The 57,671-nt window shown below is 46.2% G+C and carries 46 protein-coding genes and 1 pseudogene (1 of these 47 running past the window's edge); 15 read left to right on the forward strand and 32 right to left on the reverse strand.

Annotated features, from left to right (window positions below; genetic code table 11):
* The 4 genes from QU605_RS13875 to QU605_RS13890 form a co-directional block, all read left to right on the forward strand.
* Positions 1–705: T9SS type A sorting domain-containing protein (locus QU605_RS13875; RefSeq protein WP_289725924.1), on the forward strand; the 705-nt coding region annotated here is incomplete at its 5' end.
* Between the two features lie 297 nt (positions 706–1,002).
* Entirely contained in the window at positions 1,003–2,091 is a 1,089-nt protein-coding gene (locus QU605_RS13880; protein WP_289725925.1) for a GNAT family N-acetyltransferase, read from the forward strand.
* Positions 2,092–2,331: 240 nt separating this feature from the next.
* Positions 2,332–3,936 (forward strand): FAD/NAD(P)-binding protein, encoded by a 1,605-nt coding sequence (locus QU605_RS13885; RefSeq protein ID WP_289725926.1) that lies wholly within the window; start codon positions 2,332–2,334, stop codon positions 3,934–3,936.
* A gap of 244 nt (positions 3,937–4,180) precedes the next feature.
* Complete coding sequence (locus tag QU605_RS13890) at positions 4,181–5,173, forward strand: lipid II:glycine glycyltransferase FemX (RefSeq protein ID WP_289725927.1); 993 nt, start codon at positions 4,181–4,183, stop codon at positions 5,171–5,173.
* A 64-nt stretch (positions 5,174–5,237) separates the two neighbouring features.
* Here the strand turns inward: QU605_RS13890 and QU605_RS13895 are convergent, their stop codons facing one another.
* The 15 genes and pseudogenes from QU605_RS13895 to QU605_RS13960 all read right to left on the reverse strand — a co-directional run bounded on the left by QU605_RS13895 (position 5,238) and on the right by QU605_RS13960 (position 21,157).
* Positions 5,238–5,879: a NeuD/PglB/VioB family sugar acetyltransferase gene (locus tag QU605_RS13895; RefSeq protein WP_289725928.1), complete on the reverse strand. Its 642-nt coding sequence runs from the start codon at positions 5,877–5,879 to the stop codon at positions 5,238–5,240.
* Between the two features lie 436 nt (positions 5,880–6,315).
* A complete protein-coding gene (locus QU605_RS13900) occupies positions 6,316–7,503 on the reverse strand; it encodes an OmpA family protein (protein WP_289725929.1) in 1,188 nt (395 codons plus the stop codon).
* A gap of 179 nt (positions 7,504–7,682) precedes the next feature.
* Positions 7,683–8,939, reverse strand: coding sequence for a sulfate adenylyltransferase subunit 1 (locus QU605_RS13905; RefSeq protein WP_289725930.1), 1,257 nt, complete (start codon positions 8,937–8,939; stop codon positions 7,683–7,685).
* Positions 8,940–8,954: 15 nt separating this feature from the next.
* Complete coding sequence (gene cysD, locus QU605_RS13910; protein ID WP_289725931.1) at positions 8,955–9,860, reverse strand: sulfate adenylyltransferase subunit CysD; 906 nt, start codon at positions 9,858–9,860, stop codon at positions 8,955–8,957.
* Entirely contained in the window at positions 9,857–10,453 is a 597-nt protein-coding gene (gene cysC / locus QU605_RS13915) for an adenylyl-sulfate kinase (protein WP_289725932.1), read from the reverse strand. Before cysC ends, cysD begins: the two co-directional genes overlap by 4 nt.
* Positions 10,450–10,653, reverse strand: coding sequence for a DUF2061 domain-containing protein (locus tag QU605_RS15475; RefSeq protein WP_434967936.1), 204 nt, complete (start codon positions 10,651–10,653; stop codon positions 10,450–10,452). The genes cysC and QU605_RS15475 overlap by 4 nt, the downstream gene beginning before the upstream one ends.
* Before the next feature lie 51 nt (positions 10,654–10,704).
* Positions 10,705–10,872, reverse strand: a pseudogene (locus tag QU605_RS15480) (DUF2061 domain-containing protein); the annotation flags it as partial.
* Between the two features lie 2 nt (positions 10,873–10,874).
* Complete coding sequence (gene cysQ / locus QU605_RS13925) at positions 10,875–11,681, reverse strand: 3'(2'),5'-bisphosphate nucleotidase CysQ (RefSeq protein WP_289725934.1); 807 nt, start codon at positions 11,679–11,681, stop codon at positions 10,875–10,877.
* 260 nt (positions 11,682–11,941) lie between these two features.
* The gene (gene bshA / locus QU605_RS13930; RefSeq protein WP_289725935.1) at positions 11,942–13,087 is read right to left on the reverse strand and encodes an N-acetyl-alpha-D-glucosaminyl L-malate synthase BshA; all 1,146 of its coding nucleotides are present in this window, start codon (positions 13,085–13,087) and stop codon (positions 11,942–11,944) included.
* Positions 13,088–13,117: 30 nt separating this feature from the next.
* Entirely contained in the window at positions 13,118–16,045 is a 2,928-nt protein-coding gene (locus QU605_RS13935; RefSeq protein WP_289725936.1) for a serine hydrolase domain-containing protein, read from the reverse strand.
* A 57-nt stretch (positions 16,046–16,102) separates the two neighbouring features.
* Positions 16,103–16,585: an ABC transporter ATPase gene (locus tag QU605_RS13940; RefSeq protein WP_289725937.1), complete on the reverse strand. Its 483-nt coding sequence runs from the start codon at positions 16,583–16,585 to the stop codon at positions 16,103–16,105.
* Between the two features lie 19 nt (positions 16,586–16,604).
* Complete coding sequence (locus QU605_RS13945; protein WP_289725938.1) at positions 16,605–17,414, reverse strand: (Fe-S)-binding protein; 810 nt, start codon at positions 17,412–17,414, stop codon at positions 16,605–16,607.
* Positions 17,414–18,739, reverse strand: a complete 1,326-nt coding sequence (locus QU605_RS13950) for a 4Fe-4S dicluster domain-containing protein (RefSeq protein ID WP_289725939.1) — start codon at positions 18,737–18,739, stop codon at positions 17,414–17,416. Before QU605_RS13950 ends, QU605_RS13945 begins: the two co-directional genes overlap by 1 nt.
* A complete protein-coding gene (locus tag QU605_RS13955) occupies positions 18,739–19,707 on the reverse strand; it encodes an MlaD family protein (protein ID WP_289725940.1) in 969 nt (322 codons plus the stop codon). Before QU605_RS13955 ends, QU605_RS13950 begins: the two co-directional genes overlap by 1 nt.
* A 55-nt stretch (positions 19,708–19,762) precedes the next feature.
* Positions 19,763–21,157: an N-acetylmuramoyl-L-alanine amidase family protein gene (locus tag QU605_RS13960; protein ID WP_289725979.1), complete on the reverse strand. Its 1,395-nt coding sequence runs from the start codon at positions 21,155–21,157 to the stop codon at positions 19,763–19,765.
* Between the two features lie 183 nt (positions 21,158–21,340).
* Between QU605_RS13960 and QU605_RS13965 the strand changes: the two genes are divergently transcribed.
* Entirely contained in the window at positions 21,341–24,046 is a 2,706-nt protein-coding gene (locus QU605_RS13965; RefSeq protein ID WP_289725941.1) for a putative LPS assembly protein LptD, read from the forward strand.
* Positions 24,047–24,061: 15 nt separating this feature from the next.
* Positions 24,062–24,457, forward strand: a complete 396-nt coding sequence (locus QU605_RS13970; RefSeq protein WP_289725942.1) for a RidA family protein — start codon at positions 24,062–24,064, stop codon at positions 24,455–24,457.
* A gap of 73 nt (positions 24,458–24,530) precedes the next feature.
* Here QU605_RS13970 and QU605_RS13975 read toward each other — a convergent pair whose 3' ends face one another.
* The 4 genes from QU605_RS13975 to QU605_RS13990 all read right to left on the reverse strand — a co-directional run bounded on the left by QU605_RS13975 (position 24,531) and on the right by QU605_RS13990 (position 32,021).
* On the reverse strand, positions 24,531–25,382 hold the full coding sequence (locus QU605_RS13975) for an N-acetylglucosamine kinase (protein WP_289725943.1): 852 nt from the start codon (positions 25,380–25,382) through the stop codon (positions 24,531–24,533).
* 79 nt (positions 25,383–25,461) lie between these two features.
* Positions 25,462–26,463 (reverse strand): type I glyceraldehyde-3-phosphate dehydrogenase, encoded by a 1,002-nt coding sequence (gene gap, locus QU605_RS13980; RefSeq protein ID WP_289725944.1) that lies wholly within the window; start codon positions 26,461–26,463, stop codon positions 25,462–25,464.
* A 16-nt stretch (positions 26,464–26,479) separates the two neighbouring features.
* The gene (gene pfkA, locus QU605_RS13985) at positions 26,480–27,466 is read right to left on the reverse strand and encodes a 6-phosphofructokinase (RefSeq protein ID WP_289725945.1); all 987 of its coding nucleotides are present in this window, start codon (positions 27,464–27,466) and stop codon (positions 26,480–26,482) included.
* Positions 27,467–27,605: 139 nt separating this feature from the next.
* Positions 27,606–32,021 carry a translocation/assembly module TamB domain-containing protein gene (locus QU605_RS13990; RefSeq protein ID WP_289725946.1) on the reverse strand — a complete coding sequence of 1,472 codons (4,416 nt, stop codon included), beginning with the start codon at positions 32,019–32,021 and terminating at the stop codon, positions 27,606–27,608.
* Positions 32,022–32,136: 115 nt separating this feature from the next.
* Between QU605_RS13990 and tsaD the strand changes: the two genes are divergently transcribed.
* From tsaD to QU605_RS14015, 5 genes are all read left to right on the forward strand, one after another.
* Complete coding sequence (tsaD, locus tag QU605_RS13995; RefSeq protein WP_289725947.1) at positions 32,137–33,165, forward strand: tRNA (adenosine(37)-N6)-threonylcarbamoyltransferase complex transferase subunit TsaD; 1,029 nt, start codon at positions 32,137–32,139, stop codon at positions 33,163–33,165.
* A gap of 40 nt (positions 33,166–33,205) precedes the next feature.
* Positions 33,206–33,913: a 16S rRNA (uracil(1498)-N(3))-methyltransferase gene (locus QU605_RS14000; RefSeq protein WP_289725948.1), complete on the forward strand. Its 708-nt coding sequence runs from the start codon at positions 33,206–33,208 to the stop codon at positions 33,911–33,913.
* Positions 33,914–34,005: 92 nt separating this feature from the next.
* A complete protein-coding gene (locus QU605_RS14005; RefSeq protein WP_289725980.1) occupies positions 34,006–34,614 on the forward strand; it encodes a DUF4159 domain-containing protein in 609 nt (202 codons plus the stop codon).
* A gap of 6 nt (positions 34,615–34,620) precedes the next feature.
* The gene (locus QU605_RS14010) at positions 34,621–35,721 is read left to right on the forward strand and encodes an AI-2E family transporter (protein WP_289725949.1); all 1,101 of its coding nucleotides are present in this window, start codon (positions 34,621–34,623) and stop codon (positions 35,719–35,721) included.
* 7 nt (positions 35,722–35,728) lie between these two features.
* Entirely contained in the window at positions 35,729–36,901 is a 1,173-nt protein-coding gene (locus tag QU605_RS14015; RefSeq protein ID WP_289725950.1) for a class I SAM-dependent methyltransferase, read from the forward strand.
* Positions 36,902–36,919: 18 nt separating this feature from the next.
* Here the strand turns inward: QU605_RS14015 and QU605_RS14020 are convergent, their stop codons facing one another.
* Complete coding sequence (locus QU605_RS14020; protein ID WP_289725951.1) at positions 36,920–37,648, reverse strand: M15 family metallopeptidase; 729 nt, start codon at positions 37,646–37,648, stop codon at positions 36,920–36,922.
* 77 nt (positions 37,649–37,725) lie between these two features.
* Between QU605_RS14020 and QU605_RS14025 the strand changes: the two genes are divergently transcribed.
* Complete coding sequence (locus tag QU605_RS14025; RefSeq protein ID WP_289725952.1) at positions 37,726–38,838, forward strand: glycoside hydrolase family 130 protein; 1,113 nt, start codon at positions 37,726–37,728, stop codon at positions 38,836–38,838.
* Positions 38,839–38,860: 22 nt separating this feature from the next.
* Here QU605_RS14025 and QU605_RS14030 read toward each other — a convergent pair whose 3' ends face one another.
* The 5 genes from QU605_RS14030 to QU605_RS14050 form a co-directional block, all read right to left on the reverse strand.
* The gene (locus QU605_RS14030) at positions 38,861–39,697 is read right to left on the reverse strand and encodes a sugar phosphate isomerase/epimerase family protein (RefSeq protein ID WP_289725953.1); all 837 of its coding nucleotides are present in this window, start codon (positions 39,695–39,697) and stop codon (positions 38,861–38,863) included.
* A 4-nt stretch (positions 39,698–39,701) separates the two neighbouring features.
* Entirely contained in the window at positions 39,702–40,418 is a 717-nt protein-coding gene (locus QU605_RS14035) for a gluconate 2-dehydrogenase subunit 3 family protein (RefSeq protein ID WP_289725954.1), read from the reverse strand.
* Positions 40,419–40,420: 2 nt separating this feature from the next.
* Complete coding sequence (locus tag QU605_RS14040) at positions 40,421–42,139, reverse strand: GMC family oxidoreductase (protein ID WP_289725955.1); 1,719 nt, start codon at positions 42,137–42,139, stop codon at positions 40,421–40,423.
* Between the two features lie 115 nt (positions 42,140–42,254).
* Positions 42,255–44,369, reverse strand: coding sequence for a thioredoxin domain-containing protein (locus QU605_RS14045; protein ID WP_289725956.1), 2,115 nt, complete (start codon positions 44,367–44,369; stop codon positions 42,255–42,257).
* A 214-nt stretch (positions 44,370–44,583) separates the two neighbouring features.
* A complete protein-coding gene (locus tag QU605_RS14050; RefSeq protein ID WP_289725957.1) occupies positions 44,584–45,303 on the reverse strand; it encodes a carboxylesterase family protein in 720 nt (239 codons plus the stop codon).
* Between the two features lie 185 nt (positions 45,304–45,488).
* Here QU605_RS14050 and QU605_RS14055 point away from each other — a divergent pair, with 185 nt between their 5' ends.
* From QU605_RS14055 to QU605_RS14065, 3 genes are all read left to right on the forward strand, one after another.
* Positions 45,489–45,788: a hypothetical protein gene (locus tag QU605_RS14055; protein ID WP_289725958.1), complete on the forward strand. Its 300-nt coding sequence runs from the start codon at positions 45,489–45,491 to the stop codon at positions 45,786–45,788.
* Positions 45,789–45,854: 66 nt separating this feature from the next.
* Complete coding sequence (locus QU605_RS14060) at positions 45,855–48,254, forward strand: TonB-dependent receptor (RefSeq protein WP_289725959.1); 2,400 nt, start codon at positions 45,855–45,857, stop codon at positions 48,252–48,254.
* 23 nt (positions 48,255–48,277) lie between these two features.
* On the forward strand, positions 48,278–48,832 hold the full coding sequence (locus QU605_RS14065) for a type 1 periplasmic binding fold superfamily protein (protein ID WP_289725960.1): 555 nt from the start codon (positions 48,278–48,280) through the stop codon (positions 48,830–48,832).
* A gap of 201 nt (positions 48,833–49,033) precedes the next feature.
* On the opposite strand, the gene QU605_RS14070 is transcribed toward QU605_RS14065, so the two are convergent.
* The 7 genes from QU605_RS14070 to QU605_RS14100 form a co-directional block, all read right to left on the reverse strand.
* Positions 49,034–49,306, reverse strand: a complete 273-nt coding sequence (locus QU605_RS14070) for a hypothetical protein (protein ID WP_289725961.1) — start codon at positions 49,304–49,306, stop codon at positions 49,034–49,036.
* A 15-nt stretch (positions 49,307–49,321) separates the two neighbouring features.
* Complete coding sequence (locus QU605_RS14075; RefSeq protein WP_289725962.1) at positions 49,322–50,536, reverse strand: porin; 1,215 nt, start codon at positions 50,534–50,536, stop codon at positions 49,322–49,324.
* A gap of 73 nt (positions 50,537–50,609) precedes the next feature.
* Positions 50,610–51,494, reverse strand: a complete 885-nt coding sequence (locus QU605_RS14080; protein WP_289725963.1) for a glycoside hydrolase family 17 protein — start codon at positions 51,492–51,494, stop codon at positions 50,610–50,612.
* A gap of 3 nt (positions 51,495–51,497) precedes the next feature.
* Positions 51,498–53,861: an MFS transporter gene (locus QU605_RS14085; protein ID WP_289725964.1), complete on the reverse strand. Its 2,364-nt coding sequence runs from the start codon at positions 53,859–53,861 to the stop codon at positions 51,498–51,500.
* Entirely contained in the window at positions 53,858–55,366 is a 1,509-nt protein-coding gene (locus tag QU605_RS14090; RefSeq protein ID WP_289725965.1) for a glycoside hydrolase family 30 protein, read from the reverse strand. The genes QU605_RS14085 and QU605_RS14090 overlap by 4 nt, the downstream gene beginning before the upstream one ends.
* Before the next feature lie 34 nt (positions 55,367–55,400).
* Positions 55,401–56,588, reverse strand: coding sequence for a glycosyl hydrolase family 17 protein (locus QU605_RS14095; RefSeq protein ID WP_289725966.1), 1,188 nt, complete (start codon positions 56,586–56,588; stop codon positions 55,401–55,403).
* 163 nt (positions 56,589–56,751) lie between these two features.
* A protein-coding gene (locus QU605_RS14100) for a glycoside hydrolase family 3 protein (protein WP_289725967.1) crosses the window boundary here: on the reverse strand, positions 56,752–57,671 show its 3' portion. It continues 823 nt past the right edge of the window; 920 of the gene's 1,743 nt are visible here — the last part of the coding sequence; its start codon lies beyond the right edge, outside the window — the gene reads right to left on this strand; the stop codon is at positions 56,752–56,754.

The raw sequence follows: 57,671 nt of genomic DNA on the forward strand, positions 1-57,671 counted from the left end.
ACCGATGGTGACGGCGTACCAGATGGATGCGACATATGCACAGGCGGGGATGATTCCATCGACTCTGACGGGGATGGCATCCCGGATTTCTGTGATACGGATACCTGCGATAGCGTGACAGTAACCATTAATTTTGATGATTATGCCAAAGAAACATCCTGGGAACTCCTGGATGAAAATGGTGTCGTTGTTTTAGAAGGTAGTGGATATTCGGATGCAGATGATTTTACAACTATAAATGAAAGCATCTGTCTTGAGGATGGTTGTTATGACTTTATCATATACGATAGCTATGGTGATGGAATATGTTGCGGTCAATACGGTGATGGCAGTTACAGTGTAACCCGGGCCGATGGAACAATAGTGGCTTCAGGAGCATCTTTTGGGGCTTCTGAAACAACAAATTTTTGTATAGGAACCGGAAGTATCGCTTTACAAGCACCATTAGCATCTAACAATAATCTGGTTGTATTTCCTAATCCTGCAAATGAAGAGGCGTATATAGGTTTTGAAGCACCAACTGAGGTATACTTCATACAAATTTTTGACATCACGGGTAGGTTAGTTCAGCAAATCGATGGAGGTCTTATCGACTATAATGGGATTCCATTAAATATTCGCGAATTACCCATCGGCGTTTATTTTGTTCGGACAACTAACAATGTAGGGATGCGCTTCCAGGGTAAATTAATAATTGAAAGATAGTTTGGATTGCATACCTTGGAAAATAAATATACTCGATAGACCTACGGCAAAATAATCACTCCTCCCCTTCCTGCAAAAGGATGATTTTATTTAGTTATCCTTGGGAACGGTCACAGAATTTCATTGCAGACTTATCTGGCGTGTGCCTTTCGGGGAGTTATCTGTGGCCAACTAAAATACTTCAACGATTAATTGTGTATTTTGGTTCACTTTTTTTGATAACCTATCATATCTGGATTTCTTTGTTCAATAAATCGGAACTCGAAAAAGGCTATTAACTAATACTTTATCTAGAGAATGCTTGAATTGAAGTTTTTTCCTATTTCAGTTGAGGAGGATATATGGAGATATAAGTCACTACTTTCTCAGATCGATCCTTACAATCCATATTCCCGTTATGAATTGATCGATTTGGAGTCCAGCAGAGACAATAAAAGTCTGAATTACTTTTTACTTACTTCTAAAGGATTACCAATTGTTTTAATGCCATTTTATCTTGAAAAGATACATATAGAAAATGAACCTACTGCCTATTTTGACGTTACCACCCCTTGGGGATATATGGGGCCTATAGTGAAACCTGAGAACATTTCCATCCTGGAATCATTTTGGAAAAAAGCAGACGAATGGTACCGTTCAAATAATGTGATATCTGAGTTTGTCAGATTCAGTTTCAATGGGAATCAAATGGGCTATTCGGGCACTATAGCACATACCTTATCAAATATTCGGGGAAGGCTTCTGTCAACGGAGGAATTATGGGGCGGATTCAAACGATCCGTAAGAAAAAATTACAATACTGCCATTCGAAATCAATTGGTTTATAGGATTTATCACAAAAACATTCCTGTTGAAAAAATTGAGGATTTCTATTCGATATGGAAAGGAACCATGGATCGATTGGAAGCTGCTCCCTCGTATTACCACTCTTTGGATTACTTCAGTAATTACATTTGTAATAACGAAGACTGCTGTGCATTGGCAATCGTGGAGAATCCGGATGGGGTTGCCATTTCGACAGAATTACTGCTCTTCAATGAGGATACCATGTTTTCTTTTTTGGGAGGGACGGATGCGAAATACTTTGCCTCAAGACCAAATGACCTCTTGAAAATAGAGTCCATGAAATGGGCCAGGGAGCAAGGGCTGAAATATTATATGTTGGGAGGTGGTTTGAGTGATGGGGACACCTTATATCAATATAAGAAGAAGTTTTTTCCTGAGGAACCAGAGGTGATTTTCTACACCGGAAGAAAAATTGTTAACCCGGAAGTCTACGGCGAAATTAGTTTATTATCCGGTTTCGGATATTCAGAACCCTTTATCCAAAACGATTTAAGCAATCGTTTTTTTCCTAAATACAGAAGCCAAAAAGTGAGCCTTTGATTAGATCAGACTCATTTTATAGATTCGGGGTTAACAAAGGATTGAAGGCTTAACCAGAGATGTATTTTGGCGCTTAATCTATAATTAGATTAGTTAGTCTATATAACATAAAGATTTATTAGCGTATATATTATCTTTATCTGACTGATCATGGGCTGCTAGCACCTTAAACTAATAGTTTAAAGCATTTCCGAAATCAAATGATTATCCTTTTTAATATGGCTGAATTAGTTTTTAGCCATGACCATAAAACTTGGGAGTCTTGTGACACAATATAATCAAGAGAGTATTCAGGAGATCACCTTTATCGGGGCTGGTATTGCTACGGCATATTCGCTACTAGGTTTAATAGAAAAACTGAAGCAGAGCAACATCAAAACGCCTTTAAAGGTTACCATTATCGATAAACACCCGGACTTCTTCAAAGGGATTCCATATGGTGACAGATCGGGTAACTCTGTTTTACTGATTAATGCCCTAAACCGATTCATGCCGGAACCACACAGGGGTAAGTTTGTTGCATGGTTAAACCAAAACAGGGATGCTCTTTTGGATGATTTTCGGAAAAATGGAGGGGCAAAAACTGAAAAATGGGTTTCTGATAATCTATCGAGCATTCTCGAAAATCAATGGGATACATTATATATTCCCAGGTATTTCTACGGAAAGTATATCTCCGAATTGTTACATAATGTGATTTCAGAAAATGAACAAAGAGGGGTCATTAAACTCTCTTACGTTCTGGACCAGGCAGATGATATTACTAAAAGTGAATCCATTTTTACAATTATCACACAAGTAGGAATAAATATTCAATCTAAACTTGTTGTGTTATCTGTTGGCTCTCTACCTACCAAAAGAGTCTTTGAACAAACCCCCGTCATTAAGGATCATAATTTTTTATTGATCAATGATCTGTACGAAGATAGCCTGCCATCGAGATTTAAAATGATCAGGGACTTTTTAGCAAAAAGGAAAGGTCAGGATACCAATGTATTGGTCCTAGGGGCAAATGCAAGTTCTCTTGAGACACTTTATAAGTTTTCTGATGAGGAGCAGCTAAATCAGAATGTCACAAATTATACTGTTTTATCTTCTCAGGGCATTATGCCGGATTCAGAGGTAGATACAGAGGGGCAGAAGAGATTCATTCCTGAGCATCTGAAAGCACTTTCAGATGTAAAAGAACTAACAGCCGAAAAAATTGCAAATGCTGCTTACAGTGATCTGTCCGAAGCTCGGGAATTGGGTCTTGGCGCTGCCTCGACGGTTAATGTGATCTCAAAGCATGTCGGGATTTTGCTGCCCAGACTGAGTTTTTCAGAGTCGAAAGTTTTTGCCTGTGAGTACGGCAACAGTATTGGCCGAATGCAGCGCTGTGCGGGGGCCCACTATACAAATACACTAAAAGAATTGAGCAAAACAAAGCGCCTTCGCCATATAGCTGGGCGGTTTTTCGCATTGAAGCCTTCAGAGAAAGGAGAGGCAGGACTACATTTGGAATATATAGCACGCCACTCTGGTAAAAAAAGTCTGGATCCTATGGATTTTAACATTGTGGTGAACTGTATGGGAGCTACTGATCTGAAAAGTAATGATACGCCATTATTATTGAAAAATTTAATTTCCAAAAACTTTATCACACCAAATGCTTCAGGTATAGGCCTGGAGGTAGATTCCGAATTTCAGGGGTCTGAAAACCTATTTATTATTGGGCCTTTGCTAGCTGGTAATGTAATTGATAACAAACCACTTTGGCACCTTGAGCACTGTGGTCGCATTATTTGGAGCAGTAACCTTATGGCTAGCAGTTTAGCCCAAAGAATTTATACTGCAATAGCTTAGCCCATTTTAAAGTAATCTTTTTATTCGTTCTGCGTTTATTATTTACTCACATTTGCAAAGTTTTAGGAATGCGTAATCCTGTTCAAATAGCGCGGTAAGGATAATTCTAATGATTGCAGCCAAGTATTGATTATAATTTATGACAAAAGGGGTTCTGAAAATATTAACTCTGAATATCCAAAGCGACCGAGATAAATTCGTCCAATTATCCAAACAAGTCTATCCGAGTTATCCTTTTGTCAGTTTGAAGTACATCATTGAATCCAAGATGCAACTGGAGACATTGAAGAGTTTTATCTATTACGTGGAGGACACCCCAAAAATACTTATGCTCTTTCATCAAAGACCAATCCTGGTTGGAGAAGAGGAAACGAGTTATTATGACACGATAAGTCCTTACGGTTATAGTGGTCCAATGTTCCGGTTGCCTGCAGATCCTGAAATTATATCTGCCTTTTGGACAGCCGTTGATTCATGGTATCATAGAAACAATATCGTAAGCGAATTTATTCGTTTTAGTCTTAATAACAATCACTTGTGCTACAATGGCTGTATCATGGAGACCCTTGCCACTGTTAGGGGTAAAATAGTTCCCGAAGAGGTTCAGTTTTCGAATTTTAAGAAAAAAGTTCGAAATAACATCAGGCGCGCCATAAAGAGTGAACTCACATCGGAAATTCATTTCAAGGAAATACCGCTTAAGGCTATTCTTGAATTCTATAAAATCTATACGGATACTTTAGAAAGGCATAAAGCGATAAAACGATATTATTTCGGGTTAGACTATTTTAAGAACCTTCTCCGTCAGGATCACGAAGATAACAGCTATGCATTAGCTATTATTCGAAGGGATGGCATTCCAATCTCAGTAGAGTTATTAGTGCTAACCAGGGAAACTGTATATTCCTATCTGGGGGGTACTGACGTGGCTTATTTTGAATATAGGCCTAACGATTATCTTAAATACTGTGTAATAAATTGGGCCAGAGATAAAGGTTATAAATATTATAACCTTGGGGGAGGCCAAAAGGCAAATGACTCATTGTACCGTTACAAGAAATCGTTCTTTCCAAAGGACGAAGATCTGACATTCTATACAGGCCGGAAAATTATCAATAAGGAAGTTTATAATAGCCTTGTTGAGGAGTTTTGTAAATCGAATAAACTACCCATCCCGAAATCCTCTGACCCTTGTAAGGGAGGATTTTTTCCGCAGTACAGGATCGAAAGCATATAGATTCCGCTAAGTTATTCTGAGAAATTAAATAGGCTCACCATATTTTGTGAGACCAGTGTGCAGATCATTCTTTATACCTGATAATCCTTCCCGGATTTCCGACCACTACGGCTTTATCTGGGACGTCTTTAATCAGAACACTACCTGCTCCAATCAAACAACTTTCCCCTATTACACTAATCCCGGTCATCCCGGTTACCCCGATTCCTATAAAAGCACAACGCTTAACCCTTATAAGGGCTCCAATATTCACACCAGAGGAGAGAAATACTCCTTCTTCAATTACTGTATGATGGGCAACCGTGCTGGAGGTATTCATCATGAAATAGTTTCCAATACGGGTATGGGGCATGATAATGTTCCCAGGAAACATGTAAATAGCTTCTCCCAAATGAACATCAGGACCAATAACCACAGATGGATGTATATAACTTGGCGTGTTGTATCCAAGTGCTTTTAAGGAAGATAAGTACTTTACTCTTATGATATTGACCCCGAGAGGGCAATATACATCATCGATCAACTCTTGATACTCAGAGGTGAGAAGATCATTATAGGTACCCATAACAGGCAGTCCAAGAACACTTTTTCCAACGAGATCCGGACTGTCATCAATAAAACCTATGACATTCACGTCTGCCTCCCGAAGGTATGAGCACAAAACCTGTCCGTGCGTTCCAGCGCCAATAATTATAGATTTTTTCATTTAATTGTGCCACTTCGTTTGTGGCCCGTTAAGGTATTCTTAATTCTATAGTTAATCAAATTGGAAGGTCAAACAGATAGTAATTGTCGTTGAACTTATTGAGATAATCGAATTGGAAATTTACAGTTGTTATATTTAAATAGACTATAGACTTAATGGTATGGGCTTAGTAAAACGTTGTGCCTTAAGATAATACTTATTTCAATATTCGAATCTAGTTGGCCTGGATATTAATAATCATGTGTACGAATTTTTGAGCTCCAAAAATGTAATAAACACCATCATGTCCAACGACAAACATTTTACCTTAAGCTCTTAAAATTATTCAGCCTTTAAAGGTTCTTTATTCCCTTGAGATTCCCGCTGCTCTCAAGAAATCCAAAAATAGAATAGTTGAGATCTATTCATGTTCAGAATACTCTGGATGGAAATATTCCTAATAATCCTGAATGACGATCTCCACCCTCCTGTTGATGGCGTGCTCTTCTTCTGTACAGCGAACCCCATCTGCACAAGAATTCAGCAACTGGGTCTCCCCATGGGCCGAGGTAAGGATGCGATCTGAACGAACACCCTGCCCTACCAGGAATTCTTTGGTTCTATCTGCCCGCCTTTGGGAGAGTAATTGATTATACGCTGCAGGTCCTCGTGAATCGGTATGGGCACTCAGTGAAAATGAGAGTGCGCTATTTTTCTCCATAAAAGCTGCTGTTCTGCGCAGTGTTTCTTTGGATTCATTTGTAAGGTTTGCGGAATCGAAAGCAAAATTAATCGAGCCGAGGTCTTCAAGTTCACGTTTCAGGGCTTCCCGTTTTTCGGCCTCCTCTTGCTGCCTGGCAGCCTCAGCAGCCGCAAGGGCTTCTTCCCGGCGCAATTGCTCTTCCAATGCCCTTTTTCTTGATAGTTCTTCTGCATTCTGAATGGAATCGGCCACCCGTTGTTCCTCAGCTTTCATGGCTTCAATAAGGGCGAGTTTCTCCGCTCCCTTCTTTGTTAACTCCTTTTCCATACCAAATCGATAGACCACACCTGCCCCGTGCTGTATGTGATTCGTACTCTCGCTTTCGAGACCCCACTTTCCTGTAGAGTTCAGATCTGCCCCCCAGCGTTCCGAAAACCACAACCGAAAGCCGATTATCGCATTTGCGGTTCGTCGTCGCACCTCGGTTTGGGTATACCCAAGTCCTGCTCCGATATAGGGGTCAAAAATTCCGGTTTCTCCGACAAGCCTGTTCAGGTCGTAACTTATTCGTGAATCAACAGCCCAGTATTCCGATTCCTCAGTTATGGGCTGTCCATCGATGACCTTGCCTTCTTTAAATTTGTTGTAAGTTCCAATTAACTCCAGACCGATGCCACTTTTGAAATAGCGCCCAAAACTGAGCCTGGAAGGATATGGAACTGTGTTCCACATTTCAGAAAGCGCATAATTCTGCCTGGCCCTCCAGGAATCGTCAACAATATTAATTCCCAGTCCGGCAAGCCAGTAGCTCGTGACAAGACTGTCTTTTTTGGTGAGTTGTGGTATGGTATCATTTGGAAGCGCAGTAGGCAGTTCCTGGCCCATTAAAGGATAGATCGCCAGCAGTATGACTACTAAGGCATAGTTGATTCGGTAAAGCATGTTACTCAGATTTGGGTACCACAAAGATATGCCAGGATGCCCTTATTCCAAGTTGGGTTCTATGAACTACCTCTTAGTACGGGCCAATGACAGGACTTCCATATTGAATCGCCATGCATAATACGAAAAATGGAGAATCCTCAGACCAATAACCCTATTAAGGGGTTGAACGAACAGGTTCAGACAATCATACCCGCTGCTACCGTTTCATTGGTCATGTCGTCTACAAGAATCACACTCCCTGTGGTGCGGTTTTCGCGATACGAATCGATCATCAGCGGCTTGGTTGTTCGAATCCGGGCTTTACAGATCTCATTCATAGATAATTCCTTGTCGTCAGGGTTCCGGTTCAGGGATTGGATGTCAATTTTATGGATCACCTCCTTGATCACGGCTTTTTGCTGATTTGAAGTATGCAGGATCGTATACTTTGCCCTGGGTTTGGCCGGACTGTTATTCAACCAGCATAACATAACTTCCAGGTCCTGAGTGGCCTTCGGCTGGTTGTTCGATCGGACGATCATATCACCACGACTGACATCAATGTCATCTTCGAGACTTATGGAAATAGACATGGGAGCAAAAGCTTCTTCCAATGGCCCATCGGGCCCTTCAATTCCCTTAATTCGTGAGGTAAAACCGGATGGAAGAACAGTTATTTCATCACCTTTCCTGAAAATACCCCCAGCAATACGTCCGGCATAGGCCCGGTAATCGAGATATCCCTCGCTTTGGGGGCGCAGTACGGTCTGAACCGGGAATCGGGCATCTACTTTATTGATATCACTGCTGATATGCAAGGTTTCCAGGGTATGAAGTAAAGGAGCACCCATATACCATTTCATATGCTCCGAACGGTTTACCACATTATCGCCCAACAATGCAGATATCGGGATAAATCGAATATCCGGGATCAACATTTTAGAGGCAAAAGCCTCAAACTGATTGACAATAGACTGATACGTATCCTCCCTAAAATCGACAAGGTCCATTTTATTAACACAGACAATGACATGTGGAATATTAAGCAGGGAGGCGATAAATGCGTGGCGTTTGGTCTGTTCAATCACTCCGTGGCGCGCATCGATCAAAATAATCGCTGCATTCGCCGTTGAGGCGCCAGTAACCATGTTTCGGGTATATTGAATATGCCCTGGGGTATCTGCTATAATGAATTTTCGCTTTGGGGTGGTGAAGTACCTGTAGGCTACATCTATAGTAATACCCTGTTCGCGTTCATCCTTCAAACCGTCCGTGAAAAGGGCTAAATCAACCCCATCCAATCCTTTTTGCTTACTTGTCGTGGTCACTGCTTCCAACTGATCCTCAAAAAGGGATTTGGAATCATACAACAACCTTCCAATCAGGGTGCTTTTACCGTCATCCACACTTCCGGCGGTGGTAAAACGCAATAATTGACTTTTATTTAGTTCCATGGTATAATTTATTCTTTAGAAATAACCTTGCTTTTTACGATCCTCCATTGCAGTTTCAGATCGCTTATCATCCGTCCTGTTCCCACGTTCGGTCTGCCTTAATGCAGAAACTTCCTCGACTATTTTGGAAAGGGTATCCGCTTCAGATTCTATACCTCCCGTAATGGTAATATCACCCAAAGTTCTGAATCGAATTTTCTTTACTTCAACGGCTTCATTTTCCTCAATAATTAAATATTCGGATTTGGGAATCCAGGAATCATTTCTCCATACTACTTCCCGTTCATGGGCAAAATACAAGGATGGTATTTTTATATTTTCGCGTAAGATATAATTCCAGACATCCATTTCTGTCCAGTTGCTAATGGGGAATACCCGGAAATGTTCGCCTTCGAAGCACTTTCCATTAAAGATATTCCAAAGTTCGGGTCTCTGATTCTTTGGATCCCATTGGCCGAAATCGTCTCTATGTGAAAAGAAGCGTTCTTTTGCCCTGGCCTTTTCCTCATCTCTTCTTCCTCCGCCAATAGCGCAATCAACTTTATGTTCCTCGATTGCATCTAACAAGGTTGTGATCTGCAAAGCATTCCTTGTGGCATTTTTTCCGCGTTCCTCGGCGACGCGCCCCTGATCTATTGATTCCTGAACGGATCCCACGATTAAAGACACGCCTAAAGCGCTGATCAAATTATCACGAAACTCAATCGTTTCCGGGAAATTATGTCCGGTATCCACATGCATCAGGGAGAAAGGAATCTTACATGGGTGAAAAGCCTTTTTAGCCAAATGGGTAAGGACTATTGAATCTTTTCCGCCTGAAAAAAGGATTACCGGATTCTGGAATTGTGCCCAGACTTCCCGGATCACATAGATGGCTTCGGATTCCAGTTCATCCAGGTAATTCAAATAATACTTGCTCATGCTTTACTGCTTAATTTGTCAATTATCAATGGAATGATATGTTCGACGGAATCCTCAACTGAGAGTTCCGTGTTTAGTTCTAATTCAGGGTTTACCGGTGCTTCGTAAGGGGCAGAAATACCCGTCATATTGGATATTTCTCCTTTTCTCGCTTTCGCGTACAGGCCTTTTACATCGCGCTGCTCACAGATTTCCAGAGGGGTATTGACAAAAACCTCAATATAATTTTCTTTACCCACCAGGGAACGGATTTGCGCGCGGTCTTTCTCATAGGGAGCGACAAAGGCGGCAAGGGTGACGATACCTGCATCGACGAATAATTTGGCAATTTCACCTATGCGTCGAATGTTCTCTTCCCGATCCTCGGGACTGAAGGTTAGGTTTTTGTTAATTCCTTTGCGAATATTATCCCCATCAAGCACATAGGTGTGAATCCCCATGTTATAAAGGCGTTGTTCAAGAGCATTGCAAAGCGTAGACTTTCCGGACCCGGAAAGTCCGGTGAAAAAGACCAAAAAGGAGTTATGGCCTTTCATCCTCTTGCGTTCCTCACGATTCAACTGATAAGAATGTGGAATAATATTGTCGCTCATTTGTACTCTTTATTGCTTCTTCGGGCTCCCAGTCCATAATTTATGTTGTACCAGGTTCTTTCGTGAAAATAATACAGGACCATTTTTGTAATTACCTCAACAATACCAATCTGAAGACCCGTTAAAGGGTTGCCGGTAATAATCCATGAAAGCAGGATTGTATCCAAAGTGCCGATCATCCGCCACGAGACTGTCTTCAATAGGTGACGTTTTCTGCTTTCATGCATTGGCGACCTGAACCATAGTCTTTCATGCAGATAATACAAAATCATTTTGGTAATTACCTCCGAGAATCCGATTTTAAGTCCTGTAAAAGGATTCCCTGTAATAAACCAGGAAATTATTACAGTATCCAAGGTCCCGACAAGGCGCCAGGTAACCGTTTTAGCAATATGTCTTTTTCTGCTTAAATCTGACATAATTACATACTTACCAAAAAATAAGGATTTAGCAGGTTTTCCTTATTGTATACTAAGGGTTCTTCAGTATTACCTGTTGTTACTTTTAACCCCAGGGCTTCTACAATAGCGCTGCCTGCGGCAGTATCCCATTCCATGGTCGGTGCAAACCTGGGGTACATATGTGCCTTTCCTTCAGCAACCATGCAAAACTTTAGGGAGCTCCCTTTGGACACAATTTCAATTTTTTCAAATTGGTTTTGCATCTTATTGATGAAGGCCTCTGTTTCAGGATTCATATGCGAACGACTCCCTACCAATTTTAAGGATGTGGATGGGGAATTGGCAGGTTGTAGTCTGTCTGACGACATAAATAGGGGTGTTACCAAGGTGTGTTCTGAACTAACCATGGTTTTAAAAGCCATTCCACTATCGACATCCCCGTAGTATAATTCCCGGGATACGGGAACATAGATTACGCCGAATGTGGGTTTTCCATTTTTACAAAAGGCAATATTCACCGTAAACTCACCATTTTTTTTGATGAATTCCTTGGTGCCATCCAATGGGTCTACGATCCAGCAGGAATCCCAATTTTTGCGTACTTCATAAGGAATTTGCTTATTCTCCTCGCTTATTATTGGGTATTCGGTTTGAGTTAAGTATCTGTTTATGACATCATTTGCGGCCTGATCCGCCTTGGTCAAAGGGGAATCATCCGCCTTATGCACAACCTCGATATCATTCGTGCTATTGTAAATATTCAGTATCGCCTTTCCGGCTTCAAGAGCTGCTGCAATTGGATAATCTATTAAGAACTTCTTGATCATAAAGTGTAGGCTCAGGGATTTCTACGTTCCCGGTTCGTTTGATACGACATCAAATTCCTATTGATTCTGGTTTCCTAAAATTACCAACACAATGTCTAAAGTGAATTTTAGAAACATCGTTTAGCTTTAAAAAATATGCCACAAAGTTACTACTTTATTGCGGTCACATCAGAATTGCGAAATCCAGACAAATTATCCCTTGAAACGCCAAGGTTTATGGGCAAATACTGAGATATCTTTATATGAAATTTAAATGGGATTTAATCGAACGCATTTTTATAGCGCCATTTGTACGCCAGTCGATAAATGTCCTCGTACATCGGAAGGATTTTGAGAATGTCAAATTCGCAGGCGACCTCGTAGGCTTGCGTTTTAAAGGTTTCGAGCATTTCCTCGTCCCTGAGCAGGGTTAGGGTGTTTTTTACCATGTCGTCAACGTCACCAACGTCGCTGAGAAAGCCCGTGACCCCCTGTCTGTTCACTTCCGGAATCCCCCCGGTATTGCTGGAGATTACAGCAACCTTGTTGATCATGGCTTCCAGGGCAGACAACCCGAAGCTCTCCTTTTCAGAAGGCAACATAAAAATATCCGAAAAACACAGGATGCGATCAATTTCATTACTGTTGCCCAAAAATACGACCCGGTCAGTGATGCCCAGTTTTTCTACGGTAAATTCGGCGTGCTCCTTTTCAGGACCTTCCCCGATCATGATAAGTTTGGCCGGCACTTCCTGTTGAATCCTGTAAAACGCCTCAATGACGTCAGGGATGCGTTTAACCTTTCTGAAGTTACTGACGTGGGTTATAATTTTTTCATCGTCATTTGCGAGCAAAGACCTTTGACAATCCGTGTAGTTGTGTCCGTACTTGCGTTTATCCACAAAATTAGGAATGACGTGAACCTCCTTGGTGATATCAAACAATTCGAGGGTATCGTTTTTCAGGCTTTCTGAAACTGCCGTTACCATATCCGATTTATTGATGCTAAAATTCACTGCAGTACGATAAAAAGGATGATTCCCCACAAGGGTGATGTCTGTGCCGTGCAGCGTAGTGATCATGGGAATATAAATCCCTTCCTCCTTCAACATCTTCTTGGTCATATATCCGGCATAGGCATGGGGGATCGCATAGTGCACATGCAATACTTCGATGTCGTACATTTTTATAGTATCCACCAATTTACTGGAAAGGGCCAGTTCATATGGCTGGTAATGGAATAAGGGATACTCAGGGACAAAGACCTCGTGAAAATGGATGTTATTGCTAAGCAATTCCAGACGCACAGGTTGCTTGTACGTGACAAAGTGTATTTCATGCCCCCTCTGGGCTAAGGCAATTCCCAGTTCCGTGGCTACAACACCACTCCCTCCGAAAGTCGGATAACAAACTATAGCGAGTTTCATAGGAGGTAAATTTAAGTTTTATATACGTGTTTAATTGATAAGGGAATCATAAATAGCCTGTTGGATGCGGGAACGCAGGCCGCTTTGGATCAACATGGTGTTGGAGGAGGAAGGATAGGTGCGGTTGGAAAGGAAGACGTAGACCAAACCGGTATCCGGGTCGGCCCACGTAAATGTTCCTGTGAAGCCACTATGTCCAAAACTCCGGTGAGACACGCATCCGCAGGTAGGACCGGGTTCCTCGAGTTGGGGTTTGTCGAACCCCACACCCCGGCGTACATTTTTATTGCAGAAATAGCATTTATTGAATTTTTCAATTGTCCTGGAATTCAAAAACTGCTTGCCTCCATAATTACCACCCTGGAGATACATCTGCATAATCTTAGCAACGTCATTGGCATTGCTGAACAGGCCGGCGTGACCTCCTACCCCGCCTTGCATGGCGGCACCCATATCATGAACAAAACCACGCACGACCTGGTAGCGGTAGTAATTATCCACTTCAGTGGGCATTATCTGGGACTTCGGAAAATGCTCCAGAGGCCTGTAGGTCGTTTGTGTTGCCCCCAGGGATTTATAAAAATAGGCATTGGTCAGCTCGTCGAGTGGTTCGTTATATGAGTCCTCGATAAATTTCTTGAACACGTAATAGGGTACATCGCTATACCGATAACGGTTGGATTTCAGGGACTGGCGCCCTATCCGATTGTAAATGGAGTCGTTATAGGCATCCGAAAGATACATGCGCTCCGCGACCTGGATGGAGAAGCCGTCCGCTGGATTCGGACGGTAAAAATCCGGGGAAGGTCTCCGGTCCTTATTGAGGGTGTCTAAATAAAAGGCAATCCACGCCGGCAAACGGCCATAGTGGCTCAAAGCCTTAAGCACAGTCACATCCCGGAGTTCTGTTTCGGCATAGTCAGGATTTAACTCCCCAAAGGTGGTTTCAAAACTTATCCGACCTGTCTCCTCCATTTCCATAAGCATTGGAAGGGTCGCCAGGATTTTGGTCAGGGATGCCAAATCGTATAAATCGGTGGTAGATACTTCCTGTTCTGAGTCGTAGGTTGGTTTGCCATACGCTTTATGAAAGACAACCTGGCCGTGACGTGCGATTAAAACCTGTGCCCCCGGGAACATCAGCGAATCCAAACCAATCTGCATGAGGCTGTCCACTCTTGAGAGTCGATGGGCATCCAAACCCACCCGATTCGGGACACTATAACCAAGCCGGTTCAAAAGTTGGGTCGTCTCTCCGCTCCCTGCCGGAAACGTAGGATGCGCGGTAACCGGCAGGCGTCCTTTTGCCTCAAATACCCCAAAGAGCAATTCCGCAGTCGTCTGCTGGGCTATTACACTATTCTGGTATGACATTACGAGTCCGTCAACTCTGTCGAATGAAAGAACATCCGATAGGATATAGGGTTTGGCAAAAACCGCCAGGATCGAATTCGAAGTTGGCTGACGCGAAATTTCCTCCAGCCAGAAAAGTTCCTTTTCTGAAAAACTGTGTTTCTTGTACGGCGACTCATTGGATTGATGCATGCCGATAATGACCAGGTTGTATTCTTTGAGTTTTCGGTTCAAAGTCCCAATATCATTAGCGGAAACCTCGTCGATTTCAGCGTATTGGCGGAGTCGCTCTAAAAAGGGCAAATGATCTGCATCCCCGAATCTGACATAGGCAATTTTCTTGTTCTCCAAATTCTTAATCCCTATAATGTCCGCGCGGTTTTTAAGCACGGTAATAGCCCCTTCCATAGCGCGCTCGCCCAGCAATTCATTATCCAATGAATTCAGGTTCTGAGTAAGCGTTGTGGTCTCTATGGGAACATAGCGATGCAATCCCGCCTTATACTTGGCCTTCAATATCTTTTTGACTGAGGTTGCCATGCGGGATTCCGATATTTTTCCAACCATATAGGCCTCGAGAACCGCGGCATAATCAGTTTCCAGGTTCTCTGGCATAAGCAGCAAATCATTTCCCGCCATAAAAGCACCAAGAGATGCATTATCCACACCTTCATATCCGGTAACACCTTTCATGTTTAAGGCATCCGTGCATATCAAACCCTGAAACCCCAATTCCCTTTTAAGTACAGTGCGCATAAGTTTAGGGGACAGAGAGGTAGGCTCTCCAGGGACACCTGTAAGGGCGGGAACATCGAGATGTGCAATCATGATAGCATCCAAACCTTCTTTAATAAGGTTTCGGAAGGGTACCAATTCCACAGTATCGAGCCGTTGACGATCAAACATTACCTGAGGCAATGCTTTGTGAGAATCGACTTCCGTATCCCCATGTCCCGGAAAGTGTTTGGCTGTGGTCAATATGCCTGCCTGCTGCATGCCTTTCATCAGGGCAACGGCGTGCTGGCTGACCTTTTCAGGATTCTCCCCAAAAGAGCGGTTCCCAATTATCGGATTTTTCACATTGGTATTGATATCCACTACGGGGGCGAAGTTGAGATGTACTCCCATTTGACGGAGTTGGGTTCCCATTTGCCTTCCGATGTCCTTAATGAGAAGCGTATCCTGAATGGCCCCAAGGGTCATGTTCCATGGAAAGGAATAGGTAGAATCCAGGCGCATTGCCAATCCCCATTCCGCATCCAATCCGATAAGCAGAGGTACTCTGGAAGATTCCTGAAGCGCATTTGTAAGCCGTGCCTGGGCGTGTGGGGTTCCACGGGAAAAAATAAGGCCGCCAATTCCATATTCCGAAATCCATTTTTCCGCCTTACTTAACGCTCCTTCCTCCTTACCGGATTCTGAAGTAATCATTGGCATAAATAGCTGGCCCACCCTTGCCTCCTGCGTCATATTAGCATATTGGGCTTCAACCCATTGGGCTTGAGCGGTTGTATCAGGGGAAATTAAAGGATCGGATTGCGCAGCCCCCCATCCTGGCAACAGGAGGGATACAAGAATTATTGCAAGCAGCTTAAATCCTCTCATAATACGTATAGGGCCGGGTTTCGAAATCCGTTCTTATTACCTTGTGTCCCATGAAACCTAAAAAAATCGGCTATGCCAACTCTCCGAGGCCGGAATCTCCCAGTTTTCAGTGTATTCGTGCTTGTTGGCCACCAGATTATTGAAAACAATGGTTTTGCCTGAAACCGATCGCGCTTTCGCCATTTTTTTAAATTCATCAAGGGGCTTATAAGCGATGTAGGGGCCCTGTTTATAGGTGACATTCATCCGGTCCAACAAATTCACCCCATACTCGGATTCCAGGGACTGAAGAAAATGAACAGAGGCGTCAATACTGCATCCGGAGGCGGAAGCCTGTGACTGATCCAGGCCAATCACGATGAACCGATTGTAGGGGAGCTCAAATCCTGCATTAAGATCACTTCCGTGGGCCGTCCATTGGGTAAGAAACCTCTCGAGATCTTTCCTTATTTGCTCAAGTTCATCCCCGGTAAAAGGTCTGTTGGACTGATAGACCCAAATCCGCGCTTCTTCAGGCAATGACTCAAATGGAACTAACATAGCAATTGTTTATCTGCAGTTAAAGGTCCGCCACTCCGTCGAGCAGTTCGGCAATATCCATTACTTTAATACGCGCTTCTTTTTCCTTGTTTTTTACACCATCCGTCATCATGGTATTGCAAAACGGGCAGCCCGCCGCGATAATATCCGGCTGTGTCTCCAGGGCCTGTTCAGTTCGCTCAATATTGACGTCTTTATCTCCTTTTTCCGGCTCTTTGAACATTTGTGCACCTCCTGCCCCGCAACACAGACCACGCTCTTTACAGTTCTTCATCTCAACCAGTTCAGCATCGATCTTACGAATGATTTCCCTGGGAGCTTCATAGACCCCATTAGCCCTGCCCAGATAACACGGATCGTGAAATGTTACACGCTTGCCGCGGAACGAGCCCCCTTCTACCTGCAACCTTCCATCCCTGATCAGGTCCCGCAACAATTGGGTGTGGTGAAGCACCTCATAATTCCCGCCGAGTTGAGGGTATTCATTTTTCAGTGTGTTGAAACAGTGCGGACAGGTGGTAACTATTTTCTGAATGCCGTATCCATTGAGGACCTGGATATTAACAGCTGCCTGCATCTGAAATAGAAATTCATTCCCCGCCCGCTTCGCCGGGTCACCGGTACAACTTTCTTCAGTGCCCAATACGGCGAATGATATCCCCGCCTTTTGCAGCAAATGCACAAAAGCCTTGGTTATTTTTTTGGCCCGATCGTCAAAGCTACCGGCACAGCCAACCCAGAACAAGACCTCTGGCTGCTTTCCCTGCGCGGCCATTTCGGCCATTGTGGCCACCTTGGCACCTTTTGTTTGCTTATGCTCCTGTTCCATTAATTCTCCTCATTCCAGTTCAGGCGATCCATCTGGTTAAAAGGCCAGGGTGCCCCATTATTTTCAATATTACTCATCATCACATTCAGGTCAGATGGAGCAGCTGACTGTTCCATCACCAAATATCTTCTCATGTCCAGGATTATGGACAATGGATCGATGCTCACGGGACAGGCCTCAACACAGGCATTACATGAAGTACAGGCCCAGAGTTCCTCTCGACTGATATAGTCATCGAGTAATTGTTTTCCGTCGGGTTCCCAGTTTCCCTTGTTGGCGTCGAGCTTGCGGCCCACTTCTTCCAAACGGTCCCTGGTATCCATCATAATCTTTCTCGGAGACAGTTTTTTCCCGGTCTGATTGGCCGGACATTCACTTGTACAACGCCCGCACTCCGTACAGGTATATGCATTCAATAGCTGGATTTGGTTCAGATCCATCACGTCAGAGGCTCCGAATTTATCAGGCGGAGGGGTGTCCTCTGCCGGTGCGGCAAACGGATCTGCATTGGGATCCATCATCAGGGCTACTTCCTTCTGAACCGATTCAAGGTTATTGAACTGCCCCTGTGGGGTGAGCCTTCCAAAAAAAGTATTTGGAAAAGCAAGCAGGATATGCAGGTGTTTGGAATAGTACAAATAATTCAAGAAGAAAAGAATCCCAAGGATATGCAACCACCAGGCACCACGCTCCACGAGTATCAGGGTGGACTCCGACCAGGAGGACATCCAACCTGCGATATAACTGCTCACGGGAAAAGCTCCTGCCATTTCATAATGGGCCGAACCGAGTTCCTGAAGCCGCAAATCTGCAGCATTCATGGTGAGGAAAAGTGTCATCAGGATTACTTCGATATAGAGGATCCAGTCCGCATCTTTTTTTGGCCATCCCTTCATCTCTGGCTTCCAGAAACGCTGTAGTTTCAAGGCGTTTCGCCTTAACCAGAAAATCACAACCGAAACGATTACCAAAAGGGCGAGGATTTCAAAAGAACCGATCAGGAAATCGTAAAAACCGCCCATAAACGCAAATATCCTGTGTGTTCCAAAAATTCCGTCAATTATGATCTCGAGAACCTCTAAATTAATGATGACAAACCCCAGATAGATAATAATATGCAGGATGCCAGCTACCGGTCGAACGACCATCTTCTGTTGTCCCAGGGCGATGCGGGCCATGTTTTTCCATCGCTGTGAAACCGGGCCGTCAACACGGACTGTCTTGCCCAGGCGGATATTGCGCATCAGTTTTCTGACATTGGCGCTGAAATATCCTATGCCCGCGGCCAGGGCCACGACAAACAGTATGTTAGGTACGATTTCCATCAATTTGGATCTGATTGTTCTGCCGGATCACTTTCGGGCAGGTTGTATTCTTTCTGCTTCTTTCCAAAGACGGAAACATTGACATAGCGTTTTGGGTTCAGACGAAGATCCTGAAGTAAGAGATCCAGTTCATGAGAGGCGCTGGCGAGGTTTTCGTAAAGGGCTTCGTCCTGAAGTAATTTACCCATAGTCCCTTCCCCCTGCTCCAGGCGCTGCAACACCACATCCAGGTTAGCCAGGGTGGATTCCATACTACGCACCGTCTGGCTCAGTCCCGCATTGGCGAGTGAATCCGAAATTTTTGTGAAATTGACCGTGATTTCATGGATATTCCCAATAGCGCTATCCAGTTCTCCCTGGTTTTCGGTCAAAAATTCATTCAGGTTGTCTGTCGTACCCTGCAGACTACCGATTAGTCTGTTGAGCCCCTTGACACTCTCCCGGAGATTCTGCTGCGTATCTTCGTCCAGAACCCTGTTGAAATTGACAAGAACGGAATCTGCATTGGAAACCGCATCTTCAACTTTGTTTTGAAGGGGCGTGAGTTTTTGTTGTACAAGTTCGGTGATCCCGGGTCGGATCCGCGTGGGTATGGTATCCCCGGACCGGGCAGATGGACTCTGATCAAAAACAGGAATGATCTGAATGCCTTTTCCTCCAATAATCCCCGTGTCATAGAGCTCGGCAATACTGTTTTCAGAAAAATTGAAGTCATTGCTTACGGTAAAGGTCACGAGTAATTTTCCGGAACTGTCTTTGAACTTGATATCATTGACTTTGCCCACACTGAATCCGTTGATTGTAACCTGTGTTCCGGTTTGCAGTCCGCCAACCTGTTCGTATACCGCATAGAATACTTTGCTATTGTCAAAAATGGGATTGGATTTCAAATAACTGAACCCCATGATGAATAACAGGATACCGCCAATGACAATAATACCTGTTTTAAGTTCTCTGGAAAATTTCAAAGGTTGAATTTTGGGTTCAAAACAAAATTAGAAATAAATTAATTACCCTCCCCGATCAATTCGAAAGGTACTTCACAGCCTTATCAACAGGGATGCGTTCTCCATCCTTATAGGCTACAATATAGGCCTGCGTATATCCCTTTTTTATTGCACCCGCCTGCAACACCTTCGCCTGTTCATAAGAAGTAGTACTGCCGTAAAGGATCCGATACATATTATTGACCGGCTCCTTTGACAAGGTGTTGAGCCCTTTGAAATTGGATGGTGTAAGGGCCATATCTTTACTGACGGCCATTAACTGAACCTTAAAGAGCACCTCAGGCTTATCTGAAACTGCCGGTTGGATATCCTTTTTTTCGGATACCTCCGAAGCGACATTCTTCTCCTCTATAGGATCTTCTGCAATTATTGCTTTGGCCCCGGATTCCTTTTCGTCAATACTCGTAATATCCTTCCCATTGCTCTTTTCCGTGTCAGGGGTGCCGGCTGCAACCCCTGCCGTAACGGCTGCTTGCCCAGCCTGGGCACCTTCTCCTTTAACCTGGGCCTGCTTTATCTCATCTGCCGCAACCTCAACGGACTTTTCGGAAACAGGTGGCGTGTCTACTTCCGGCTCCTCCGTTTTTTTCAGGGCAGGGACCACGCTTACCACTTCGGTGGATTCATTGGTATCCTCTGCATCCGCGGCCGACATTCCTGAGCTGGCATTCAGCGTTGTACTGTTTGAGCGTATGGTATTTCGATATTCCAGAATCGCATTCGCAATGGCCTGACCCATATCCTGCTGACCCTTTTTGGAATTGAGATACTGGCCTTCATCCCGATTGGTCAAAAACCCGGTTTCAATAAGAACACTTGGCATAAAGGTCTGATGCAACACAATGAACCCCGCCTGTTTTACTTTCCTGTCCTTTCGCTTTAAATTTCCCGTAAATCGATCCTGCATCAACTTACCCAATAAGATACTCTGATCCAGAAACTCCTCCTGCATGATGGTAAGGCCGATCACCGATTCCGGAGAACTAATATCGTAATCGGCATACCGGGATTCGTAATTATCCTCCAGGTAAATTACCGAGTTTTCCTTTTTGGCCACTTCGAAGTTTTGTTTATTGGCATGTAAACCAAGGACAAAAGTCCCTGCACCATTGGCATTGGAGTTATGCGAATCACAATGGACCGAAACAAAGAGGTCGGCCTGGGCCTTGTTGGCGATTTCCCCTCTTTTGTATAAATCCACAAAAGTGTCATCATCCCGGGTATAGATCACCTTTACATTGCCATCCGCTTCAAGCGCCTTTCCAGCCTGTAGTACAATACTAAGGGCAATGTTTTTTTCAAGGAAGCCATTACCGAGGTTTCCCGGGTCATGACCGCCATGTCCGGCGTCCAGTACAACCGTAAAGGGAATATCCCCTGCCGGGTCCCCAAGGGCAGCCTGTGCCTTCAGCGTATTTGAGCTGAAAAAGATACTTAGGGTTGCCAGAAATGCGTAAAAGCCCGTTATGGTGTGTTGAGTCTTCAATTCTATGCGGGTTAAAATTACCTAAAGGTACGCCTTGCAGAAGGAAAAATATGTAAGTTTGACCACTGAATTTCAAGCGAACTCACTACAAAAATAGAACTTATCGCTTTGCAATCAAAGATACATCTGGGACTTTTCCTGGGTTTGGTGTTGATGGCCATCGGGGGATTGTCCGCTCAGGAAGATTTGGTCAAGCCACTTCCGATCAAAGCTGTAGGCGATACTTTAAAGGCTCCGGATCTCACGTATCTGCTCAGAAACATCGATTCTGTAGGGACGGATACCGTTCAGACTTCAGAGAGTGCCCTTCTTGATAAGGTCCGGTATACGGCCAAGGATTATGTGCGCATTAGTCAAAAGGATAAGAAAATTTACCTCTACGACGAGGCTGAAATCTATTATCAGGACACAGAACTCAAAGCGGGTGTCATCGTCCTTGATTACATCAATAACGAGGTTTACGCCGGACGCATCAAAGATTCCCTGGGGAATTATACCCAGTTGCCCTATTTTAAACAGGGCTCCAATGAAGTGATCCCAGACTCCATCCGATTTAATTTCGATACCGAAAAGGCTATTATATGGAATTCCCGTTCTGAACAGCAAGCGGGGTTAGGCCAGTTGGGAAGCGAGGCGATGAAAGTGTATGCTGAACGCACAAAAAAAGAAAATGATTCGGTTTATTACTTAAGTGAGGGGAAGTTGACCACCTCCAAAGATACCATTGACCCGGATTATTACATCAGGGTTCGCAAGGCGAAGTTTGTCCCAAACAAAAAGGTGATCGCAGGTTTTTCCAACCTTTATATCGTGGACGTTCCTACCCCGATTGCCCTGCCATTTGCATATTTCCCGCTGTCGTCCGGGAGAACAGCTGGTATTCTGATGCCTACTTTTGGAATGGATCCGGACCGCGGGTTCTTTATGCAAAATGGGGGATATTACCTCCCGGTGAATGATTATGTGGACCTAACGGTAACCGGGGATCTGTACAGTAATGGAAGTTATGGGATACGGGCGCAGTCCGTTTATGCGAAACGCTACCGCTACAGGGGGAATTTCAATTTCCGATACGAAAATCTGGTGACCAGTCAGAAAGGTTTTGATGATTATTCAAGGTCGGCCATCTACAATATCCAGATATCCCATACGCAGGATGCCAAGGCGAATCCGAATTCACGTCTTTCCGCATCGGTAAACCTGGGAAGTAGCCAGTACTACAGGAATTCACTTATTCAACAAAACCTGCCCAATACCCAGGTCAATAACCTGTCTTCATCTATTTCGTATTCAAGGACATTTCCAACCTATCCTTCCGTCAATTTCAGTTTGACTGCCACACATAACCAGAATACGAATACCGATGTGGTGGATCTTACACTTCCCACCCTGCAGGCAAGTATGGACCGGATTTTTCCACTGGCCAAAAGGGACGGGATAAAAAAGGGGGCAATACAGAATATCAATTTACAGTACAACCTGAATGGCCGGTATGGGATCCGGACCACTACGGATAAATTCCTGACCGGAGAAATGTTCGAAAATGGGCGGCTTGGAGCCGAACATCAAATCCCAATCGCCACGAATTTCAAGATTGCAAAGTACCTCAGTGTTTCCGCCGGAGGTACCTATCGGGACGTTTGGACCTGGGAGACCTATCCTCAGCGATATGACCCGGAGACAGAGACCGTAGTGAGGGATACCATTTCCGGATTTGACCGTTTTAACCAGTACAGCCTGAGCGCTGGCCTGGGCACCACGGTTTACGGGACCTTCGATTTTGGGGAAGACAAAAAAATCCAGGCCCTAAGGCATATCATGAGGCCAAACGTCACTTACGGGTATGCCCCTTCCTTTGATCAGTATTACGACGAGGTGGTGAACGAATCGACGGGGTCAGTTTCCAGTTTTACGCGATTTCAAAACACTCCTTATGGCACCCCGAGCCAGGGGCGCTCCAATGCGTTTAGTTTTGGCCTGGCAAACACCCTGGAAGCCAAAGTAAGGGATAAGGACAGTACAGCTTTGGAGCCTAAGAAGGTCTTTTTACTCAACAGTTTTAACCTTAACGCAAGTTATAACCTCGAGGCGGATTCCCTTCGGCTGAGCCCTATTAATCTGACAGGGGGAACGACCTTTATGGATAACAAGATCAATGTTAATTTTGGGGCGAGTATGGACCCATACGCTATCGATAATACAGGAAGGCGGATCAATACCCTGAACATCGATGCGGGAGGTGGACTCGTCAGGATTACCAGTGCCCGGGCCAATATCGGATACACCCTGAGCAGCAGGGATTTCCAAAAAGATCCCGAAGAAGAGGAAGAAGAAGAGGAATTTGATCCCTACAGTGGAAATAATTACGTCGCTTCCAGTGGCGGTAGGACGGACGAACTTTTTGGAGCTGCGGATAATTTCAATCGCAGTGCTTTCGAGGGGAGAGATCCTGCTTCCGTTGAAAACCCCATTTTTGGAACAAAAATCCCATGGAATTTGAGCCTGCAGTATGCCGTCACCTATAACAACAGTGCGCGACAGGGTTCCATAACAAATAATTCCCTTATGTTCCGAGGAAATGTGGAGTTGACCCCCAAATGGCGTGTCGGGCTTTCCTCGGGGTACGACTTTGTAAATAAAGGGTTTACATTAACACAGTTCCAGTTTGAACGCGACCTGAATAGTTTTCATTTGAAGTTTGACTGGACGCCCTTTGGAGATTTTGAACGCTGGTACTTTTTTATCGGGATCAAGGCCAATCTTTTGAAAGATCTCAAATGGGAGAACCGCAGCCAACCCTCAAATATCCGTTAACACCTAATTTAACTCATGAAAAAAATCATCAAAACCGAAAAGGCCCCAGCCCCCATTGGCCCTTACAACCAGGCGGTACTTGCCGGAAAGACGCTCTATGTTTCGGGCCAGATCGCACTGAATCCGGAAACGGGGGAACTGCTTAAGGGATCCATAGAAGCGGAAACAGAATTGGTTATGAGGAATTTGGATGCCGTTTTAAAGGCTGCGGGGGCCGATTTCTCCCACGTAGTAAAAAGCAGCATATTCGTAGCAGATATGGGACAATTTGCCCGGATAAATGAAGTCTATGGAGCTTATTTTGATGCAGATTCCGCCCCTGCCAGAGAAACCGTGGAAGTAGCCAACCTTCCGAAGTATGTCAATGTCGAGATATCGGTAATTGCCTATCTCGGGGATTCAGATCGGTAAAACGCAGAAGGTCCCCTCCACCATGCAAAGGCCTCTGGTTCGCCCTTAGCAGCCTCACTCAAGGGTGTTCTTTCTAAATGGTGTCTTTGTGGAATTCGACCAAACCTTCGATCGGACGCTGACGGATGACCCCAAGGACCATATCGTTGCGTTGAATCACCTCTGTTAATTCTTCCCGCAGATAATACGCGATACTCCCCACGAAGTGGATGGGCACTTTGGTGGCCAATTCAAATTGCATTACGTGATTATTGACAAATTGTTGGAACCCTTTGTCAATAACGCCCTTACAGTAAGGGTGCTCTTTGTGCTCCACAATAAAACGGGCAAATGTGGCCAGATAGGTATTTGGATTGGGTTTCTTATACAGGTTTTCTTTAATGACATCGGCATCGAGGTTGTACTCCTTGTCGAATTCGATACTGAGGTCCTGGGGCATTTTGTGGTAGTAATAATCCCGAACCAGTTTTCGACCGAAAAAATTCCCACTCCCGTCATCCATCAGTATGTACCCCAGGGAAGTCACCTTCTGAAACATCTGGTGCCCGTCGTAATAACTGCAGTTGGAACCCGTACCCAGGATGCATACAATCCCTGCATGTCCTATTTTGGTAGTCGAGTAAATAGCGGCATAGGTATCCTCTTTGACCTGAATCTTGGCTTTGGGGAAAAACTGCCTGAAAATGTTCTTCAGGAATTTGCGCATCCTTGCCGTACCGCACCCTGCACCATAGAAATAGAGGCGCTCCACTTTGGAGCTGCTTTTGGCGAGTTCAAAATTATTGGCAAGGCGCTCCTCGATGACCTCGCGCGTCAAGACCTCAGGGCTCAGACCAAGGGTCTGGGTCATAAAAATCTGTTCCCCTTTCGGACCCAGGGCGATCCAATCTGCCTTTGTGGCTCCGCTGTCTACAATGAGTACCATACGATTAATGAATTAAAAAAGGATCCTTCAAAAGATGTGTGTTGAAAGATCCTTCCGTTTAATTTGATTCTAAAATAAATTATAAACTGTGTACGTGTTGTGCCAGGTCAACGAGTTTATGGGAATACCCAGCTTCATTATCGTACCAAGATATAATCTTGAAAAATTTGGAATTCAATTCAATACCAGCCCCGGCATCGAAAATACTGGTACGGCTATCTCCTACAAAATCCTGTGAAACCACAGATTCTTCCGTATATCCTAAAATGCCTTTAAGCGATCCCTCGGAGGCTTCTTTAAAGACTTTTTTGATTTCCTCGTAGCTCGTCTCCTTCTCAAGTCGAACCGTGAGATCCACAACCGAAACATCCGCCGTAGGGACTCTGAATGCCATTCCGGTCAGTTTACCAACCAGGGCGGGAATCACCTTGGTTACGGCTTTGGCCGCACCAGTGGATGCAGGGATAATGTTCAGAAGAGCACTGCGCCCTCCGCGATAGTCTTTTCTGGAAGGACCGTCTACAGTTAGCTGGGTGGCTGTGGTGGCGTGAACCGTTGTCATCAGTCCTTCATCAATACCAAATGTATCGTTGAGCACCTTGGCCACAGGAGCCAGGCAGTTTGTAGTACAACTGGCGTTTGAAACAATCGTGTCAGAAGCTTTGGCATCCATATGGTTTACACCCATCACAAACATAGGTGCATCTGCGGAAGGAGCAGAAATAACAACTTTCTTGGCACCCCCATCGATATGGTACTGTGCCGTTTCGAGTTTTGTAAAGATACCCGTGCACTCGGCGACGATATCAACGCCAGCCTCGTCCCATTTAATCGCTTTTGGGTCCCGCTCTGCCGTTACCCGTACCATTTTACCATTGATAATAAGATGACCATCTTTCACAGAAACGCTTCCGTTAAAACGTCCATGCACGGAGTCGTACTTTAACATATAGGCCAGATGTTCCACATCCAGCAGGTCATTTATCGCTACTACATCCACGTTGTCCCGTTCTACGGAAGCCCGTAAAACCAACCGTCCGATGCGTCCAAATCCATTAATTCCTAATCGCAATGATGCCATTTTAGTGTGTTTTAAGTTAAATCGTCATTATATCGGAAACGCGTATGAGTTCCCGGTCAATTTTTGTGTGTCCTTTTACTGCGTCATCAATGGGTGTCAATACCATTTCGTTGGCGACAATCCCCACCATCAGATTGGCCTTACCTTCAAGGAGGCTCTCAACTGCCTTTACACCCATGCGCGAAGCCAGGACCCGATCAAAAGCGGTAGGTGACCCCCCTCTTTGTATATGCCCCAAGACGGAAACCCGCACATCGTAAATGGGTAAATTCTTCTCGACGTACTCCTTGAGCTCAAAAACATTTTTTCCGGTTTTGTCCCCCTCGGCTACCACCACGATACTTGAGGATTTTCCGCTCTTTTTACTGCGCTTCAGGGAATCGAGTAAACGCTCAAGTCCTAGATTCTGTTCGGGGATCAGGGTTTCCTCTGCTCCGGCAGCCACTCCCGCGTTCAATGCGATGTGCCCTACGTCCCGGCCCATGACCTCAACAAAGAAGAGACGGCTATGCGAACTGGCCGTATCCCGAATTTTGTCAATGGCTTCCACGACCGTATTGAGTGCTGTGTCGAAGCCGAGGGTAAACTGGGTGCCAAAAATGTCATTGTCAATAGTACCGGGAATACCGATCACGGGAATACCGAATTCTTTGTAAAAGATACTCGCGCCGCGGAAACTCCCATCACCTCCAATAACTACAAAACAATCAATACCGGCGGCCTTCAACTGATCATAAGCTTTCTGGCGACCTTCAGGTGTTCTGAATTCTTCGCAGCGGGCCGACTTCAGAATGGTACCTCCCTTGTTGATAATGTTATTGACACTTCGGGCGTTAAAAGGAACGAAATCGCCTTCGATCATTCCCTCATAGCCTCTGTAAATAGCCATACATTCGATTTCCATAAATGCACAGGTACGCACCACGGCGCGCACAGCTGCATTCATACCTGGAGAATCTCCTCCTGAAGTCAGTACAGCAAGTTTTTTTATTGGGTTTTGCATGCAGAAATATCAATCGTCAAAAGTAATAAACTTACGCTTAAAAAAGGAATGGATTCTCCCGAAAACAGGGCATTTTAAAACGAAATCGTTTGCGTATCAGCGGTGTGGGAGTACAACCGGTCCGGGAAGTGAACGGTGTTTAACCTTTTGGGGTTCCGGTTTTTGAATAAAAATTGATCAAAGTATCCTGAACTACGGGATCAATCTTTTGATTTTGGAGGTTCACACTGTCCGATTCGGCCTCTTCCGGCTCCTGTTTTTTGAATACATTCTGGAATATTTCACGAACATTGTTGAAATCCAGATTGTAGGAGAGCCCTACCCCCTGTGTATAACCCTGACGGTCTGTAACGAATTGCTGCATTTCATTCTGCCGGTTAAATATACGGGCACTAAAAGTACCTTCCTCATTGAGAATGACCTGGACTTCGGCATCACCTGCCACATTGCTTTCCTGAACACCGCCTACCGGCACCCCTAATCTTCCGTTAAACAAAACCCGGTCACTTATTTTGGTCGAAACGGTAACTCCGATACGATCCTCGGTAATAATATCGGCATTGGGGTCCTGATACCCACTCTCATAAGAGAGTCCCCAGTTGATTACGTCTCCATCCGAACCCAGGGCCTTGGAGAATAAATTGGAAGCCGTCTGATAGATATTGCCCGCCATAGCCTGTTGATTCAGGCCTGAGCGCTCGTTTACAAAAGTCCCCTGAGCCAGCAAGAAAAGGGCATTGCGCTCTTCTACCGTAGGATCCTGAAGCCGGTATTCCAGCTCGCTCTTGACAATAGAACTCGTTCCAGGAAACTGGATGTCAAAACCCACGGTAGGTTTTTCGAGTTGGTCCGTTAATCGCACGACAACCTCTGTGGGTATCCTGCGTGTGTACCCGGAATTTTCAAGTAGAGGGGCGGGATTTGCATTTAATTCATAAATGGCTTCCATATCCAAAAGGGCTTCCAGGGGTTCACCATCCCAGTTAATGGTACCCCCTGGCCTAACACTGAATGTCTTATCGATCAGGCCTGCGTATTTAAGGCGATACTGCCCGGTAACTACGACAAAATCCCCCCACATATTGAACTTACCATTGGTATTGATGTTCATAAAAATCAAACCCGCTCCGGTCCCTTTTAACGAGCTCCCCGTTTTCTGGTCCACCACGATTTCAACCTCGGCATCAGGGGTGACATCCAGGTCAAATTCGAGCTCCAGGCCCCGGTAGTCCTTGGACAATACGCCATTCTCGAGATCTTCCTGATCTTTTTTCTCGATAAAGGTGATAAAGGAATAATCCCCGACGGAAGCGACATCGCTGATCGGGATTTTAAGGGTCGTCCCGCGTGCTGACGCCCCGGTAAATTCTATATTCAATCCGGAAGTAGGACCGTAAATCCGCCCGTTACCCCTCACAAAAGCGGTTCCGAAATACAATTCGTCTTCGTCGTATTCTGTGTTGAGTATCAGAAGCCGTTCTCCTTTACTTCCCAGGTCGAGATTCAGTTGCCAGTCCTTAAATCCGGAATGACTGATGGTCCCTCCAAGGTCTGCCTGAGTCCCGGCGAAGGTATCCGTTAAAGTAACCCCTTCGAATTGAAACGTCTGATCGAACAGGCGTACCCCTGAATTCGGACTGAGCTCATAATCTACATTCAGGTACGGAATCCCAAGCCCGCCATCCTGAATATCCAGCAACCCGCTAATAGAGGGGTTCCGAATATCGCCTTCAATTCTTGCAGTTCCATTTACGGTACCGCGTATATCGCCCAGGACCCCTTCGGCGAGCCGGTTAAAGGGCGAGAGGGAAAAACCCTGCAAATTCGCTGTCAATTGGGCTGTGGGGTAATCTGAGGTATTGAAAATATTCCCGATCAGACTGAACTTATCCCTCCCCTGATCCGTGATCCGCGTATTGACTGAGAATTCAGTAAGGTCCCGGTTCCCAACGATTCCGATATCCAAATCCCCCTGAACTTCATCATTTATTTTAAAATCGGAAATATTCAAATTTCCGATGGGCAGGTAGACATCATCCTCCTGCAATACGTTTAAAACACCGTTTACTTCGCCTTTGAGATCAAAACCATTCAGGTCCGGTGTGATTTTGCTTAATGAAACAATTTTAAACCGAAGTTCCAGGTCTTTATAGGTTGAATCGGCCAGCTGTCCTTTGAGTAGGATCTCCTCCCGCTCTTCATTGATCATGACAATTTCGCGAATATCGATACTGTCCAGCCCCTGACTCACAATCACTTTGTTCCTTGAATTCCCATCCTTATTCAGCACCCAGGTATTGCCTTTAAAACTGATATCGGAGCGCTTAAGTCCAATAACGGATTTATTGCCATCAGCAAAGGTGTGGTAAAAATTCAGGCTGTACCGGTCGTTATACTGGCTCCCGCCCTTGAATTCAGTTCGGAAGAATAGGGTGTCAGCCAACCTTGTGTTGATCAGTTCAAAGTCCTTTAAATCATAGTATACCGTCGAGATATCCGCTACAGAAATATAGGTATTAAACAGGGGGTTCTTATTATCGATCCGTATGTCAATGGTGTCCATTTCATTGCCGTAGGCGGCAATTCCCGGGGATTTAAAATTTAATTTAAACTCATTTTCGTCTGCGACAATTTCGCCCCGAACAAATGTATTGGCCTCAAAGGAAACTTCGGGAAAAAACACCTCGACAATTTTATTGTAGATACGGAAATTGAAGTCCAGTTTCTGACCTGGCGAAATGCTATCTGCCTGGTAATTGGTATAAATGCCCCCAATGGAGTTTTTAAACAATTTTCCAAGCTCTCCAATCCGAAACTTCCCACTTACATATCCCGTAATAATGTCAGGGGAATTAATGGTGATGGAGTGCACCGAATCCGGGCTTAAACTGGAACTAACCTTGAAATCTTCAAAAAAGTAGGTGTCATTATTGTTTTGAAAACTGGTCTTGCTGAATCTTATATCCCCTTTTACTTCATCGAGTGAATTCCCACTGATATCCATATTCACTCTTCCTTTAAAGATGGAGGTGGAGGCAGAATCTTTTATGAAATTAAGGCGCTGCAAATCGGCGTAATCCACAGAAGCTACAAAATTGAAGGTGTTCTCCTCACTGCCAAAGTCCGCCAGGCCCGTGAAATTAAAGATGAAATTCGGATCCTTGCTATTGAGGGAACCATCAAAGAGCTGCTCTTTCAGTATTCCCGAAACGGCAATGTCCGTATACTCGTATCCGTTAAATGTAAAATTGTACACCTGGCCGATGACCTCGGTATTGAGCCGCTCTTTAGAGAATCCCTGCCCTTCCACATTGACATCCAAAGTCGCCTTCCCAAGGGATTTACTGCCTGTAAACCGACCTAAATCAAAATCGATGAGTGAAACAAACCCGGTGTACTGGGCATTGTCAATATCGTCTATTTTCGTCAGGTTGAGATCCGCATAACTGCTACCCAGGGAACTCTGAATATTAACCTGGGTATTCACTGAATTTTCGGTAACCAGCGCAGGGCCGCGGACCGTGAACTGTCCAAGGCCTTTTAAGAATTCAGGCAGGGAGTTGCCGAATAATTCGGGCATCAACCCCCTTAACTGATAATAACTCGTTGTGATGTCCCGGATCCGGGCATCCATCTGAAAAGGTCCGGACCGGTTAAAAAGGTTCTCAAAATTAAAACTTCCCCGTATCCCTGTATTGTCCGTGACCAGCAGTAAATCGTCTAACTGGAGTTTGTTGAGCGTTCCCGAAACCTGGGTGGACAACAGAGCCTTTCGGCCTTTTCCGAAGCCATCGTAAAACTGATTGACCTCGTCCAGGGCTATCGTGGATTCATTGAACCCCGCCGTTACCTGTACCTTGTCGGTGAATTCCGCAAGGTCCTCCCTTTTGTAATCGAAACGTAGCTCCCCTATTAATTCAGATTCCGGAGTCCGGATGTAAAGGGAATCAAAAACCATCTGTTCCCGGGTATAGGTGAAGTCTGTCGCCAATTTCTCAATATTCACGTTTCTGGAGGTCTTCACCTGAAAATCGGCAATTCGAGTCCGGACTTCCGGCCCCTCGATTGTAAACTGTTCTGCGATTACCTGCAATTCTGAAAAGTCCAGGATCACAGGGGTTTCCAAATTGTCATCCCGAAGAACAAAGCGACTGCTGTAGAGTTGCAATCCCTCTGCGAAAAAATAAAAAGGGGGTCTTCCCTCCTCCCTGGGTTTGCCGCTGTCGAGTTTATCAATGAAGATCCCGAGATTGGTATCCGGGGCATCCTTATAGGTCCTCATATTGAGAAAAAGCCGGTCTATCTCAATATCCCCAAATTCGAGTTTTCCCCCGGCCAGGTCCCGCAGACTGAGAATGGAGGTGTTTAGTTCATTGACATAGATCAATGTATCTCCCTTGTAATCAGCTATGTAAATATCCTTAAGGGCGGTATCCCAGCTGATGAGTGAAATACGCAACCTGTCTATATTGATGTTTGTTCCGAAGTCATTGTTGATCCGCTCGGTCACATAACCGGCAAGCTGCGTTTGAACCACAGGTAATGAAAGTACCACGGTTCCCAACACACAAAATACCAGTATAACCAGCAGGATGCGAACAACTATTTTACGGAATTTTCTGATAAGATGTTTTTTTACCTTTGTAAACCAAAATCCGTACCGTTTTAAGGTGAAACAGACAGATATTTATATTCTAGCCATTGAATCGTCCTGCGACGATACAGCTGCTGCTATTCTACACAACAGTAAAGCACTCAGTAATATTGTTGCAACCCAGCATATTCACGAGGCTTATGGGGGTGTGGTACCCGAATTGGCGTCCCGGGCTCACCAACAAAATATCGTACCTCTGGTCCACCAGGCGCTGACAGAGGCAAATATCGACAAAAAACAGCTTTCAGCCATAGCATTTACCAGAGGTCCGGGGCTATTAGGATCGCTTTTGGTAGGCACTTCATTTGCAAAATCACTTTCAATGGGCCTGGGGGTGCCACTTATTGAAGTAAATCATATGGAGGCGCATATCCTGTCTCATTTTCTGAAAGATGATGACCGGGACCCGCCCACCTTTCCATTTCTCGCCATGACTATAAGCGGGGGGCATACGCAAATTGTCCTGGTCAAAGACTACTTTGACATGGAGGTTTTAGGGGAAACCCTTGATGATGCCGTGGGCGAAGCCTTTGATAAAAGTGCAAAACTGCTTGGGTTGCCATATCCCGGAGGACCCCTGATAGATAAGTACGCCAAAGATGGCGATCCGGATAAGTACAGGTTTCCCATCCCAAAAGTAGATGGGCTGGATTTCAGTTTTTCCGGTCTTAAAACCAGCGTGTTGTATTTCCTTCAAAGAGAAACCGCTAAGGACCCTGGATTTGTCGAGAAAGAAAGGGACAATATCTGTGCTTCCCTGCAAAAGACTATCGTTGAGATTCTGATGAAGAAACTCAGCAAGGCTGTAGACGACTATGGCATAACCCAGGTGGCCCTGGCCGGAGGTGTAGCGGCCAATTCGGGTATTCGAAACGCCCTCAAAACGGCGGAACTTGAGCGAGGCTGGAAGGCGTATATTCCTCCCTTTGAGTACTGCACGGACAATGCCGCAATGATAGGAATTGTAGGATATTTCAAGTATCTTGACAATCGTTTTTCAGACCTTAAAACCCCGGCAAAGGCCCGGTATACAATTGGAAGCTGACTTTTTTACCAAAGGAATTTAACTGCCAAACTGCGAATTGATGAATTACTTCTTTCACCCTACCCTGGACAGCAGTGTTTCCCAGTTTGCATTTTCGCCTGAAGAAAGCAGGCATATTGTTAAAGTCCTTCGAAAGAAAGAGGGAGATCTGCTTCACATCACCAATGGCAAAGGATATTTGTTCACTTCTGAGATCACACTCGCAGATCCGAAAAAATGTGTAGGCAGGGTCCTGGACACCAAAAAAACGCATCCTTCGAGGTTTGAACTCCATCTGGCCGTAGCCCCTACAAAAAGACTTGAACGCTTTCAATGGTTTTTGGAAAAAGCTACTGAAATAGGCGTTTCGGAAATTACACCCATTTACTGCAAACGATCTGAAAGGGACAAACTTTCCATGGAGCGCATGCAACGCGTAATTCAGGAAGCCATGAAACAGAGCCTGCGGACCTATCTTCCCAAACTCAATAAACTAACACCTGTTTCGGAGTTTTTACAAAGCGACCTCCCGGACCTCAGGTTTATTGCGCATTGCGAGGCTGACGAAAAAGTTGACCTGAAAAGACGGGTGGCCCCCGATAAGGACATCGTGATACTCATTGGCCCGGAGGGGGACTTTTCCAGACCTGAAATAGAAAGCGCATATGAAGCCGGGTTTTTGCCGGTATCCCTGGGACGCAGCCGCCTTAGAACTGAGACAGCAGCCATAGTGGCTTGTGCAACCGTAAACCTTATTAACAGCGCCTGATAAAACCCCTTTTTATGAGAATTGCTATTGCTTCAGGCCGATTGAACATTCCCCCGGGACACCTCACCTGGATTGGCGTATTAACCCTCTTTATGAGCCTGATGGGTAATGCGCAACAGGTCGGATTGTTGAAGTACCAGGGCGGGGGCGACTGGTACGCTAATCCAACTGCATTGCCTAACCTGATTGAATTCAGCAATAGCGAAATTGGCACCACCCTAGATGCAAAACCACAGACTGTTGTAGCCGGAAGTTCAGAAGTTTTCAGGTATCCATTTCTTCATATGACCGGCCATGGCAATGTGGTCTTTTCGGATGAGGAGGCGAGCACGCTGAGAACCTATCTTTTGGCCGGTGGGTTTTTGCATATAGATGACAACTACGGTATGGCTCCCTATTTGGAGAAAGAACTTCCGAAGATCTTTCCGGATAAGGACCTGGTCGAGATCGGGGTCGACCATCCCATTTTTAAAGCCCCTTTTGAATTTGCAGATGGTCTTCCCAAAATCCACGAGCACGATGGCCAGCGACCCCAGGCTTTTGGGTATTTTCACGAAGGCCGACTATTGCTTCTATTCACCTATGAGTCGGACCTCGGAGACGGATGGGAAGATCCTGAGGTTCATAATGACCCTGAAGAAATTCGTTTGAAGGCCCTTAAAATGGGTTCGAATATTCTATATTACGCCTTTAATCAGTAGAGTACTATGGATTCGAAAAGCATTTCCGATGGCATCCTGCGCGCTATAGCCATCCTGGCCGGTGTCGTAGCACTGGGATATTTCCTTTACCTCATTCAGACTGTGTTGATCTACCTGCTTTTTGCAATAGTGGTGGCACTAATCGGAAGACCGATTGTCATGTTTCTTAAAAACAGACTAAAATTTCCAGATACCCTGGCCGTGCTTGTTGTAATTCTCTTTGTTCTGGGACTGCTCGTCGGGCTGATCATGCTCTTTATACCCGTGCTTGTTGAGCAGGGAAAAAACTTGTCGATCCTTGATGTTGACGGATTTTCCAGAAATTTGAAGCTGATCGAATTGGAAATAAACAAATTCTTTGGAAGAACCCCGCTTTCCATTGATAACATGGTGGATACGCAAGAGCTCAAAAAGGAGTTTATTCAGGGTATTGAAATGAATTTTATCCCCAAACTCCTCAATGGCCTGGTGTCTGTACTGAGTAGTTTCAGCCTGGGGCTTATCTCCGTACTTTTTATTTCGTTCTTCTTCCTGAAGGACAGCAAACTCGTGCAAAACAGCCTCCTGGCACTTGTTCCGGATTCCAAAGAAACCCGCCTGATCAATTCAATTGGGAAAATCAAAAATCTTTTATCACGCTATTTCCTCGGCCTATTGGCTCAGATTATGGTTTTGTTCATCATTTATACCGTTACGCTTTTACTGGTAGGTGTGGAGAATGCCCTTGTCATCGCCTTCCTCTGTGCTATATTTAATATTATCCCTTGGCTGGGGCCGCTTATAGCGCTGGCGCTGATGGTCATACTAACGATTACCAGCCATCTGGGTGCTGATTTTTCTACCGTAATTTTGCCTGACATCGGATGGGTAATTATTGGATTCGGGATTGGCCAACTCATCGATAATTTATTTTCCCAGCCTTTGATATTCGCCAATGCGATTAAACTACACCCCCTGGAAATTTTTCTGGTCATCCTTATGGCCGGGATGTTGTTCGGCGTGGTCGGGATGATTATTGCCATTCCCGGATACACGGCAATCAAAGTAATCCTAAAAGAATTTCTCTCTGAGAATAAGTTTGTTAAAAAGCTCACCCAAAACATGTAGTATTGCTTTGAATAAAGAAATACTGAATCCTGAGGTTCAGGATTTTATTTTTAAGAATTTCGAGGCTGACCCTGTCGTCATTTCTCTGGGCAAAAGTCCTTTTCCCAACATTTCGTCCCGGGAATTGGCTGAGCAGATAGGGGGCCGCAAAAAAATCAAAACAAAACTGCCCTTTTGGTTTAATCAGAAGGGTATTTACTACCCGCCGGCTCTAAACCTCGAGCAAACCTCATCTGAAATAACAGGTCGCTACAAAGCCTCGATTGCGAAAGGGCGAAGGCTTCTGGATATCACAGGGGGTTCGGGAATTGACACCTATTTAATGCGGGAAGGATTCCAGGAGGTGCATTATGCAGAGCGCAATGCCGATCTCGCAGAAATCACAAGGCACAATATGGGAATACTGAAGGCGAACAACATTCACATACACATTGGGGATGCGCTCGAACTTCTCAAAAACCAGGGAAGTAATCCGACCTGGGATTGGATCTACCTGGACCCTTCCAGGCGTAAAAATGACCGTTCAAAGGTCTTTATGCTGGCCGATTGTGAACCCGCTTTACCGGATATCCTCCCAGCCCTGTTTAAGGCCGGCAGGAATATTTTGATAAAAACTTCACCCATGCTCGATGTCACAGAGGGCACAAGGTTGCTAAAAAGTGTTAGGGAAGTACATGTAGTGGCCGTGGGAAACGAGGTCAGAGAATTGGTTTGGTGGCTGCAGGAGGGTTTTGACCATGAGCCGGATCGGATTGCAGTGGATTTAAAAGCTACCCTTCCCCCTTTTCGATTCAGAATCTCTGAAGAATACCAGGCGACATCGGATTTTGATGAACCCCTGGCATACCTCTATGAACCGAACGCAGCCTTGCTCAAGGCCGGGGCCTTTAAAATGACCGGTATTCAGTACGGGCTGAAAAAAATACACCTGAGCACGCATCTCTATACCTCAGACTCCTTGGTCGATTTTCCCGGAAGGCGTTTTAAAATTTTGGAAAACCTCAACTACAAACCAGGGAAACTGCCTTTTAAAAAGGCGAATGTGAGCGCGCGAAATTTCCCGGAATCCGTGGCTGCGATTCGCAAACGCAACCGGATACAGGATGGCGGAGATACCTACCTGTTTTTTGTCCGAACCCTCGGGGATGCATTGCGCGTATTGGTTTGCCAACGCCTTTAGCCCAATCGTCCTATCGCTTTATTGGGGCAGGGCCATACTACAGGACCATTTAAAATCTTCTACAGGATAAGAAGAAGCAGCCTTGAGGTTATAGTGCCACCACTCCGTCCGAACAGACCAAAAGCCATAGTGCTCCATGGTCTCCTTTAACAATTTCCTATTGGCGAGTACCCGGGTTGGAAGCTCGGTAGCGTCGTGATAGGCCGGCTTTCCAAAGAAATCAAAGTCCGTACCCATATCAAGGGGTTCACCCTCCAGGGTTTCGAGGGTGATATCTACCGCCCCGCCTTTGTTGTGGATCGATCCTTTTACAGGATTCGCTACATATTGAGGGTTCGGGACGATTTTCCACATGAGGTATTGTACCGAATTGGGCCGGTAACAATCAAAAAACCGAATCCGGACCCCTTTCTTCATAAATGCTGCATTCGCCTCGATCAGGGCCCGGGCCGTGATCGCGCGGGTGTAACACTTCGGGCAGTCATACACCCTGGTGTTCATGAAATTATTTTCAGTGGCATACCGGAGGTCAAATGAAAAATCACTGCTGTAATCCGAAAGGCGTACAAATGCCGTGTCGGGAAGCGAAGCCAATGAAGGAAGGGTTTTCCCGGATTCCGAAGTGGTTGTGGGCAAGACCTGAATCTCAGTCTCTTCAAGTCCTGAATCTACAACCCTTTCCGACAGATCCCTACAGGAACTCAGGCTCAGCAGAACACACAACAGGAACAGACCGATTTTTGACAACTCAAACTGATTTAGCAACGCCAGCGAATTTACGCATTTTCCATTTTTCGAATTATTTACAGCAATAGTGCATTCAGATGAAAAGAACCTATATTTACCTTATGCGCAACATTTTTCTACTCCTGTTATTTACAGTTCCTTCGATGCTCTGGTCGCAATCACCCTGGCTTATCGGTTTCGAAAAACCCGCCAAAAATCCAATCCTCCAGGCAGATTCTTCCTATCAATTTTTCTGTCCGGTTCGCAAAGATTTAGTCGCCTGGCAAAAGGCAGATGTTTTTAACCCGGGTGCAGTGGTTCGAAACGATACTGTTTTTCTTTTTTTCAGGGCGGAGGACAATCCTGTTGCCAAATTGGGGGAACGCACCTCCAGGATCGGAATGGCCTGGAGTACAGATGGATTGAATTTCCACCGCTATCCGGACCCGGTACTCTATCCGGATGCGGACGCGCAACTGAAATGGGAGTATCCCGGAGGCGTTGAAGACCCAAGGGTTACCGAGCTTGAGGACGGTTCTTACCTTATGCTCTACACGGGTTGGAATCAGAAGACGGCCCGCTTATGCAGTGCCATCTCCAAGGATCTCATCCACTGGGTAAAACAGGGACCGGTCTTTGAAGTTGCTCACAATGGAAAGTATTTGAATACCTGGAGCAAATCAGGCTCCGTGGTCACGGAAGTCCGGGAGGGCCGGCTGGTCGCAAAAAAAATTAACGGGGCTTATCAGATGTATTGGGGCGAATTATTCGTAAACCTTGCTACCTCTGCCGATGGCAATGACTGGATGCCCATTCAGGATTCAAAAGGAGAACTCCTCAAAGTATTTACCCCTACCCTTAACGATTTTGACAGCCACCTGGTAGAACCCGGACCCCCGGCAATTTATACAGATGATGGGATCCTATTGATCTACAACGGCAAGAATCTCAGTGGGCCTGGCTCCGGGCAGGGTACTCCGGAAGGGACTTACTGTGGCGGGCAGGTACTTTTTGACAAGGAGCACCCTGAAAAGTTTTTAAAACGTCTTGAAACTCCTTTTATCTGCCCAAGTCTGCCCCATGAAGTGAGTGGACAATACAAGGCCGGAACGACCTTTGCCGAAGGCTTGGTATACTTTAAAAACAATTGGTTCCTCTACTACGGAACAGCTGATTCCATGGTTGGTGTGGCTGTTCGGTCCGGGGAGTAATTATATCCGAGCAAAAAGAATACTATTTCTGAAGCGATTTTAGATAATCCAGACTTAGAGGGATTTGCATCATAGATTTCGGACTTTCGTCTTCGATAAAAACATAGGGAATCCCCAGCTGGGAGGCTTTGCGCATGAGTCCCGCTATATCGATCTGACCCCGACCCAGAACTACGTTCGTCCTCACATCCGAATGGCCGCTAAAATCCCCGACTACACCTTCAGCCATGTCTTTCATATGCATCAGGATAAAACGATCCGGGTATTGCTCCAGGAGGGCTAAAGGGTCCTGCCCTCCATGACGCACCCAATAAACATCCAACTGAAATTCAAAATCAGACGCTTCTGAGATCATGTAGTCTAAAAGCGTGCCCGTTTTATAGGGCCTTAATTCGTATCCGTGAGGGTGGTAAAATACCTGAATTCCATCATCGTCAGCGAGTTTCCCTGCCCGGTTGAACACTTCCAGGGCGTGACGAACTTCTCTAATTGTAAAATCATTTTCGCGATGTGGGATCCATGCACACCCGATATATTTGGCACCATAAGCCTTAGCGATATGAATCGCTTCTTCCGGGTTGTCCCGAAACATCTCATATGGGAGCAAAAGGCTGACTACTTCCAGTTCATACTTCCGAAGCAAACTCAGGAAGTCCCCGAGTGGCAGGCCATAGGTCTCCCCTCCTTCCACTGTGGTAATCCCCCATTTCTGAATCTGAGAGAGGGTCCCTTCCACATCGTTTTTAAACGCATTGCGGAGACTGTAGAACTGCAGCCCGATTTCCTGTGCGTAAAGGGCTGGCATCCCCATAAACCCGGTCAGCAGGGAAAAGAGGACCAAAAAAATCCGCTTCCGCATTATGTCAGGTCAGCAAATTACCTTCGTCATCCCACAGGGCTATCACACCTCTCCGGCTTTGGTCCACGCATTTTTCCAACCACTCAGGTTCATACGCCAGGCCGTGTTTATCCAATACCTCCTGAGGCACACCATCCCATATGTTAGGACTGTTTCCCTTGTACCCCAGATCAGCGATTCCCACCTTTGAAGTGTAATACCCACTAACCGTAAGATTGCGCATAAGATTGAAAAACTGTATTTCCAGTGGATGTTCGTCCATCGGTACAATTGGATCGTAATAGGCGATTTCATCCATCAGTACTTTTTGTTGTTCTTCCGAAGCACTTTTGAACTCGGCACCGAACGCTGTATTGCTCTTATGATCCAGCCACATAAGACCTCCCCTGAGGGTTGGTTGAAAAGCAGGATAGTCCTTCGCCATAAATTCAATAAATTCAGGAACCCCAGCCTCCAGTGGCCCGCCGAACTCCTCATTAGGAGGAAGGATGAGCTCGCAAAGGACTTGTATTGTCTCGAGTTCATGGGGGTTTAAAAACGTTTCCGAATGCAATTCCTTAAGTGTTTCCAGTTCTTCCGGAAGCCTCCCGTACTCAAAACCTATTTGGGGTGTCAGCTGGTCTGCAGCCTCTGCGGCTTCGCGGGTTGTGCACCCGTGGACCGCCAAACCTCCTGCAACACTACCGAGTAGAATGTTTTTTAAGCTAGATCTTCTATCCATCTTCAGATGTTTTGTTGTTTGAGTTGATCGATGATGTATTCTGAAGCCCTCCAGGAGAGCGCGAGAATTGTCCAGGTGCAATTCTTATCGGCCTGGGATACGAAGGGCCCTGCGTCGGTGATAAAAACATTGTCAGAATCGTGCAACTGCTGGAAGCGGTTGGTTACTGAAGTTGCCGGGTCGTCTCCCATTCGGGTAGTACCGACCTCGTGGATAATACGTCCCGGGGTTTCCAGGCCGTAATCCCGTTCTGCAGGAGGGGTATCGCCCAGGGGTTCGCCCCCCATATGATGAATGATTTCCTCAAAGGTAGTCTGCATGTGACGCGCTTGTTTGCGTTCATAATCCGACCAGTTGTAATTAAAACGAAGCACCGGGATTCCGAATTCATCCACCGTGGTCGGGTCTATTTCGCAATAGTTGTCCTTTCGGGCAATCGCCTCGCCGCGACCGCCAAAACCAATAACAGATCCGTAATATTTTTTAACATCCTTTCTGAGCTGTTCGCCGTAGCCCCCGGTAGTCAATCCAAAAAACTTATTGAATTCGTTGGGGTTAAACCCAAATCCGTAATTCGGCATTCCGATTCCTCCCCAAACCTCGATATGATATCCCCTTGGGAAGTCGAGATTTTTATTGTCCATCCACCAGGGCGAGTATACGTGCATTCCGCCAACCCCATCCTCGTTATACTGTTCCCGGTTCATAAGTGCCGGGATAAATGCTGCCCGGCTGCTGCCCGTGGAATCATGCAGGTATTTACCTACCAGATCACTGCTGTTCCCCAGGCCATTTGGGTGCTGAGCGCTTTTGGAATTCAACAAAATCCGGGCAGAACTGCAGGCAGAAGCCGCGAGGATCACTACCTTCCCGCGGAGCTGATACTCCTTTCGATCCTCCCGGTTAATATAGGAGACCCCCGTCGCCTTACCTTCCTTATCGGTTGTGACCTCCCGCACCATGGAATTCACAAAGAGATCCACCTGCCCGCGGCTTTTTTGCGCCGGGAAAATCAAACAGGTGCCTGCGGAAAAATCAGCGTAGACCTGACAGGCCCTCGAACATTGCCCGCAATAAAAGCACACGCCCCGCTCATTGTTAATTTTTTTGGTCAGCATCGAAAGACGGGCGGGAATTACCGGAACTCCCGCTTTCCTGGCTCCTTTTATATAATACAGCTCGTGGAGACGTGGTTTTGGCGCGGGAAGAAAAAATCCGTCGGGCTCATTGGGAAGCCCCTCTTTGCTGCCGAAAACCCCGATGAGTTTGTCGACCTTGTCGTAATAGGGCTTTACATCTTCGTAACCGATAGGCCAGTTATCGCCCAACCCATCGACATCCTTGTGTTTAAAATCCCGTGGACCAAACCGCAAGGAGATCCGACCCCAGTGGTTTGTCCGGCCTCCCAGCATCTGAGAGCGAAACCAGTCGAACCGGGTACCGTTTTTCTGTGTATAAGGTTGTCCCTTGATCTCCCAACCTCCATATGCCGCGTCGAAATCCCCAAACGGACGAACCGTTGCAGCGCCCCTTCGCGGGGATTCATACGGCCATTTTAACTGGGTCTGGTGTTCGGGCAGGGCCGGATGGAAAAAGGGGCCGGCTTCCACAACCGCTACTTTCAGGCCGGCATCCGCAAGTACTTTTGTAGCCATCCCCCCTCCTGCCCCGGATCCGACAATTATCGCATCGTATACGGTTGGTTGTTCTTTAATTTGCATGTAGAAATATCTATAACCCTAAATATACGAGTGCTGTTGGAAATCTCAGCGGCTCAGGGTGTGAAATTTGCCCAGACATAACTTCTGCAATCGCAAGGATGTCCTGTGTAGAAAATCAGGGGAAGATCAGGGACGGGCCGGAACGAATTTGATTCAGGGCCTCGTGCACCTCTGAAACCGGCAGTCGACATGTGTGATCCTGGCAGACAAAGATGCGCGTTTCACCCGTGTCGAACCGACCTTCAAAAAGCGGAAGCTCTGATTCGGTTTGCGTTGCCACAAGCAGGACATCCGGCAGAAATTCCAGTGCCATTTGCGCCCGTTTTTCCACGGCCTGAGGTCCGGCGATTGCCACTTCATAGTAGGGTTGCTGATCCCGCAGCAATAGACGACCCCAGCCGGCATAGTTTTCCGGCATCTGTGAAAACCGGTCCTTGAGGGCATGTACCATCTCCTTACTTTGTTCGAGGTATTCAGGGGTGTAGTAAAAGTGGCCTAATTCATATAAAAGGCTTGCAACCTCCGTGTTTGGAGAAGGCATCACCCCATCGTCCGTTTTAATGATCTGAGCAACCAAATCGGATTCTTCCCGAAACCGGTAAAAAGGGGAATCCGCATCGGGGAAGCGCTTTTGGATTTCTTGCAGCAGACCTGTGGCATCCTGGAGATACCCGGACTCACCGGTCACCTGATAGAGTCTGAAAGCGGCTTTTGCCAGATAGGCGTAGTCCTCGAGAAAACCCAGAGATCTGGAATCTCCAGGTTTGTAGCTATGCCCCAGGTTACCTTCGGTATAGCTGTGCTCTTTTAGAAACGTATAGAGAGTCTGTGCTTCCAGGAGGTATTCACCTTCACCAAAGGCGTCATACGCATCGGTCAGCCCGGTGATAAGCAGGGCGTTCCATGAGGTGATGATCTTATCGTCAATACCCGGGAAAACGCGTTTTCCCCTTTGCGTCATCAGCAGATCCCGCCATTTCTGTTTTAGCGCATCGAGCTCCTGAAGTTTTAGGTTCTGAGATCTCGCAAAATCCCTGTCCGATGCCTTCCTGAAAGGGATGTAGTATCCCGACTCCCATTCCATTTCCGCATCAATGGCGTAATACTGGCTGAAAAGTGGGTAATCACCGCCTAAAGCTTGCTGTAATTCAGCCCTTTCCCATCGATAAAACTTTCCTTCCTCTCCTTCACTATCTGCATCGAGGGCAGAATAAAACCCGCCATCGGGACCTTTCATGTCCCGCTTCAGAAAGGACACGATGGCTTCTGCGACCTTTTTATACTCCGGATCCGAAAAAAGCTGAAACGCTTTGCTGTAGACGCCCAGCAGTTGCGCGTTATCATAGAGCATCTTTTCAAAATGAGGCACATGCCAGCTCGGGTCTGTGCTGTACCTGAAAAAGCCTCCGCCAACCTGGTCAAATACACCTCCAAAAGCCATGCGATCCAGGGTTGTTTTAAGGTGGTCACGGGATTTCTGGTCACCTGTGAGATGGGAATAATTCAGTAAAAAAGTAAGGTTGGGGGGGAGCATAAATTTCTGGACCCCTGCATTTCCTCCCCATTGGATGTCCCATTTGGATTGCCATCGGAGCACTGCCTCATCTATAGAGATCTCTTCTGATCCCGAGGTCTCTTCAGGTTCCGGGATTAAATTTACCTCAGCTATTCCCTGGGCAACGCGATCGGCGTATTCTGAAAGTTTAGCCGGATTTTTTTTATACTGTTTGTACACTTCGCTAAGCACCTGCATCCAGCGTTCCCGGGTGTGATAAGTACCCCCGTAAACAGGCTTTCCATTTGGCAAAACAATGACATTGAGGGGCCAGCCGCCGGAGCCTGTCATCAGCTGTACAGCAGTCATATAGACCTGGTCCACATCCGGACGCTCCTCCCGGTCTACCTTGATGCTGATAAAGTTTTCGTTCATAAAAGAAGCCACAGAATCATTTTCAAAGGTCTCCTCCTCCATGACGTGGCACCAGTGACAAGAGGAATACCCAATGCTCACCAGGACCAACTTTCCCTCGGATTCGGCTTGTTCAAAGATGGAGTCATCCCACGGTTTCCAGTGTACGGGGTTTGAGGCGTGCTGCTGCAGGTAAGGACTGGTCTCTGCCCCCAGCATATTGCCGGCTGAAGTTCTTTTCTCTGCCTGCTCACATGAGCCCAATAAACCTGTAAGGAGGGCAGTAAAGGTCAAAGAAAACAAGTGGCGAATCACAGTCATACCTATGGCATTCAGATTTGTTCAAAAGTACAAATAGTGTAGTGATTTTGGCGTCGTGATCCTCCCCCTCCTCCATTTTCCAATTCCGCTCCTGGGAGTAAAACCGCTATTTGGGTGGATGCGTGGCGATAACCCGATTTTGCGCCTGAATTTTGATTGTCAAAAAAGACATGCTGGAAATCCGGAAATGGAATCAACGACTGCCTTGGGGCGTTTATTCTTTCGAATAGTTTAAAAACCATTCGTACAAGCCTTCTTCCAGATACGCCTTTTCCCAGGCGTTGTGCCCCACTCCTTCATAGGCAGTGAGCCTGACATCATAGCCCATTTCCTCTAGTTTTCGGGTCATTTGCTCAGACTCGGAAAAAAGTATTACAGGGTCTTCTTTGCCGTGAAAAACCCATATGGGCATGGATTTATTGATCCAATGGGCATAAGGAACCGGAGTCATGCCACAAACTACGGCCATGGCTGCAAAGGTATCGGGAAACTGGGCTGCTATTTCCCAACATGCGTTTCCACCCCTGCTCAGACCTGTCAGATATAAACGTTTCGGATCTATCCGGTACTCCCTCGTGATCTGCTCGAGCAAAGCCATGACCGCCCGTACATTCCACCATTGTTTCTTATGCGGATTCTGAGGGGCCAGGATCAAAAAAGGGAAGTCCTTTCCCTCCGTCAGGAGCTTCGGAGGTCCATTTTCCCGGATCAACTCCAAATCTCCCCCGGACTCACCCCCTCCGTGCAGAAAAAGTAATAAAGGGAACCTTTTTGAAGATGATTCCTGATATTCCGGAGGGAAATACAGGTAGTATTCCAGAGATTCCGAAACCGAAACCTCCTTTTTCCCGGACTCAAGGCGTGATTGGGCGGAACAGCTGCACAGTGTGCAAATAACGAAGGCAACAGAAAAAAGACGTATTAATCCAGGCATTAAGCATATTTATGATTATAGGGTATTCCCATGAACTCAAAGATATTTAATCCCCATAGAATACACTGACCGGATGTCCTTCAAGTGAAAATATTTTATTTAGGTGAACGGAATCTGAAGGATCTTTAAATCCCTTCACATTTTATTAACACAGGTTGCGCGTTGAAAACTGTAATTTCGCTCCTATGCGTAAAGATGCGTGGCGACTTATTACCGCTATTTGCCTTCTCCTCCTGTTTATGGGATCCAAAGGAATGGAATTACATTCCCTTTCCCATAGTCCGGATGGTGACCAGGTGAGTTGTGAATGGTGTGAACATGCCCTGGTCATCCATAATACGCCGTTTGAACCTGCAGAGGTGATCTCGCTGAATGTAGCATCTTTCATAAGCTTCCACGATCAAATCGTTTCCTCCCACCCCATCCCCTCGGAAGGTGCAAAAACCTGGGAACCTTTATTTGGCCGACCTCCTCCCGTTATCTGATTCCTGCCAACACAAGATCCTCTTTCTCCGGCCATACCCGGAGCCTATTACCCTAGTTTAACACATATGAAAGTTGTTTTAGCATTATTGCTAAGTTTTCTGGCTTACCATGTTTCCCATGGACAGGAATGCCGGGGTGTCCTTTATGGACGCGTTCTGGATTTTCACAACCAGACCCCCCTGGTTGGAGCTACGGTTTATATCCTTGAACTTGAGAAAGCTGTGCTCACAGATTTTGAAGGACGTTACCGAATTGACGGAGTTTGTCACGGTAATTACCAGATAGAACTCTCCCATCCGCTCTGTCGTACCTTGCTTTTTGAAGTCGAAATACAGGGAAGTACCGAACGTGATTTCCAGATGGAACACCATCTGGAGGAATTAGAAGAAGTACAGGTAGTTGGCGAATTACTTCCGGACCTGACAAAGACAGCACAAGAACAGAGACTGGCCACCAAAACCCTGGAAAACTACAGCGGTGGTACATTGGGAGACGCCCTGAGGGAAATCAGCGGGGTTTCCACCCTCAAAACGGGTAGTAATATCGTAAAACCATCCATCAACGGCCTTACCGGAAGCAGGGTACTAATTCTAAACGATGGGGTACGTATGCAGGATATGGAATGGGGAGATGAGCATGCGCCCAATCTGGATATTAATTCCGCAGATCAGGTTTCTGTCATCAAGGGACCAGCTGCCCTAAAATATGCGGGTGACGCCATTGGGGGGCTTGTAGTGGTTGAGCGAGAACGGGTTGCTGTTGGAGATTCCCTGTTTGGGAAAACACTTATGACCCTGATGTCCAACGGACGGGGTGGAAACATAAGCACTGAAATGACCCGCACCTACAAGAGCGGATGGTACCTGAACGGGCAGGCATCTTTCAAGCGCCTCGGGGATCGGGAAGCTCCGGATTACATCCTTTCAAATACTGGCATGCAGGACGCCGGGCTTTCACTGCATGCCGGGAAACGCTCCCTGAACCAGGGATGGGATGTGGATTATTCGTACTACCAGGCCGACATTGCCATACTCCGTGCCTCTCATATTGGAAATGTAGATGACCTGATAAAGAGCATTAATTCCGGAGTCCCGTCCGTTATTGAGCCCTTTACCTATGAACTTGGGGTACCCCGGCAGGAGGTTTCGCATCATCTGGGTAAAGCAAATTATTACCTGCGGATCAAAGGGGTTGGTAAATGGACAGCGCAATACGATTTTCAGAATAATCGAAGGTTTGAATACGACGTACGGGTCGGGGCGGATCGCGATAAACCCGCAATTGACCTTGAGTTGACAACGCATACCGTCATGACGGATTTCACCTGGGATGCTTCTTCCAACCTGGAATTACAAGCCGGAGTGCTCGGGAGGTATCAGAACAATTTTGCAAATCCGGAAACAGGAGTGCGCCGTTTAATTCCGGATTACGACAAATATGACTTTGGCGCCTTTCTTATAGGTGAATACCGTTTTAAGGATTATTGGCTGTTTGAAGCGGGACTCCGTTACGACTACAATCAAATCGATGCCTTGAAGTTTTACAGGACTTCCCGTTGGGAAGAGCGGGGTTATGATGAGGATTTTCCCCAGTTTGTAGTTGAAGATCTCGGGTCACAACTTTTGACCAATCCCGTCTTCGAATACCACAATTTTTCAGCCTCTGCGGGCATGCGGTTTACACTTGATGCCGTTTCAGATATTCGGGCGAATTACGCTCTGGGACAACGCCCCCCAAACCCCTCGGAACTTTTCAGCGATGGACTTCACCATTCCGCGGCCCGAATCGAGTTGGGAGATCTGCGTATCGCCAATGAAACATCCCATAGGATTTCGCTTGCTTATAACCGCAATGGAGATCGCTGGGGAATTACCGTGGAACCCTATTTAAATTATATTAAGGATTTCATACTTCTGGAACCGACGGGTGTGGAATTCACGATCCGGGGTGCCTTCCCAGTATGGAGCTACAGACAAACCGATGCCCGTTTGGCAGGGTTGGATTTGTCCGGATACTTCCAATGGAGCGAAAATTGGGAGTCCAGGCATCATTTCTCCCTGACCAAAGGAAATGATCTGGATCAGAACCAACCCCTGATCAATATCCCGGCCCCGATCACCAGAAATGCCCTGGCGTTTACCAAACCGCAATGGCATCAATTCGAAATAAGCCTGGAAAGCACTTACGTATTTCGTCAGAATGAAACCCCTCCCAATATTTTTGTATTCTCCCCTTCCGAGCAGGAGCTGGTAGAACTCGAAATAAATACCCCTCCGGACGCCTACCATCTTTTAGATCTCAGGGCCGGTATGGAGTTTGCGCTTTCCGAAACCCTTGTATTGAATACAGGCCTCGCCATTGAGAATCTGGTAAACACAAATTACAGGGAATACCTGAACCGAAATCGTTATTTCGCCGATGACCTCGGACGGAATGTAATTCTTCAATTAAAACTCTATTATTAATCACTCTTAAAATCCATTTGTCTATGAAAACTATTAAATTATTATCGCTCTTTACCGCTGCTATTTTAGCTTTGAACTCTTGTTCCAGTGATGACGATCCGGAGCCGGTAAACGAGGAAGAAGTCATAACTACCATGACCATAACACTTGTTCCACAGTCTGGTGGCGCGCCCATTCAGTTGGAGTCCAGGGATCTTGATGGAGATGGTCCGAATCCTCCGGAAATCACAGTTTCAGGGAATTTTAGCGCCCGTACGCTTTATACAGGAAGTATTGTATTGCTCAATGAAACCGAAACACCCGCGGAAAATATCACAACCGAAGTAGAAGAAGAAGCAGAGGAACATCAATTTTTCTACACGCTTAGTCCGAGCCTTTCAGGAAGCACAGAATATATCAATGTCGATGGAGACGGGAATCCTCTTGGAACAGAGTTTGCTTTTTCCGCAGGGGATGAAAGTACGGGAACCATGACCTTTACACTTCGACATGATCTTAAAAAACCCAATGACGGAACACTTTCGGATGCCGGAGGGGAGACGGACATTGCCCAAACCTTTGATGTCGTTATTGAATAGCTCGTATTAAGCAATTGAGTGGTTCACAACAGCAGTTTAAAAAGCCCGTCAGCAATGGCGGGCTTTTATTTTGATACGAGGCATTAAAGGAAAGCTGGCTTATGATTGTACTTTGGAAATAAAGACAGTTGTTGTCAGGACCCATTTGGGAATAGGTTCAGGGATCGCCGGGTTAGGGAAACTGTTGGGATGGTTTTTTGGCTATTCTACGGTAAAACGAAACACCTCTGAAATCGATTCATTCCCGGCCTGGTCCCGGGTTATTATTTGCCAGAAATAGTTCCCTGTGTCAACAGGGATTGGATCTGTCTGTGTGTCGGTCAATTCTGAGCGGAACAGTGGAGGAGGATTCTCCCGGCCAAAATAAACATCGTACCCCAAGATATCATCATCCAGGTCATTGGCCTCCCAGACGAGGGTTACCTCATCCTGTCCGGCCGGAAAGTTCTGACCATTTCCAGGGGCGATAACCAATTCGGGTGCACAACCCTAAAACGAAATATCCCATTGAACCCTGAAACGGGTCGTATTTTGCAGATCACCGGCCGATGTTTCAAAGTCAAAAACAGAGATCTCGGCAGTGAGTTTATTGCGATGTCCCCCTTTAAAAAACCAGTTGAGCCCAAGTGTTAATTCTTCCTCCCGATCCTCCTTTTGGTCTGTATTCGGAATGTATTGCGCATACCGAACCGCTAATTCTAATGGTTTTGGGATGACTTCCCAGAGGTTGTAAAAAAAGTAACCTGCCTGGTAATAGCTCCCTGTAAGCCGGGTGGTGCCGCCATTTATCTTATCGATGATTTCCTTGGTGTGAAATTCATTTTGCCAGGAGAAGCCCCGCCACATAAAAGCGGTTTCCAAAAGTCCCTGATTCACCCGGTACTGTCCGGGCAACCCTTCATCAAAACCTGATAGCTGTCCCCCGCCTGCCTGTGAAAACCGGGTAAAAGGACTCCGGTTTGTAAGGGCACCCAAGGCAATTAGGGCCGTAGGTTCTTTATGAAAAAAGAGGTCTGAGCCGGTCATTTCCAGTTCGCGTCCTAAAAAATTCCATTGCAGCCTTCCCACATACATAAAGTTGGAATCGTCGTTTTCAACAACACCGCGTCCCGTTCCTGTCAGCACGGATGCGTGATAGGTGAAATCTGCCAGGCTGCCTGGAAACACACGTCCGTAAAAGGAAATACCCATTTGCCTGTCTACGGTGAATGGCCTGTTAATTATAGAGCGATCCGCAAGTTGTTGTTTTCCGGAGGAAATTACGCGTTCTCGATTGTAGTACGTTTTCCACTGTCCTACCTTGATTTTGAATTCGGGAAGCCTTTCGAACATGATCCTGAAATCCAGTAAGTTTCCCTGGGAAAGTTCATACTCCCAGTAGTATTTCAGGTAGGGCTTAAACGCATGCCCACCTACCTTTAAGCGCGCCCTGTTTATCTTAAAAACCGGCTGATCACTATCCAGGTCGTCAAAGGTTAAGGGATTCTGATCACCGGGGGTTGCGAACCGAAATTGCAGGCGTGATTCAATATGTAACTGGAACCGATCATCTGATGTTGAAAACTGAAAACCCTTGTCGGTGTATTCCAGCTCAATTTTAGATTTGCCTATGGAATCGTTCTGTGCCCGGGCACTAAAGAGCAGGAAGGTCATTCCTATGGCAAAACAGGTGCGAATTGCGATGGATTTATAAAGGCAGGGCATAGGGATTCAAGGGCTTAAAATCCCAAAATAACCAAAATTCTTTGCTTAGTCCTTTGATTTAGTTTCGAACTGCTCAGAATTTTAGACTTTCCTCTTTATCCCAAAGTCCCCAATAGGCACCAACGTCACCTTCTGCGCCCACTTTCCAGGATTCGTCAAAAGATGAAAAGTAAAAGACCTCAATCCCATCTTCTTCTGCCCATTTCTGGGTATTGATAAAGTATTTAAGGAAATTCTCGAACGAAGGATGTGCACCCCCCGTACTGCTCCCGGTACTGGGCCATCCTGTTTCAGAAATAATCACTTTTTTTCCGTTCCCAGCCTTTAAAGCCCTGTGAAACATGTCCTTCATGTACAAAATGGAATACTCCAGACTACATCCCTCCCAGAAGGGGTAGCAGTTGGCCAGAATGACATCACAGGCCTCTGAGATTCTGGGATGGTCGGCAAACTCATAGTACGCATCTACATATCCGACCGGGATGTCCGGAACTGCCTGTTTTACCTGATTTATAAAGCCGAGGAGTTCGTCTTCTTTCAGGTCTCCCCTAAGCAGTACTTCGTTCCCGACAGCTGCAATATCTACGTATCCTTCTCTGGCAAGGGCTATAAGGTTCGCGACTTCTTCCCGGTTGATCTCCGGGTCATCCCCCAACCAGGCGCCTACCATCGTTTTGATTCCAAATTCTTTGGCGATCCGTGGAATTTCCTCGTTCCCCTCAGTACATGAAAATGATCTGATCCACTTTGTATACGGCCGTATAATCTCCATCCGCCTCCGAATCTGGTCTTCAGAGATGTGATCTCCAGGTTTTTGACCTTCCTCATAGGGACTGAAACAGAGGCCGTGCATGCCCATCGCCAGGACCTCCCTCGCCATTTCTTTTAAGGACTCCCCGGTTATTCCCGTTAAATCCGTGGCAGCCAGGGCAAGGCGTTTATCTCTTCTGTATGACATGATCTATTCGTATTTTAATTGTTCATTTTGGTCCCAAATACCCCAACCAGCGCCAACATCGCCTTCGTGATGGACCTTCCAGGATTCGTCGAAGGAAGAGAAGTAAAAGAGTTCCACCCCGCTTTCCCGGTGCCATTTACTGACGTTAATAAAATATTTCATGGCGTTTATGGAGGAGGGTTCAGCGGCTTCCGTATTGCTTCCTTTGTTAGGCCAGCCCGTTTCCGTTAAGATTACGCGTTTGCCTTTGGCAACCTCTAAAGTCAGTCTGTGCATCTGCCTTAGGTACCCGGCCGCATCTTTGATATCAGAACCTTCCCAGAAAGGATAACAATTGGTCAGAATAACATCACAAGCCGCTATGAGTTCTGGGCGTTCAATCAATTGATAATAGGCATCGACGTAGCCTACCGGAATGGCCGGCAGGGCTTTTTTAACCCGGCTCAGGTATTCGAGTATTTCAGCCTCGGACAGCTCATTTCGGAGTAAAACTTCATTCCCAACGGCAGCAATGTCGACCAACCCGGCATTCCCCAGGGCAATAAGGTTCTGGATTTCTTTCTCATTCCGAGCTTTGTCCCTGCCAATCCAGGCACCCACAATTGTCTTTAACCCTTTTTCTTTTGCGACTTTGGGGATAAACTCATTTCCATCTGTACAGGAAAAAGAACGCACCCATTTGGTGTAGGGTTCGATAACTTGCATTCGATTTCGAATCTGCCCCTCGTCTAGCTGGTCTCCTATGTCCTGGCCCTGAGAGTAAGGACTAAAACACAACCCATGTACTCCTTGTTGCAGTGCATCGGAGAATAGCCCTTTTATTTCAGAATCACTTCTGGAGGTGAAATTCACATCAGGGGCTAAATCCAGTTTGAGTTCCCCGGAGACCAGGGACTTCAATTTATCAGACGGATAAGAAGCGGATGGGGCAGACGGTGAAATTGGATCTTCTTTCTGTCGTTTGTCGAGTGCCTCCCTTATTTCATTCGCCCGCTCTTCAGTTACATCGTAGTCCCACATAACGAACATGGCAATGAGGGTCCCTAAGATTGGAACGCCCGAATAAAAGGCCCTCAAACCCGTAATGGCCTGTTCAGTCTGAACGGTTGCATCTGATTCAAAACCAACAACGGATAAAATAGCCCCGCTCAATAACCCTGCAATGGCGAACCCGAATTTCACCATCCACCAGTAAATAGCCCCGAAGATGCCTTCCCTTCGTTTTCCGCTGGTCAGCTCGTCAAGGTCGATTACATCCGCGGTCATTGACATCATCAGGACAAACAAACTGCCAATGCCAAATGAAAAGAATGGAAGGGCAAAAATAAACATGTACGGTTTTCCGGGGATAAAGAGGAACCACAGCATGATATATCCAATAACAGAGATCCCCTGTGACGTCACAAAGGCCCTCTTTTTCCCCATGACCTTCGACATTTTTGTGACTACGGGAATTACTAAAAATGTGGTTATCAAAGCCCCAAGGCTGCCGAAAAGGGTTGGCCAGATACCCGCCGCTCCGGCATCTCCGTTAAAGAGGTAGTAGACCACGATAAAAAAGGAGAATGCAGCGATGGTATTAAAGGCATTAAAGATGAAAAATGTGGCAATGCATAATTTTCGGAACGGTTTGCATTTGAAGGCCTCAACAAACCCCTGAAGTATTTCTTTAAGGCTGCCCCCAATATTACTGACTGTCAGGGGAGAATAATCCTCATTGACCGTGGACTTGCTTTTGAGGAAAATAGCCGGAACCATCGCAAAAACCATACAAATTACCCCCACCCAGATTGCCAGGGTTCGGGTGGCGACATCTGCAGATTCAAACCAGCCCTGATCGTACATGACCACCCAGAACCAGGGTGCGATAACCCATGCCCATTGCCCGATCCATTGAGCCACCGCCATGATACTCGTGCGCTCATGGAAATCGTTGCTCATCTCATAACCCATGGCCACGTAGGGCACACTAAAAATGGTAAGGCCCAAATAGAAGACAAAGGACCAGAGCAGGAAATAGGTGAAATTGTAGTCCACCCCGTTCTCCCGGTACAATTGCCACATTATTACGAAGGATACCCCCATAATTATGGCGCCCAATAATACGTATTGCCGTCGCCTGCCCCAGCGTGATTTTGTATTGTCGGATATGAAACCCATGATCGGGTCGGTAATGGAATCGAAAACCCTTGGGAGAAAAAACAAAACGCCCCACATCCACCCGGGAAAACCGAGATCCTGAACCAGGACTACCATAAAAATCGCCAATGCTGCCGGAAACATCTGATTCGCGAGCATTCCAATTCCAAAAGCAACCTTATCGCTAAATGGTACTTTGGCCGAAGTCGTACTATTTGAGTTACTCATATTTTCTGGCTTGATTGGTTATGTGATGGGATGACCACAGTTTGAATGGCCTGTGGACTTATAGTTATGTGGGTGGAACGTTCCCCGAGGGTCAATTTAAAATTCTTCGCCGAAGCCTCCTGATTGAGGACTACCACGACCACAGACCCATCCGGGTTCTCGGCCGCAGTGACCATTAGGGAATCGTCCGGGTTCTGGAAACCTATTCGCACAGCGCCCGGCCTGATATATCGGCTAAAATGGGCGAGGGTATGATACAGAGGCGTATAATAGACCTCATCCTGATCGGGGTCTACAATAACAGGGGCCACACACCAGTTTTCGAACCAGTTTGGACCTCCCTGCCGGTCCAGGACCATATTCCAATCGATCCATCCATCCACCCAGTTATTCATGCAGCCAATGATATCACGGGCGTACCTGTATACCGGGACATACTTTGGATGCAGGTGTTTGTCCTTTTCAGGGGCCCAATCCCAACCCCAGTCGGTCGCTTCCTTAGACCAATACCAGTCATCATCCTGCCACTTCGGGATTTCCGCATCCACACAGGCCTCCGATTGAATCAGGTATTTGTCGGGAGCTTTCTCATGAGCGAATTGCAGATTATCCGGAAACCAGTCGAAAGTACTGCCATACCAGTGCACAGCCGTACCATCAAAGTACTTGGCGGCCTCCTTATCTGTATACATGGCATTGACCCAATCCTTTAATTCTTCCCCCCTATTCTGATCGTAGCCAAGAATTTTGGCCGAGTGCCCGTCTGCCCTGAGTTTTGGTCCGAGATGGTCCTTTACAAAAGCCGTCATTTCTTCCGGGGTAAAATGCATGCTCTCCCAGTTGTTGTCATTGCCAAGGGGTTCATTCTCGACGGTAAAACCCCAGATCGGTATTCCCTCCTTCGCATACGCATCCAGGTACCTGGAAAAAAACAATGCCCAGGTATCGTAATACTCCGGCAGGAGTTTTCCCCCGCGCCAGTCTTTATTGTCCTTCATCCAGGGTGGGGCGGTCCAGGGAGAAGCTATGATCTTAAACCCATCCTCCGATATTGCCATAGCTTCCCTGATCATCGGAATCAGATCTTCCCGATCTTCATCAATGGAGAAGTGCTCCAGTTGCAGATCTCCGGCAACAGGGGCATATGAGTAATTACCCAGGGAAAAATCACAGGAATTCATGTGCGTTCGCGTAAGGGAATACCGTGCCCCGTCAGATCCAAAATAGGCCTGCAATATTGCTTTTCGATTTTCCGGGCCCAATCGGTTCAGCAGGGAGGCCGATGCTTCTGTAAAAGAACCTCCAAAGCCCGTAATGGTTTGAAATCGCTGTTCAGGATTTAGAATTAGTACTCCGGCACCTTCATCTTCTGCGAATTCGGTAACCTCGGTTAACTTGTTTCCTGAGGCGGCCGTTTCAAATACTTCAACCGCTAATTTATCCTCTGTGTTGCACGAGCTGAGCATCAAACCAATCGTAAAAAAAGCAAGCGTTTTGTATAACATTTTATCTGGATTCTAAGGTTGTTGTGCAAGGTGTTCAAGGTACTTCTGATTTTTCATTTGCCGATGGAGGCACCAGTACTTTGTGCATTAAAGTGTCCTTATTCCCACCGAAGGTCTTTTTTATCTTATTTCCATTCCGGGTTACCTTTGAAAAAACCCCCTGATCCACCAGATCCCAGAGCGCGTATTTGGCCTGCCCTTCTACGGTGAACAATCCGAAATGGTTTTCGGACCCCATTCTGTTCGCATCATCCTTCCAGGGCTCGTTAAAGGCCTCAAAATAAAAGCAGGAAATACCCTGTTGCTCGGTCCATTCCCTGATTAACTTATGATAGAGGGCTTGTTTGTACTCATCTGTGGCCCGGGAACCTTCAGGACCGTATAAACCCTCGGAAATACTCGCCCATCCGGTTTCTCCAATATGTATGGGCTTATCGTATCCTAAACCCTTAACATAGTCGGAGACCGCATTATACTGGTTCCTGGCAAAGGCAACCGCCCGGACCATGGCGGCGTCTATTTTCTCAATATCCGTCAGGTTTTTTTCCTTTTCAGGTATGTACCAGAATTCCGGGTTGTAATGGGAATTGTGATAGGGATAGGTATGCATTGAGATATAATCGACAGCCTCGACCAGTTTTGCCAGGGCTTCCGTGTGATATTCCGCGTCACCCCCGCCCCAGGAGGCAAAATCATCAGAACTGGTAATCCATAGGGATTCGGGCAGACGTCCTTCTGCTTTGAGATTCTGTAGATGTACAACCCATTTGAGAATAACTTCGGGTTGCACATAATAACTGGTGGCCCATTTAACCATCGCCTCGTTTCCAACAGCAATAACTTTGACAATATCCGGATACGCATTCGCCAAAGTAACCGCTTGCGCAATTTCCCCAGCATTGGCAGGGCTTTCCTCATGGTGATCTGGTTCCTGGTCGGTCCAGGCATTTTTACAGTCGATCCACGCCCCGAGCATGACATACATTTCAAAATCGGGATCTTCTGATTTCAGCTGGCGTATTGCCAAAAGCAAATTTGACGCCTGGTAAAGATGAACATTATAGGTGCGCAGGATTTTGATCCCCATTGCCTCAAGAATCCTTAAATCCTCCTTGAGCTGCTCCAGGGTGGGCTGCACATCCCTGGTGCTTTGTCGATATCCGCCGTAGGAAATTGCAGGGTATTTAGGGTTTCCCAGGATATCTTCAGCTGTTAATTCCATAGTTTCTTCGTGCTGAATTACTTGTGAATTTTCCTTTTGACTACAGGAGGAAAGGATCAAAAAACACGCGACCGACATTCCAATTTTCACAACCGATTTCATTTGCTATCCGTTAATCTGTTCTTTGTCTGTTAACTGGTCTCCTAATGTTCCCCTGACCCAATCATCCGTAAGATAATCCATATCCCAGGGGAAACAAGGGCGTTACCGAATCATCCCAAAAATTAGGGCCGTATTTGCCCTCTAAATCCTCGAGGGAAGCCGGCCAGCAATGTGGCAATTTACCTTTAAAATCATACTTTCCGAAGAGCACTTCCGCTATGCCATCCCCTTCGGATCCCGGTAACCATGCCGCGATAAAGGCATCTGCCTTTTCTAGCTCAGGGGTCACTACTAACGGCCGGCCGGAAATAAGCACAACAACTGTGGCCACACCCTGATCATGGTAATTAGCAATGACTTCTTTATGTTTTTTGGACAACTCGAGTTTCAGGGTATTTGACTCATGCCCGATATCGCCAAAAAATTCTGCGTAGGGAGGTTCTCCGACACAAATAATGGCCAGGTCGGCATCCGGATGTTTTTCCCGGCCTTCCGCATCGTAAATCACATCACCTTCTGCCATACGCGCTATACCCTGAAGGATGGTTGTGGCTCCGGCGTAATTCCGGTCTGTGCCCTGCCAGTCAATTGTCCAACCCCCGGATTGTAATCCGGAGTTGTCCCCATGTGCCCCTACTACGATAATTTTGGCAGCGCCGGGGCTTACCGGAAGTACTTCATTCTTATTTTTTAGCAAAACAAGGGATTCCCTTACCGCCTGACGGGCAACGTCCCGGTGCTCCTGACATCCAATTTTGTCTATCAGGGCAGCCGAGGGATAGGGATTATCGAAAAGTCCCAGCCTGAACTTCTGGCGAAGGATGCGTCTTACTGCGTCGTCAATGCGACCCCCTGATACATATCCGGTTTCCACGGCCGTTCTTAATCCTTCTTGAAATAATTCGAGGTCGCCGTCAACGGCCATCACCATATCAATGCCCGCATTGATGATATCTGCCTCTCCAAATCTGGAATACGCCT

It is taken from the genome of Robiginitalea aurantiaca, from assembly GCF_030380815.1.
Classification (GTDB): Bacteria; Bacteroidota; Bacteroidia; order Flavobacteriales; family Flavobacteriaceae; genus Robiginitalea; species Robiginitalea aurantiaca.

What these genes read in the sequence shown, in the direction of transcription:
- QU605_RS13880 (WP_289725925.1), top strand. Translation starts at nt 1,003, where the DNA reads ATGCTTGAATTGAAGTTTTTTCCTATTTCAGTTGAGGAGGATATATGG.
- QU605_RS13885 (WP_289725926.1), top strand. Translation starts at nt 2,332, where the DNA reads ATGACCATAAAACTTGGGAGTCTTGTGACACAATATAATCAAGAGAGT.
- QU605_RS13895 (WP_289725928.1), bottom strand. Translation starts at nt 5,879, where the DNA reads ATGAAAAAATCTATAATTATTGGCGCTGGAACGCACGGACAGGTTTTG.
- QU605_RS13900 (WP_289725929.1), bottom strand. Translation starts at nt 7,503, where the DNA reads ATGCTTTACCGAATCAACTATGCCTTAGTAGTCATACTGCTGGCGATC.
- QU605_RS13905 (WP_289725930.1), bottom strand. Translation starts at nt 8,939, where the DNA reads ATGGAACTAAATAAAAGTCAATTATTGCGTTTTACCACCGCCGGAAGT.
- cysD (WP_289725931.1), bottom strand. Translation starts at nt 9,860, where the DNA reads ATGAGCAAGTATTATTTGAATTACCTGGATGAACTGGAATCCGAAGCC.
- cysC (WP_289725932.1), bottom strand. Translation starts at nt 10,453, where the DNA reads ATGAGCGACAATATTATTCCACATTCTTATCAGTTGAATCGTGAGGAA.
- cysQ (WP_289725934.1), bottom strand. Translation starts at nt 11,681, where the DNA reads ATGATCAAGAAGTTCTTAATAGATTATCCAATTGCAGCAGCTCTTGAA.
- bshA (WP_289725935.1), bottom strand. Translation starts at nt 13,087, where the DNA reads ATGAAACTCGCTATAGTTTGTTATCCGACTTTCGGAGGGAGTGGTGTT.
- QU605_RS13935 (WP_289725936.1), bottom strand. Translation starts at nt 16,045, where the DNA reads ATGAGAGGATTTAAGCTGCTTGCAATAATTCTTGTATCCCTCCTGTTG.
- QU605_RS13940 (WP_289725937.1), bottom strand. Translation starts at nt 16,585, where the DNA reads ATGTTAGTTCCATTTGAGTCATTGCCTGAAGAAGCGCGGATTTGGGTC.
- QU605_RS13945 (WP_289725938.1), bottom strand. Translation starts at nt 17,414, where the DNA reads ATGGAACAGGAGCATAAGCAAACAAAAGGTGCCAAGGTGGCCACAATG.
- QU605_RS13950 (WP_289725939.1), bottom strand. Translation starts at nt 18,739, where the DNA reads ATGGAAATCGTACCTAACATACTGTTTGTCGTGGCCCTGGCCGCGGGC.
- QU605_RS13970 (WP_289725942.1), top strand. Translation starts at nt 24,062, where the DNA reads ATGAAAAAAATCATCAAAACCGAAAAGGCCCCAGCCCCCATTGGCCCT.
- QU605_RS13975 (WP_289725943.1), bottom strand. Translation starts at nt 25,382, where the DNA reads ATGGTACTCATTGTAGACAGCGGAGCCACAAAGGCAGATTGGATCGCC.
- gap (WP_289725944.1), bottom strand. Translation starts at nt 26,463, where the DNA reads ATGGCATCATTGCGATTAGGAATTAATGGATTTGGACGCATCGGACGG.
- pfkA (WP_289725945.1), bottom strand. Translation starts at nt 27,466, where the DNA reads ATGCAAAACCCAATAAAAAAACTTGCTGTACTGACTTCAGGAGGAGAT.
- QU605_RS14000 (WP_289725948.1), top strand. Translation starts at nt 33,206, where the DNA reads ATGAATTACTTCTTTCACCCTACCCTGGACAGCAGTGTTTCCCAGTTT.
- QU605_RS14005 (WP_289725980.1), top strand. Translation starts at nt 34,006, where the DNA reads ATGAGCCTGATGGGTAATGCGCAACAGGTCGGATTGTTGAAGTACCAG.
- QU605_RS14010 (WP_289725949.1), top strand. Translation starts at nt 34,621, where the DNA reads ATGGATTCGAAAAGCATTTCCGATGGCATCCTGCGCGCTATAGCCATC.
- QU605_RS14025 (WP_289725952.1), top strand. Translation starts at nt 37,726, where the DNA reads ATGAAAAGAACCTATATTTACCTTATGCGCAACATTTTTCTACTCCTG.
- QU605_RS14030 (WP_289725953.1), bottom strand. Translation starts at nt 39,697, where the DNA reads ATGCGGAAGCGGATTTTTTTGGTCCTCTTTTCCCTGCTGACCGGGTTT.
- QU605_RS14035 (WP_289725954.1), bottom strand. Translation starts at nt 40,418, where the DNA reads ATGGATAGAAGATCTAGCTTAAAAAACATTCTACTCGGTAGTGTTGCA.
- QU605_RS14040 (WP_289725955.1), bottom strand. Translation starts at nt 42,139, where the DNA reads ATGCAAATTAAAGAACAACCAACCGTATACGATGCGATAATTGTCGGA.
- QU605_RS14045 (WP_289725956.1), bottom strand. Translation starts at nt 44,369, where the DNA reads ATGACTGTGATTCGCCACTTGTTTTCTTTGACCTTTACTGCCCTCCTT.
- QU605_RS14050 (WP_289725957.1), bottom strand. Translation starts at nt 45,303, where the DNA reads ATGCCTGGATTAATACGTCTTTTTTCTGTTGCCTTCGTTATTTGCACA.
- QU605_RS14055 (WP_289725958.1), top strand. Translation starts at nt 45,489, where the DNA reads ATGCGTAAAGATGCGTGGCGACTTATTACCGCTATTTGCCTTCTCCTC.
- QU605_RS14060 (WP_289725959.1), top strand. Translation starts at nt 45,855, where the DNA reads ATGAAAGTTGTTTTAGCATTATTGCTAAGTTTTCTGGCTTACCATGTT.
- QU605_RS14065 (WP_289725960.1), top strand. Translation starts at nt 48,278, where the DNA reads ATGAAAACTATTAAATTATTATCGCTCTTTACCGCTGCTATTTTAGCT.
- QU605_RS14075 (WP_289725962.1), bottom strand. Translation starts at nt 50,536, where the DNA reads ATGCCCTGCCTTTATAAATCCATCGCAATTCGCACCTGTTTTGCCATA.
- QU605_RS14080 (WP_289725963.1), bottom strand. Translation starts at nt 51,494, where the DNA reads ATGTCATACAGAAGAGATAAACGCCTTGCCCTGGCTGCCACGGATTTA.
- QU605_RS14085 (WP_289725964.1), bottom strand. Translation starts at nt 53,861, where the DNA reads ATGAGTAACTCAAATAGTACGACTTCGGCCAAAGTACCATTTAGCGAT.
- QU605_RS14090 (WP_289725965.1), bottom strand. Translation starts at nt 55,366, where the DNA reads ATGTTATACAAAACGCTTGCTTTTTTTACGATTGGTTTGATGCTCAGC.
- QU605_RS14095 (WP_289725966.1), bottom strand. Translation starts at nt 56,588, where the DNA reads ATGGAATTAACAGCTGAAGATATCCTGGGAAACCCTAAATACCCTGCA.